The sequence below is a fragment of the Rhodococcus sp. NPDC004095 genome (genome assembly GCF_053604015.1).
Map to the genome: position 1 here is coordinate 56,415 of NZ_JBSGGS010000011.1, position 56,208 is coordinate 112,622.

53 protein-coding genes (2 of these 53 running past the window's edge) are annotated in these 56,208 nt (G+C 68.1%); 28 read left to right on the forward strand and 25 right to left on the reverse strand.

Annotation, left to right across the window (positions count from 1 at the left end):
* Positions 1 to 996, reverse strand: the 5' portion of a protein-coding gene (locus ACWEPG_RS21265; protein WP_452595217.1) for a serine hydrolase domain-containing protein. 285 nt of this gene lie to the left of the window's left edge; only the first 996 of its 1,281 coding nucleotides appear in the window; its start codon is at positions 994 to 996; its stop codon lies beyond the left edge, outside the window.
* 164 nt (positions 997 to 1,160) lie between these two features.
* On the opposite strand from ACWEPG_RS21265, the gene ACWEPG_RS21270 reads away from it, so the two are divergent.
* Positions 1,161 to 2,381 (forward strand): benzoate/H(+) symporter BenE family transporter, encoded by a 1,221-nt coding sequence (locus ACWEPG_RS21270; protein ID WP_452595218.1) that lies wholly within the window; start codon positions 1,161 to 1,163, stop codon positions 2,379 to 2,381.
* 582 nt (positions 2,382 to 2,963) lie between these two features.
* Here the strand turns inward: ACWEPG_RS21270 and ACWEPG_RS21275 are convergent.
* The gene (locus ACWEPG_RS21275; protein WP_452595219.1) at positions 2,964 to 3,995 is read right to left on the reverse strand and encodes a phosphotransferase family protein; all 1,032 of its coding nucleotides are present in this window, start codon (positions 3,993 to 3,995) and stop codon (positions 2,964 to 2,966) included.
* Between the two features lie 176 nt (positions 3,996 to 4,171).
* A complete protein-coding gene (locus tag ACWEPG_RS21280) occupies positions 4,172 to 4,579 on the reverse strand; it encodes a hypothetical protein (RefSeq protein ID WP_450114167.1) in 408 nt (135 codons plus the stop codon).
* A gap of 220 nt (positions 4,580 to 4,799) precedes the next feature.
* Between ACWEPG_RS21280 and ACWEPG_RS21285 the strand changes: the two genes are divergently transcribed.
* The 5 genes from ACWEPG_RS21285 to ACWEPG_RS21305 all read left to right on the forward strand — a co-directional run bounded on the left by ACWEPG_RS21285 (position 4,800) and on the right by ACWEPG_RS21305 (position 10,923).
* Positions 4,800 to 6,185 carry a cytochrome P450 gene (locus ACWEPG_RS21285; RefSeq protein ID WP_452595220.1) on the forward strand — a complete coding sequence of 462 codons (1,386 nt, stop codon included), beginning with the start codon at positions 4,800 to 4,802 and terminating at the stop codon, positions 6,183 to 6,185.
* A 103-nt stretch (positions 6,186 to 6,288) separates the two neighbouring features.
* Complete coding sequence (gene pdhA / locus ACWEPG_RS21290) at positions 6,289 to 7,374, forward strand: pyruvate dehydrogenase (acetyl-transferring) E1 component subunit alpha (protein ID WP_450114169.1); 1,086 nt, start codon at positions 6,289 to 6,291, stop codon at positions 7,372 to 7,374.
* A complete protein-coding gene (locus ACWEPG_RS21295) occupies positions 7,374 to 8,351 on the forward strand; it encodes an alpha-ketoacid dehydrogenase subunit beta (RefSeq protein WP_452595221.1) in 978 nt (325 codons plus the stop codon). The genes pdhA and ACWEPG_RS21295 overlap by 1 nt, the downstream gene beginning before the upstream one ends.
* Positions 8,352 to 8,362: 11 nt before the next feature.
* Positions 8,363 to 9,634 carry a dihydrolipoamide acetyltransferase family protein gene (locus ACWEPG_RS21300; protein WP_452595222.1) on the forward strand — a complete coding sequence of 424 codons (1,272 nt, stop codon included), beginning with the start codon at positions 8,363 to 8,365 and terminating at the stop codon, positions 9,632 to 9,634.
* A gap of 107 nt (positions 9,635 to 9,741) precedes the next feature.
* A complete protein-coding gene (locus tag ACWEPG_RS21305) occupies positions 9,742 to 10,923 on the forward strand; it encodes an MFS transporter (RefSeq protein ID WP_452595223.1) in 1,182 nt (393 codons plus the stop codon).
* Positions 10,924 to 11,068: 145 nt separating this feature from the next.
* Here the strand turns inward: ACWEPG_RS21305 and ACWEPG_RS21310 are convergent, their stop codons facing one another.
* Genes ACWEPG_RS21310 through ACWEPG_RS21320 form a run of 3 tightly spaced genes read right to left on the reverse strand, consistent with a single transcriptional unit; the run spans position 11,069 to position 13,940 of the window.
* Positions 11,069 to 12,493, reverse strand: a complete 1,425-nt coding sequence (locus ACWEPG_RS21310; protein WP_450114173.1) for an NAD(P)(+) transhydrogenase (Re/Si-specific) subunit beta — start codon at positions 12,491 to 12,493, stop codon at positions 11,069 to 11,071.
* Entirely contained in the window at positions 12,493 to 12,825 is a 333-nt protein-coding gene (locus ACWEPG_RS21315) for an NAD(P) transhydrogenase subunit alpha (RefSeq protein WP_378427185.1), read from the reverse strand. The genes ACWEPG_RS21310 and ACWEPG_RS21315 overlap by 1 nt, the downstream gene beginning before the upstream one ends.
* The gene (locus ACWEPG_RS21320; protein WP_450114174.1) at positions 12,825 to 13,940 is read right to left on the reverse strand and encodes a Re/Si-specific NAD(P)(+) transhydrogenase subunit alpha; all 1,116 of its coding nucleotides are present in this window, start codon (positions 13,938 to 13,940) and stop codon (positions 12,825 to 12,827) included. Before ACWEPG_RS21320 ends, ACWEPG_RS21315 begins: the two co-directional genes overlap by 1 nt.
* Positions 13,941 to 14,309: 369 nt before the next feature.
* Here ACWEPG_RS21320 and ACWEPG_RS21325 point away from each other — a divergent pair, with 369 nt between their 5' ends.
* From ACWEPG_RS21325 to ACWEPG_RS21335, 3 genes are all read left to right on the forward strand, one after another.
* Positions 14,310 to 14,684, forward strand: a complete 375-nt coding sequence (locus ACWEPG_RS21325; RefSeq protein ID WP_450114175.1) for a DUF488 domain-containing protein — start codon at positions 14,310 to 14,312, stop codon at positions 14,682 to 14,684.
* A 246-nt stretch (positions 14,685 to 14,930) separates the two neighbouring features.
* Positions 14,931 to 15,827 carry a maleylpyruvate isomerase family mycothiol-dependent enzyme gene (locus tag ACWEPG_RS21330; RefSeq protein WP_452595298.1) on the forward strand — a complete coding sequence of 299 codons (897 nt, stop codon included), beginning with the start codon at positions 14,931 to 14,933 and terminating at the stop codon, positions 15,825 to 15,827.
* Positions 15,827 to 16,468, forward strand: coding sequence for a Type 1 glutamine amidotransferase-like domain-containing protein (locus tag ACWEPG_RS21335; protein WP_450114178.1), 642 nt, complete (start codon positions 15,827 to 15,829; stop codon positions 16,466 to 16,468). Before ACWEPG_RS21330 ends, ACWEPG_RS21335 begins: the two co-directional genes overlap by 1 nt.
* A gap of 70 nt (positions 16,469 to 16,538) precedes the next feature.
* Here ACWEPG_RS21335 and ACWEPG_RS21340 read toward each other — a convergent pair whose 3' ends face one another.
* Positions 16,539 to 16,862 carry a hypothetical protein gene (locus tag ACWEPG_RS21340; protein ID WP_450114179.1) on the reverse strand — a complete coding sequence of 108 codons (324 nt, stop codon included), beginning with the start codon at positions 16,860 to 16,862 and terminating at the stop codon, positions 16,539 to 16,541.
* Positions 16,863 to 17,078: 216 nt separating this feature from the next.
* Positions 17,079 to 17,393 (reverse strand): hypothetical protein, encoded by a 315-nt coding sequence (locus tag ACWEPG_RS21345; RefSeq protein ID WP_450114180.1) that lies wholly within the window; start codon positions 17,391 to 17,393, stop codon positions 17,079 to 17,081.
* 425 nt (positions 17,394 to 17,818) lie between these two features.
* Between ACWEPG_RS21345 and ACWEPG_RS21350 the strand changes: the two genes are divergently transcribed.
* The 5 genes from ACWEPG_RS21350 to ACWEPG_RS21370 are packed head-to-tail and all read left to right on the forward strand — an operon-like array spanning position 17,819 to position 24,031.
* Complete coding sequence (locus tag ACWEPG_RS21350) at positions 17,819 to 19,300, forward strand: wax ester/triacylglycerol synthase domain-containing protein (protein WP_450114181.1); 1,482 nt, start codon at positions 17,819 to 17,821, stop codon at positions 19,298 to 19,300.
* Positions 19,301 to 19,340: 40 nt separating this feature from the next.
* A complete protein-coding gene (locus tag ACWEPG_RS21355; protein WP_450114182.1) occupies positions 19,341 to 21,626 on the forward strand; it encodes a glycerol-3-phosphate 1-O-acyltransferase in 2,286 nt (761 codons plus the stop codon).
* Positions 21,623 to 23,056: an HAD-IB family hydrolase gene (locus ACWEPG_RS21360; RefSeq protein WP_450136271.1), complete on the forward strand. Its 1,434-nt coding sequence runs from the start codon at positions 21,623 to 21,625 to the stop codon at positions 23,054 to 23,056. Before ACWEPG_RS21355 ends, ACWEPG_RS21360 begins: the two co-directional genes overlap by 4 nt.
* Before the next feature lie 29 nt (positions 23,057 to 23,085).
* Complete coding sequence (locus ACWEPG_RS21365) at positions 23,086 to 23,670, forward strand: DUF4232 domain-containing protein (protein WP_452595224.1); 585 nt, start codon at positions 23,086 to 23,088, stop codon at positions 23,668 to 23,670.
* A 10-nt stretch (positions 23,671 to 23,680) separates the two neighbouring features.
* Positions 23,681 to 24,031 carry an iron chaperone gene (locus tag ACWEPG_RS21370; RefSeq protein WP_452595225.1) on the forward strand — a complete coding sequence of 117 codons (351 nt, stop codon included), beginning with the start codon at positions 23,681 to 23,683 and terminating at the stop codon, positions 24,029 to 24,031.
* A 234-nt stretch (positions 24,032 to 24,265) separates the two neighbouring features.
* On the opposite strand, the gene pip is transcribed toward ACWEPG_RS21370, so the two are convergent.
* From pip to ACWEPG_RS21385, 3 genes are all read right to left on the reverse strand, one after another.
* Positions 24,266 to 25,276 (reverse strand): prolyl aminopeptidase, encoded by a 1,011-nt coding sequence (gene pip, locus ACWEPG_RS21375; RefSeq protein ID WP_452595226.1) that lies wholly within the window; start codon positions 25,274 to 25,276, stop codon positions 24,266 to 24,268.
* A 380-nt stretch (positions 25,277 to 25,656) separates the two neighbouring features.
* The gene (thrS, locus tag ACWEPG_RS21380) at positions 25,657 to 26,892 is read right to left on the reverse strand and encodes a threonine--tRNA ligase (RefSeq protein ID WP_452595227.1); all 1,236 of its coding nucleotides are present in this window, start codon (positions 26,890 to 26,892) and stop codon (positions 25,657 to 25,659) included.
* A gap of 351 nt (positions 26,893 to 27,243) precedes the next feature.
* Positions 27,244 to 28,782 (reverse strand): DUF222 domain-containing protein, encoded by a 1,539-nt coding sequence (locus tag ACWEPG_RS21385; RefSeq protein WP_452595228.1) that lies wholly within the window; start codon positions 28,780 to 28,782, stop codon positions 27,244 to 27,246.
* A 566-nt stretch (positions 28,783 to 29,348) separates the two neighbouring features.
* Here ACWEPG_RS21385 and ACWEPG_RS21390 point away from each other — a divergent pair.
* Positions 29,349 to 29,666 carry a hypothetical protein gene (locus tag ACWEPG_RS21390; protein WP_452595229.1) on the forward strand — a complete coding sequence of 106 codons (318 nt, stop codon included), beginning with the start codon at positions 29,349 to 29,351 and terminating at the stop codon, positions 29,664 to 29,666.
* A 223-nt stretch (positions 29,667 to 29,889) separates the two neighbouring features.
* Positions 29,890 to 30,741 carry a PHP domain-containing protein gene (locus tag ACWEPG_RS21395; protein ID WP_452595230.1) on the forward strand — a complete coding sequence of 284 codons (852 nt, stop codon included), beginning with the start codon at positions 29,890 to 29,892 and terminating at the stop codon, positions 30,739 to 30,741.
* Between the two features lie 385 nt (positions 30,742 to 31,126).
* On the opposite strand, the gene ACWEPG_RS21400 is transcribed toward ACWEPG_RS21395, so the two are convergent.
* A complete protein-coding gene (locus ACWEPG_RS21400; RefSeq protein ID WP_452595231.1) occupies positions 31,127 to 31,873 on the reverse strand; it encodes a DUF429 domain-containing protein in 747 nt (248 codons plus the stop codon).
* 61 nt (positions 31,874 to 31,934) lie between these two features.
* On the opposite strand from ACWEPG_RS21400, the gene ACWEPG_RS21405 reads away from it, so the two are divergent.
* Entirely contained in the window at positions 31,935 to 33,329 is a 1,395-nt protein-coding gene (locus tag ACWEPG_RS21405; protein ID WP_452595232.1) for an FAD-binding oxidoreductase, read from the forward strand.
* A gap of 3 nt (positions 33,330 to 33,332) precedes the next feature.
* Here the strand turns inward: ACWEPG_RS21405 and ACWEPG_RS21410 are convergent, their stop codons facing one another.
* The 5 genes from ACWEPG_RS21410 to ACWEPG_RS21430 form a co-directional block, all read right to left on the reverse strand.
* Positions 33,333 to 34,802 carry a hypothetical protein gene (locus ACWEPG_RS21410; protein WP_452595233.1) on the reverse strand — a complete coding sequence of 490 codons (1,470 nt, stop codon included), beginning with the start codon at positions 34,800 to 34,802 and terminating at the stop codon, positions 33,333 to 33,335.
* Positions 34,803 to 34,865: 63 nt separating this feature from the next.
* Positions 34,866 to 35,240, reverse strand: a complete 375-nt coding sequence (locus tag ACWEPG_RS21415) for a hypothetical protein (protein ID WP_452595234.1) — start codon at positions 35,238 to 35,240, stop codon at positions 34,866 to 34,868.
* Positions 35,241 to 35,251: 11 nt separating this feature from the next.
* Entirely contained in the window at positions 35,252 to 35,782 is a 531-nt protein-coding gene (locus tag ACWEPG_RS21420; protein ID WP_452595235.1) for a DUF3558 domain-containing protein, read from the reverse strand.
* A 14-nt stretch (positions 35,783 to 35,796) separates the two neighbouring features.
* Entirely contained in the window at positions 35,797 to 36,171 is a 375-nt protein-coding gene (locus tag ACWEPG_RS21425) for a hypothetical protein (RefSeq protein WP_452595236.1), read from the reverse strand.
* Between the two features lie 25 nt (positions 36,172 to 36,196).
* Positions 36,197 to 36,721, reverse strand: coding sequence for a DUF3558 domain-containing protein (locus tag ACWEPG_RS21430; RefSeq protein ID WP_452595237.1), 525 nt, complete (start codon positions 36,719 to 36,721; stop codon positions 36,197 to 36,199).
* A gap of 166 nt (positions 36,722 to 36,887) precedes the next feature.
* Here ACWEPG_RS21430 and ACWEPG_RS21435 point away from each other — a divergent pair, with 166 nt between their 5' ends.
* The 4 genes from ACWEPG_RS21435 to ACWEPG_RS21450 all read left to right on the forward strand — a co-directional run bounded on the left by ACWEPG_RS21435 (position 36,888) and on the right by ACWEPG_RS21450 (position 42,804).
* On the forward strand, positions 36,888 to 37,958 hold the full coding sequence (locus ACWEPG_RS21435) for a TY-Chap domain-containing protein (RefSeq protein ID WP_452595238.1): 1,071 nt from the start codon (positions 36,888 to 36,890) through the stop codon (positions 37,956 to 37,958).
* A 34-nt stretch (positions 37,959 to 37,992) separates the two neighbouring features.
* Positions 37,993 to 38,931 (forward strand): GTP pyrophosphokinase, encoded by a 939-nt coding sequence (locus ACWEPG_RS21440; protein ID WP_450136256.1) that lies wholly within the window; start codon positions 37,993 to 37,995, stop codon positions 38,929 to 38,931.
* Between the two features lie 136 nt (positions 38,932 to 39,067).
* Positions 39,068 to 42,298, forward strand: coding sequence for a DEAD/DEAH box helicase (locus tag ACWEPG_RS21445; RefSeq protein ID WP_452595239.1), 3,231 nt, complete (start codon positions 39,068 to 39,070; stop codon positions 42,296 to 42,298).
* Between the two features lie 374 nt (positions 42,299 to 42,672).
* Complete coding sequence (locus ACWEPG_RS21450) at positions 42,673 to 42,804, forward strand: hypothetical protein (protein ID WP_450114201.1); 132 nt, start codon at positions 42,673 to 42,675, stop codon at positions 42,802 to 42,804.
* 166 nt (positions 42,805 to 42,970) lie between these two features.
* Here ACWEPG_RS21450 and ACWEPG_RS21455 read toward each other — a convergent pair whose 3' ends face one another.
* Positions 42,971 to 43,600, reverse strand: a complete 630-nt coding sequence (locus ACWEPG_RS21455) for a DUF4352 domain-containing protein (protein WP_452595240.1) — start codon at positions 43,598 to 43,600, stop codon at positions 42,971 to 42,973.
* 74 nt (positions 43,601 to 43,674) lie between these two features.
* Here ACWEPG_RS21455 and ACWEPG_RS21460 point away from each other — a divergent pair, with 74 nt between their 5' ends.
* Positions 43,675 to 45,033 (forward strand): sensor histidine kinase, encoded by a 1,359-nt coding sequence (locus ACWEPG_RS21460; RefSeq protein ID WP_452595241.1) that lies wholly within the window; start codon positions 43,675 to 43,677, stop codon positions 45,031 to 45,033.
* Between the two features lie 57 nt (positions 45,034 to 45,090).
* On the forward strand, positions 45,091 to 45,747 hold the full coding sequence (locus ACWEPG_RS21465) for a response regulator (protein WP_452595242.1): 657 nt from the start codon (positions 45,091 to 45,093) through the stop codon (positions 45,745 to 45,747).
* A 186-nt stretch (positions 45,748 to 45,933) separates the two neighbouring features.
* Here the strand turns inward: ACWEPG_RS21465 and ACWEPG_RS21470 are convergent, their stop codons facing one another.
* Both ACWEPG_RS21470 and ACWEPG_RS21475 read right to left on the reverse strand, forming a co-directional pair.
* Positions 45,934 to 46,392, reverse strand: coding sequence for a hypothetical protein (locus ACWEPG_RS21470; protein ID WP_452595243.1), 459 nt, complete (start codon positions 46,390 to 46,392; stop codon positions 45,934 to 45,936).
* Between the two features lie 394 nt (positions 46,393 to 46,786).
* Positions 46,787 to 47,419, reverse strand: a complete 633-nt coding sequence (locus tag ACWEPG_RS21475; protein ID WP_452595244.1) for a DUF4352 domain-containing protein — start codon at positions 47,417 to 47,419, stop codon at positions 46,787 to 46,789.
* 816 nt (positions 47,420 to 48,235) lie between these two features.
* Here ACWEPG_RS21475 and ACWEPG_RS21480 point away from each other — a divergent pair.
* Both ACWEPG_RS21480 and ACWEPG_RS21485 read left to right on the forward strand, forming a co-directional pair.
* Positions 48,236 to 48,514: a GNAT family N-acetyltransferase gene (locus tag ACWEPG_RS21480; RefSeq protein WP_452595245.1), complete on the forward strand. Its 279-nt coding sequence runs from the start codon at positions 48,236 to 48,238 to the stop codon at positions 48,512 to 48,514.
* A gap of 78 nt (positions 48,515 to 48,592) precedes the next feature.
* Positions 48,593 to 49,162 carry a DUF4334 domain-containing protein gene (locus tag ACWEPG_RS21485; RefSeq protein WP_452595246.1) on the forward strand — a complete coding sequence of 190 codons (570 nt, stop codon included), beginning with the start codon at positions 48,593 to 48,595 and terminating at the stop codon, positions 49,160 to 49,162.
* A gap of 89 nt (positions 49,163 to 49,251) precedes the next feature.
* Here the strand turns inward: ACWEPG_RS21485 and ACWEPG_RS21490 are convergent, their stop codons facing one another.
* Positions 49,252 to 50,325 carry an AAA family ATPase gene (locus ACWEPG_RS21490; protein ID WP_452595247.1) on the reverse strand — a complete coding sequence of 358 codons (1,074 nt, stop codon included), beginning with the start codon at positions 50,323 to 50,325 and terminating at the stop codon, positions 49,252 to 49,254.
* The gene (pnuC, locus tag ACWEPG_RS21495; protein ID WP_452595248.1) at positions 50,325 to 50,954 is read right to left on the reverse strand and encodes a nicotinamide riboside transporter PnuC; all 630 of its coding nucleotides are present in this window, start codon (positions 50,952 to 50,954) and stop codon (positions 50,325 to 50,327) included. The genes ACWEPG_RS21490 and pnuC overlap by 1 nt, the downstream gene beginning before the upstream one ends.
* 181 nt (positions 50,955 to 51,135) lie before the next feature.
* On the opposite strand from pnuC, the gene ACWEPG_RS21500 reads away from it, so the two are divergent.
* From ACWEPG_RS21500 to ACWEPG_RS21510, 3 genes are all read left to right on the forward strand, one after another.
* Complete coding sequence (locus ACWEPG_RS21500; RefSeq protein WP_452595249.1) at positions 51,136 to 51,831, forward strand: SIMPL domain-containing protein; 696 nt, start codon at positions 51,136 to 51,138, stop codon at positions 51,829 to 51,831.
* A gap of 61 nt (positions 51,832 to 51,892) precedes the next feature.
* Positions 51,893 to 52,663 (forward strand): 8-oxoguanine DNA glycosylase OGG fold protein, encoded by a 771-nt coding sequence (locus tag ACWEPG_RS21505; RefSeq protein WP_452595250.1) that lies wholly within the window; start codon positions 51,893 to 51,895, stop codon positions 52,661 to 52,663.
* Positions 52,664 to 52,697: 34 nt separating this feature from the next.
* The gene (locus ACWEPG_RS21510) at positions 52,698 to 53,000 is read left to right on the forward strand and encodes a WXG100 family type VII secretion target (RefSeq protein WP_452595251.1); all 303 of its coding nucleotides are present in this window, start codon (positions 52,698 to 52,700) and stop codon (positions 52,998 to 53,000) included.
* A 69-nt stretch (positions 53,001 to 53,069) separates the two neighbouring features.
* Here the strand turns inward: ACWEPG_RS21510 and ACWEPG_RS21515 are convergent, their stop codons facing one another.
* From ACWEPG_RS21515 to ACWEPG_RS21525, 3 genes are all read right to left on the reverse strand, one after another.
* Positions 53,070 to 53,405 carry a hypothetical protein gene (locus tag ACWEPG_RS21515; RefSeq protein WP_452595252.1) on the reverse strand — a complete coding sequence of 112 codons (336 nt, stop codon included), beginning with the start codon at positions 53,403 to 53,405 and terminating at the stop codon, positions 53,070 to 53,072.
* A 699-nt stretch (positions 53,406 to 54,104) separates the two neighbouring features.
* Positions 54,105 to 55,301 carry a TRAFAC clade GTPase domain-containing protein gene (locus tag ACWEPG_RS21520; protein ID WP_452595253.1) on the reverse strand — a complete coding sequence of 399 codons (1,197 nt, stop codon included), beginning with the start codon at positions 55,299 to 55,301 and terminating at the stop codon, positions 54,105 to 54,107.
* Between the two features lie 367 nt (positions 55,302 to 55,668).
* A protein-coding gene (locus ACWEPG_RS21525) for a hypothetical protein (protein ID WP_452595254.1) crosses the window boundary here: on the reverse strand, positions 55,669 to 56,208 show its 3' portion. 189 nt of this gene lie beyond the right edge of the window; 540 of the gene's 729 nt are visible here — the last part of the coding sequence; the start codon falls outside the window, past its right edge; the stop codon is at positions 55,669 to 55,671.

Here is a 56,208-nt window from a genome sequence, read left to right on the forward strand (position 1 = left end):
GACGTCGGGGGGATACCCGGGCGCGTTGACGGTCTCGAGTCGCTGCTGCTGCGTTTCCGGCGTGAGCAGCGTCCCGGTCGCCAGCGCAGGCCCCCAGATACGCAGGTCGTCGAGCGTGGAGATCATGGCGCCCGCCGCCCAGCCCCACGAGGGGTCCCAGTCGGTGGCCGTCGCCTCCTTGCCGTCGGCGGTCTGGATCGTGTAGCCCTGCGCGTGCGGCTCGGGGAAGGCGTTGTCGGTGGGAAAGCTGGTCTGGTCCATCTTCAGCGGCGCGAGGATCTCGTCGTCGATGTAGTCCGGCAACGACATTCCGCTGACCTTCTCGACCACCAGCCCCAGCAGTGTGGTGTTGGTGTTCGAGTACTGGAAGCCTTCGCCGGGCGGGAACGTCGCGGGCATCGCGAACGCGTAGCCGAGCAGCTGTTCCGGGGTGAACTGCGCTCGGGGATCGGCGAAGAACGTCTTCTGGAACTCCTCGCTCGCCGTGTAGTTGGCGAGCCCGCTCTGCATGCGTGCCAGCTCCCGGATGGTGATCCGATCGCCGTCGGGCACGCCGTCCACGTACTTCACGATCGGGTCGTCCAGTCCGACCTTTCCGTCGTCGACCAGCTGCAGCACGCCGGTGACGGTGAACGTCTTGGTCAGGCTGCCGATCCGGCTGTAGAAGTCGGTCTCCATCGGTGCGCCGGTGGCCTTGTCGGCGACGCCGAATGCCTTGACGTAGGTGCCGCCCGGCCCCCAGATCCCGACCATCGCGCCGGGCACCGATGCCTGTTTCATCGTGTTCTCGATGGCCGAGTCGAGTCGCTGCGAGAGCGACGGGTCCAGCGCTGCCGTCGATTCGGCGGCGGTCGTGCCGGAAGCGGCTGTCGTGTCGGACGCGGCGGGCTCGGTGGTCGAATCGTCGGAGCATCCGGCGGCCAGCAGGAGCGTGACCGCCGCGGCCGCGAGCCGCCCGCGGCGTCGGCGCGGCACGGAAACTGTCGATGGAGTCACGGCCTGTGGGGTCATCCGCCCGGTCCCGTCGTAGAAATACGAAGTCGTAGTAATACAAATAGGAGCGACGTGTGCTTGGAGACGGAACCTACTCCTCACGGCTGCGACCCGCTCGCCGAAGCGCGCGCACGCCGAAATGCGGTCGATGCGGGCACCCCGGCAGGATGACCGGCGTGCCAGGAATCACCGAACCCGACCCGACCGCCACCGAGGTGGGACAGAGCCACCCGATCAGCGCCGGAGTGGTCACCGCCCTCGTCGGGTTCACGAGCTCGTTCGCCGTGGTCCTCACCGGCCTGCGCGCGGTCGGAGCGAGCCCGTCGCAGGCGGCGTCCGGCCTGATGGCGCTGTGCGTCACCCAGGCGGTGGGGATGCTGTGGCTGGCCCGGCGGTACCGGATGCCGATCACGCTGGCGTGGTCGACGCCGGGCGCCGCGCTGCTCGCCGGGACGGGCTCGGTCGCGGGCGGCTGGCCCGCCGCGGTCGGCGCGTTCGTCGGCGTCGGCGCCGCGGTGATCCTCACCGGACTGTGGCCGCGGCTGGGCCGGCTGATCGAATCCATCCCCGTTCCGCTCGCCCAGGCGATGCTCGCCGGGGTGCTGCTCCCCCTGTGCCTCGAGCCGGTCACCGCGCTGCGCGACTCCCCCGCAGCCGTCGCCCCTGTCATTCTGGTGTGGCTTGTGCTGCAACGGTTCTCGACCCGATGGGCGGTCCCCGCCGCGTTCGCGACGGCCGCGGCCGTGATCGTCGTGGACCTGGCCGTCGGTGACGCCACCCTCGACACCTCGGAACTGGTACCTCGATTCGAGGCGACGGTCCCACACTTCTCCTGGCAGGCACTGGTCGGGATCGCGTTGCCCCTGTACATCGTGACGATGGCGTCGCAGAACATCCCGGGCACTGCGGCGATGGGGTCGTTCGGTTACCGGGTGCCGTGGCGGCCGGCGATGACGGTCACCGGCATCGGCACCATCGTCGGCGCGCCGGCCGGTGGGCACGCGATCAACCTCGCCGCGATCAGTGCCGCCCTCGCCGCCGGGCCGACCGCGCACCCCGACCCGCGGCGCCGGTGGATCGCGGCGTTCACGGCCGGGTGGGCGTACCTGGTATTGGCCGTCTGCTCGGCGGCACTGGCCGCGCTGGTGGCCGCGGCCCCGTCCGGGGTCGTCGAAACGGTCGCGGGCCTGGCCCTGCTCGCCACCCTCGCCGGATCTCTCGTGTCGGCACTGTCCGACGAGTCGGATCGGCCGGCCGTTGTGCTGACCTTTCTGATCGCCGCCTCCGGGATCGCATTCGCGGGAATCGGGTCGGCGTTCTGGGCGCTGGCGGCGGGCCTGGCCATCCGGCTGCTCCTACGACCGCGATCGCCGGCGTCGAGACCGTGACCACCGAACCCCGCCGGCTCACCCCCGAAACGCACGTCCGCCCCGCTCTGGGCACGAGCGGGGCGGACGGAACAACGTTGCGGTCGGGGCGCGCCCCGAGCGCGAGACCTACTCCGTGGTGGTGGGGGTCTCGGTGGGCGTCTCCCCCGCGTCGGCGGAGAAGCTGCTGAGGAGGCCGGTGAGCAGGCCGAGAATCTGATCCATGGTGGATACCTTCCAGTTCATGTGATGCACCCATGTCCGGCGGCGCCGGGGTGCAGAGATGACGAACTCCCCCGATCGGAAGTGGTCGTCGGAAACGGCCGTCCGCGAACTGTTGCTACGCGGTGGTTTCGGTCGGCGTCTCGGTGGGCGTCTCCCCCGCGTCGGCGGAGAAGCTGCTGAGGAGGCCGGTGAGCAGGGCGACGATCTGATCCATGACGATCTCCATTCTGTCCTGATGTTCCCGATAGCCGGATTCGGCTGCGAACGAGTGTGCACCGCACTTCCGTACCGCGCGTCCGGTTTCGAGAATCAATTTTGCAAGACCGAAAAGAACACGATTCCGCAACTATCCCGGCGTTGCGTCTGCTAGCGGCTCGTTCAGTGCAGCCCGGCCGAACGCGCCGTGTCCACCGCGCGGGCGACGATGTCGTCGATGATCTTGATCGACGGCGCCCCGACCTCGGCGGTGTTGCGCGGATCCTCGATCGTGCGACGCAGCACGCCCTCTGCGATGATCGCCAGCTTCCACAGGGCCAGCGTGTGCCAGAACCCGAGCGCAGAGCGATCTCGCCCGGTCTCCCGGAAGTACACGTCCGCGAGCTCGGCACGCGTCGGGAAACCCTCCATCGTCGACGCGACGAACGGTCCCGGCAGCTCGTCATCGGCCTGCGACCAGTAGGCGAGCAGGGCGCCGACGTCGGCCATCGGGTCGCCGAGCGTGCACAGCTCCCAGTCGAGGACCGCGACCACCCGACCGTCGTCACGTGCGGTGATGACGTTGCTCAGGTGAAAGTCCCCGTGCACCAGTGTCACTTCACTCTGCTCCGGAATCGAACGTGACAGCAGCGCCGTCAACTCCTCCACTGCCGGCACCTCACGAGTCTTCGACTTCGCCCACTGCCCGGACCACCGCCGAATCTGCCGCTCCGCGAACGGCGAACGACTCGACAGGTCGTCGAGCCCGGCGAGTTCGAGGTCGACGCGGTGAATGCTGGCCAGTGCCTTCGGCATCGACAGGCCGGTGGCACGTCGCCGTTCCGGTGTCAATTCCTTGGCCACACCGATGCTGTCGACGACGACACCGTCGACGTAGCTCATCAGCATCAGCGGCGCGTCGGTCACCGCCGGATCCTCGGTCAAGGCAAGCGCTTTCGGAACCGGAACGCCCGTGCCCTGCAGGGCGGAGATGATCCGGTACTCACGGGCGACGTCGTGCGCGGACGCGAGCAGATGACCGAGCGGGGGCCGACGCAGCACCCAGGCGGAACCGCCCGAGTCGGTCACGATGTACGTCAGGTTGGACTGGCCGTTGCCGATCCGCTTGAAATTCAGCGGCGCGAGGGCACCGACCCCCAGATCCGCGATCCACGCGGAGACCGCACGCTCGTCCAGACCCACGGCGTTGCTCATCGGCTGCTCCCTTCGCTGCTGCTCCAGCGGACCCGTCCGCGCGGACGAGGCCCGACGGTGACGTACCACTGGCTCCGACCCGTCGATGCTAGTGGTTACCCCGCCTGCCTGGGCCGATTCGGCGTCACCGCAACAGGATCGGTAGGGTTCGCACCCTCCGATCCGGGCGGACCGGGTTACGAGGAACTCCCACCCGCCAGCGGGGAGGGGACCGCATCGAACCGAAGCGTCGCCTCGGCGTGATCACCGCCGGGCGGGTCGAAGGTGAATGTGGCCACGTATCGGCCGGGCTCGTGGACCGGCGTCGCAGCGGTCGCCACCCCCAATGTCAGCGGCATCGTGACGGTCCGCTCGTCGCCGTCGGGTTCGGTCACCGTCAGCACGACCGGGGTGGTGGCGTCCGCTCCGGTCGGGACCGGACCGACCGAGACACCGAGAGTCACCAGGTTGTTCGCGTAGACCGTGCCGATCGGCGGCACGGTGGCGATCTGGTAGACGGTCGCGGCGGACGCCGTCGGCGCCAGGGCGAGGGTCACGGCCCCCGCAAGCACTCCCGCGGTCACAAGTCCCTTGCTGCGCAACATGGACAATCCCTCCAGGTCGACTGATCACATTCCGAGTCCGATCACACTCCGAGTCGGGCTCCCGCCAGACTAGGACGGACCGACTCGAAACCTGCGGTACCGAATCGCCCTCGGTGCATCACGAATCGGCAGCAGACTTCCACCGACGACCGCGGGACAATTGCAGCGGGACAACTGCAGACGCACGCGCCACCACGATCCCGAATCGAAGTGAATCGCGATGACCACAACACTCCCGCACCCGCCGCACCGACTCCCGCTTCTCGGCGATCTGCTCACCGCCGACCCGAGCAGACCCTCCCAACATCTGGCCGAACAGGCGCGGGCCCTGGGCCCGATCTTCGACACCCAGGTGTTCCGGCAGCACCTCACGGTGGTGTCCGGCACCGACCTGTACGCGGACCTCTGCGACGACAAGCGGTTCGGCAAACGTATCGGGTTCAGCACGGCGTACACCCGCGAAATGCTCGGCGACGCCCTCTTCTCGGCGTACACGACGGAGCCGAACTGGTCGCGGGCGCACAACATCCTTCAGCCGGCCTTCTCGCTGTCCGCGATGAAGAACTATCACGACACGATGGTCGAGACGACACGTGAACTGATCGCGTACTGGGACGAGAACTCCCGGTCGGGGCCGGTGGACGTGCACACCGACACCAGCAAGATGACGCTGCAGACGATCGGGCGGATCGGCTTCGGCCACGACTTCCACTCGTTCGAGTCCACCGAACCGGATCCGTATGCGGCCGCAGTGATGCGCGTGTTCGCGTACATGGGACGGTCCGGGTACCGGATTCCGGTGCACTGGCTCGACCACCTGGTACATCGTCAGGCGATCGCCGGCGTGGACGCCGACCTCGCGTATGCGCGCGGCGTCGTCGACGACGTCATCCGGACCCGGCGCGCACACCCGGACGATGCGCCCGACGACGACCTGCTGGCGCTGATGCTGACCACTTCCGACCCGGCGACCGGGCGATATCTCAGTGACGAGAACATCCGCAACCAGGTGCTCACCTTCTTCGCGGCAGGACACGAAACGACCTCGGGCACACTGTCGTTCGCCCTGCACATCCTCTCCACCCACCCCGAGGTCGCGACCCGCGCCCGGGCGGAGATCGAGTCGATGTGGCCGGCCGGGACCAATCCCGATCCGGCGTTCTCCGACGTCCACAAGCTCAAGTACCTGCGGCGGGTCGTCGACGAGACGCTGCGCCTGTGGCCGATCGGGCCGGGGTTCCTCCGGGAACCGCTGCAGGACACCCTGCTCGGCGGTCGCTACCTGCTTCGAGCCGGGCAACCGGTGCTCGCGCTCACCTTCGCCGTGCACCGCGACCCGGTGTGGGGGCCGAACCCACTGGCCTTCGACCCCGACCGCTTCCTGCCGGAGCGTTCCCGCACCCGCCCGCCGGGGATCTACAAGCCGTTCGGCACCGGACTGCGGCAGTGCATCGGACGACAACTGGCCCTGCACGAGTCGGTGCTCGCACTGGCGCTGATCCTGCACCGTTACGACCTCGAACCCGACCCCGGCTACTCCCTCGAGGTCGCAGAGGAGTTCACCCTCAAACCCGCGAACCTCCGCCTCGGACTGCGCCGCCGCTGACCCTTGCGCCGCCACGCCAAAAGGGGATGCTGGTGGGTGAGGGCACAGCGCGTCGGGGCCTGTCTCACGAGGACCTCCCCGGCGACAGCACGAGGAGGTCCCGGTGGCCGACAAGAAGGTCTACCCGGTCCAGCTCGTCCAACCGGACGGCAGACGGGTGCACGGTGCACGGTATGCGGAGGTCGTCGCCGACGTCGGCGCACAGCAACTCCGCGCAATGTACGAGGACATGGTGGTGGTCCGGCGCGTCGACGCCGAAGCCACCGCGCTGCAACGGCAGGGCCAGCTCGGGATCTGGGTACCGAGTCTCGGCCAGGAAGCCGCCCAGGTCGGTTCGGCGCACGCGCTCGATCCCGACGACTACGTCTTCACCAGCTACCGCGAGCACGGTCTGGCGTACTGCCGCGGCGTGGATCCGGCGCAGTGGCCACGCCTGTGGCGCGGTGTCGCGCTGTCGTGCTGGGATCCGAACGCGCTCGCGCTGACGAATCCGGCAATCGTCGTCGGCGCGCAGGGCCTGCACGCCACCGGCTACGCGATCGGCGCGCACTTCGACGGCGCCGAGATCGCCACCGTCGCGTACTTCGGCGACGGCGCGACCAGTCAGGGCGACCTGTCGGAGGCACTGGGATTCGCCACGAGCTTCAACGCCGGGGTGGTGTTCTTCTGCCAGAACAACCACTGGGCGATCAGCGAACCCGTTCGACTGCAGAGCCCGAACCCGCTGGCACAGAGGGCAGCCGGCTACGGCATGCCGTCCGTGCAGGTGGACGGGAACGACGTGCTCGCGGTCCTCGCCGTCACTCGGACCGCGGCCCGGCGGGCCAGGGAGGGCAGCGGTCCGAGCTTCGTCGAGGCGCTCACCTACCGGATGGGTCCGCACACCACGTCCGACGACCCGACCCGCTACCGGACCGGCGCCGACCTCGAGCCGTGGCGGGCGCGCGACCCGATCGATCGGATCCGTCGACTCCTCGAACGCGAGGACGCGTGGGACGGCGAGTTCGACGGCCGGGTCCGGGAGAAGGCCGAAGGCGCGGCCGCCGCTTTCCGGGCCGGTACCCTCGCCCTGCCCGACCCGGAACCGCTGCGCCTGTTCGACCACGTCTATGCCCACGGGCACACCGTCCTCGACGAGGAACGGGACAGCTACGCCGCCTACCTGCACGACATGGAGGGGGCGCGCTGATGACCATCATGACCCTGGCCGGTGCGATCAACGCCGGACTGCGGCGCGCACTCGACCACGATCCGAAGGTCGTGTTGATGGGCGAAGACATCGGCGCCCTCGGCGGCGTCTTCCGGGTCACCGACACCCTGCAGAAGGACTTCGGTGACGCCCGCGTCATCGACACCCCCCTCGCCGAATCCGGAATCGTCGGTACGGCATTCGGACTCGCACTGCGCGGCTACCGCCCGGTGTGCGAGATCCAGTTCGACGGCTTCGTCTACCCGGCGTTCGACCAGATCGTCTCGCAGGTCGCCCGGATCCACTACCGCACCGAGGGGCGGGTCCGGGCACCGTTGACCATCCGCATCCCGTTCGGAGGCGGAATCGGTGCGGTGGAACACCATTCGGAATCCCCCGAGGTGTACTTCGCGCACGCCGCCGGACTGCGCGTGGTCAGCCCGTCCACCCCGTCCGACGCCTTCACGATGATCCAGCAGGCGATCGCCGACGACGACCCGGTGGTGTTCTTCGAGCCGAAACGCCGGTACTGGGACCGCGGCGAGGTGGAGTCCGACGCTCCGCCCGCGCTCGACCTGTATTGCGCGCGCGTCGCCCGCCCCGGCACCGACGCCACGCTCGTCGCGTACGGACCGATGGTGGCGACCGCGCTCGCCGCGGCCGCCGAGGCCGAGACAGAGGGGCATTCGCTGGAGGTGATCGACCTGCGGGCACTGTCCCCGATCGACTTCGACACCGTCGAGGCATCGGTCCGCCGCACCGGGCGGCTCGTGATCGTGCACGAGGCGCCGGTGTTCGCCGGACTCGGCGCCGAGATCGCCGCCCGCATCACCGAACGCTGCTTCTACCAACTGGAGGCGCCCGTGCTGCGGGTCGGCGGGTTCGCCACCCCGTACCCGCCGGCGAAACTCGAGAAGTACTACCTGCCCGACCCCGATCGCATCCTCGATGCGGTCGACCGGACGCTCGCCGCCTGACGGGGACCACCGTGACCGGCGAGGTGCACGAGTTCCGCCTGCCCGACCTCGGTGAGGGCCTGACCGAGGCGGAACTCATGTCATGGTCGGTGGCCGTCGGCGACACGGTTGCACTCAACCAGGTGATCGCCGAGGTCGAGACCGCGAAGGCCGCCGTCGAACTGCCGTCGCCGTTCGCGGGCACCGTCCTCGCCCTGCTCGCCGCCCCCGGTGACACGGTTCCGGTCGGTGCGCCACTGATCCGGATCGGGGATGCCGGCGCCACCTCCGAACCCCTTCCTCCCGCACAGGGTTCGGTGCTGGTCGGGTACGGCCCCGCCGCCCAGCCGGCGAGCCGACGACGCACACGACGGCGCGACGGCGGCGCCGTCACCGCGGACACCGACGGCGGCGCCGTCACACCCGGTGGCACCCGGGACGAGGCGGCCCGGCCGGACGCGAAACCGTCCGCTCGTCGACTCGCGCGCGAACTCGGCGTCGACCTGGCGACGGTGCCGGGCACCGGTTCGGGCGGGGCGATCACCGTCACCGATGTCGAAGCCGCCGCGACCGGGGGCGGCCGGGATTCCGCGCCTCAGGCGGGCCGGGAGTCCCGGACCCCGATCCGGGGCGTCCGCAAGCAGACCGCCGCGGCGATGACGCGCAGCGCGTTCACCGCACCACAGGTCACCGTATTCGTCACCGTCGACGTGACGGCGTCGATGGAACTGCTCGACCGGCTACGGAAAACGGCGCCGTTCGCCGGCCTCACCCTGACGCCGCTGTCGCTGGTGGCGAAGGCGATGCTGGTGGCACTGCGGAGTCGCCCGGAACTCAACGCGAGCTGGGACGAGGTCCGCCAGGAGATCGTCACCAAGCACTACGTGAACCTCGGTGTCGCGACCGCGACGGAGCGGGGGCTGCTCGTGCCGACGGTCAAGGACGCGCACGACATGACCCTCGTCGACCTGACCCGCGCGATCGGTGAGTCGACGGCGACCGCCCGAGCCGGGCACGCGACGCCGGCGGACCTGACCGGCGGCACGATCACGATCACCAACGTGGGGGTGTTCGGAGTCGACGCGGGCACGGCGATCCTGACGCCCGGGGAGGCGGCGATCGTGTGCCTCGGCGCGATCGCCCGCCGTCCGTGGGTGGTCGACGACGAGGTGGTCCCCCGCTGGGTGACGACGCTGGGGTTGTCGTTCGACCACCGTCTCGTCGACGGCGAGCAGGGTTCGCAATTCCTCGCCGACGTCGCCGCGATCCTCACCGACCCCCTCACCCTGCTGGCCCGGAGCTGAGCGACTCTCCTGGCCCGCAGCTGAGCGGCTTCGCCGCCCGTGAGTACTTTTGGCCGGCTGGGGACCAAGAGTGCTCACGGGCGGCGGTGCCGCCACAATGGGACCCGATGCTGCTGACCACGCTCGACGCCGCCCGTCTCCGCCGTGCCCGTGCCGCCGTCTTCGGCGTGTTCGCCGTCAACGGTTTCCTGCTCGCCGCGTGGGTGGTGCACATCCCCGCCATCTCGGAGCGGACCGGCATCAGCCACGCCACGCTGGGCTGGTTGCTGCTGGTCCTCGCCGGCGGCGCCCTGATCGGCATGCAGTTCGCCGGACCGCTCGCGGACCGGTGGGGCAGCCGACGCATGATCGCGGCGGCGGGCCTGCTGCTGTCCGCGGGTGCGATCGGTCCGGCGCTGGCCACCGACGCGGTGAGCCTGGGCGTGGCGCTCATCGTCTTCGGACTCGGCAACGGCGCGCTGGACGTGTCGATGAACTCGCAGGCGGTGCACGTCGAGCGGGCCTACGGCCGACCGATCATGTCGGCGTTCCACGCGCTGTTCTCCCTCGGTGGGGTCGCCGGGTCGCTTCTCGGTGCGGCGACGCTGGCCGCAGGCGTGGCGCCGTCGACGGCGCTGCCGGGGGCGGCCGCACTCGGCGCCGTCACCATCCTCGCCTGCCTGCCTGCGCTGCTGCCGCACGAAGTTCACGAACCCGATGAACAGACGGCGGCCACCGGTTCGGCGAGTTCACCCGAGCGACCGGCGACCGCGAAGGTCCTGGCCCTCGGCGCGATCGCGTTCGCCGTGTTCCTCGCCGAAGGGGCCGCGAACGACTGGAGCACGCTGCAGGTCAAGGAACACCTCGGCACGTCCGACGCGACGGCGGCGCTGGCGTTCGGCGCGTTCGCGGTGATGATGACCCTCGGCCGGTTCACCGCCGACCGGGTCGCCGCGGCGCTCGGACCGGTCGCGGTGGTGCGCTACGGCACCCTGATCGCAGCTGTCGGGATGGGCGCGGTGATGGCGTCGAGTTGGGTCCCGCTCACCCTGTTCGGCTGGGCGCTGTTCGGACTCGGGCTCTCGGGCTGCATCCCGCAGATCTTCACCGCCGCGGGCAACCTGAACGCGGGCTCCCCGGGCGTGAACATGTCCCGGGTGGTGGGCATGGGGTATCTCGGGTTGCTGGCCGGTCCGGCGCTGCTGGGATGGTTGACGCAGCTGATGCCGTTGACCGCGACACTCGCTGTCCCACTCCTGTGCGTCCTGCTGGCGTGCCGGTTCGCCGGACTGCTCCGGCCCACACCGTGATCCGGCCCCCCGACGAGGCACGGGCACCCTCGCGCGGTCAGCCGCGCCAGAGTGCCCGTGTCATTGCAGAGCCCGTGTCATTGCAGAGCCGGTGGTGTCACAGCGCCGTTGATGTGACACCACCGGTGGTGTTGCAGCGCCCGTGTTACAGCGCCTTCAGTTCCTCGGTGACCTCGGAGACCATCTTCTTCGCGTCACCGAACAGCATCGAGGTCTGATCCGCCGTGAACAGCGGGTTGTCGATGCCGGCGTAGCCGGACGACATGGACCGCTTGAGCACGATGACGGACTTCGACTGGTCGACGTTGAGGATCGGCATGCCGTAGATCGGGCTCGACGAGTCCTGACGCGCGGCCGGGTTGGTGACGTCGTTGGCGCCGATGACGATGGTGACGTCGGTGCGAGAGAACTCGCCGTTGATGTCGTCCATCTCCTTCATCGCGTCGTACTCGACGTCGGCCTCGGCGAGGAGGACGTTCATGTGACCGGGCATGCGGCCGGCGACCGGGTGGATCGCGTACTTGACCTCGACGCCACGCTCCTCGAGCATGCTGGCCATCTCCTTGACCGCGTGCTGCGCCTGCGCGACCGCCAGACCGTAACCGGGCACGACGATGACCTGGTTGGCGTACGCCATCTGGATCGCCGCATCGGAGGCGGAGGTGGCCTTGACGGTGCCGCCCGCGGCGGAGCCCGCGGCGCCGCCCTCGTCACCGCCACCGAACGAGCCGAAGATGATCGCCGGGATGGACCGGTTCATCGCCTTCGCCATCAGGTTGGTCAGAATCGAGCCGGACGCGCCGACGATCATGCCCGCGACGATCATCGCCTGGTTGTTCAGGGCCAGACCCGCCGCGGCGGCGGACAGGCCGGTCAGGGCGTTGAGCAGCGAGATGACGACGGGCATGTCGGCGCCGCCGATCGGCAGCACCACGAACAGGCCCATCACACCGGCCGCGACGAGCAGCCCGACGATCAGCCACGGCGACTGCGGGTCACCGTCGGCGCCCACACCGATGTAGATCGCGAGACCGATCGACACCACCGCGAGGACGATGTTCGCGAGCTGGAACAGCTTCGCCGAGGCGACGACCTTCTTTTCCAGGTTCTTGTTGAGCAGTTCCTGCAGCTTGGAGAACGCGACCAGCGAACCCCAGAACGACACCGAACCGATGATCGCGGCGAACAGCGACCCGACGATGAACGGCGCAGACGGCACCGCCTCGACAGCGGTGAAGCCGTCGGAGTTGAGGAACTCCGCCCACGCGATCAGCGCGACCGTGCCACCGCCGACGCCGTTGAACAGGGCGACGAGCTGCGGCATCGCGGTCATCTTGGTGCGCAGCGCGGGCGGGACACCGAGGATGACGCCAACGGCCAGGCCGCCGATGATCAGGCCCCAGTTGTCGGTGTCGCGGATGTCGATCAGCACCGCGATCACGGCGACGAGCATGCCGACCGCGGCGATGTAGTTGCCGCGCACCGCGGTCTTCGGGCCGGTCAGACCCGAGAGACCGTAGATGAACATCGAGAACGCGACGATGTACAGGATCGTGACGAGGTAGCCCATCAGGCGTCAGCCCCCTTCTTCTCGACGACCTTCTGGGCGTCCTTCTTGGGCTTGAACATCGCGAGCATGCGGTCGGTGACCACGAAACCGCCGACGACGTTCAGGGTGCCGAACACCAGCGCGACGAACAGGATGATCTTGATCGACCATGGCGCGTCGCCGGGCAGATGCCCGAGCACGACCAGCGCGCCGAGCACGACGATGCCGTGGATGGCGTTGGTGCCCGACATCAGCGGCGTGTGCAGCGTGTTCGGGACCTTGGAGATGACGGCGAATCCGACGAACCCGGCCAGGACCAGGATCGCGATGTTCGCCAGCAGTTCGTTGTACATCAGGCGTTCGCCCCCTCACGGGTGACGCAGGCGGCGGCGAGGATCTCGTCGTCGAAGTCGGGCGCGAGCGCACCGTTCTCGTCGAGCATCAACTCGATGACGGCCTGCAGGTTCTTCGAGTACAGCTCCGAGGCGTGCTCGGGCATCGTCGCGGGCAGGTTCAGCGGCGAGCAGATCGTGACACCGTGCTTGACGACCGTCTGACCGGGCTCGGTCAGCTCGCAGTTGCCACCGGTCTCACCGGCCAGGTCGACCACGACGGAACCGGGCTTCATGCCCTGCACCGCGGCGGCGGTGACCAGACGCGGCGCCGGACGACCCGGAACCAGCGCGGTCGTGACGACCACGTCGAAGCCCTTGATGGCGTCCTCGAGCGCCTGCTGCTGCTGCGCGCGCTCGTCCTCGGTCAGCTCGCGGGCGTAGCCGCCCTCACCGGCGGCGTCGATGCCCAGGTCGAGCCACTGCGCACCGACCGAACGCACCTGGTCCGCGACCTCCGGACGCACGTCGTAACCGGTGGTCCGGCCGCCGAGCCGCTTCGCCGTGGCGAGGGCCTGCAGGCCGGCGACACCGACACCGAGGACCAGCACGGTCGCCGGCTTCACGGTGCCCGCGGCGGTGGTCAGCATCGGGAAGTACCGGGTGGACTCCGATGCCGCGACGACGACGGCCTTGTAGCCGGCGACGTTCGCCTGCGACGACAGCGCGTCCATTACCTGAGCGCGGGAGATGCGCGGAATGGCCTCGACCGCGAACGCGGACACGCCCGCGGCCTTCAGTGCGGCGATCCCGTCGGGGTTGGTGCGCGGCGCCAGGAAACCGATCAGGACGGATCCCGACTTCAGCTTCGCGGTTTCGGCGTCGGTGGGCGGCGCGACCTTGACGACCAGGTCAGCCGACCACGGGTCGCCGATGGTGGCACCGGCCTCCTTATACAGCTCGTCCGGGATCAACGCCCCGAGACCGGCACCGGCTTCGACGACGACGTCGAGGCCCTTGCCGATCAAGGTCGTCACGACCTTCGGGACCAGCGCCACCCGCCGTTCACCGTCGTTCGTCTCTCGAACGACGCCGACCGTCGGGCGCGCCTGGGGCGTGCTCTTCGATGTGTCCAATGTGACTACTTCCTGCGATTGGTGGTTGTCGGGCCGGGACGGGCGGCGGCCCGCGTGCGACGAGCGGACGATGGTCCGGGTAGCACGAAGTAGCCAATGCTGACACGCTTTCGCTCACGGATACATCTCAAAATCCCCAAAACAGGCACTGAATCGAATCCGATCAAGGGCAAGTGGCGTAGATTCCTACGGAATTGTGTCACCGGTCACAGCATTGTCGGGGCGTCAGCGGCGTTCCACGGCGCCCGTGAGGCCCGAATTCCCGCACGCGCCGACTGCCCACCGCTCGTTCATCCCGCCTCGCCGACCGGCCGTCGAACCTAGACTGGGCCACAGGGCCGGGTCACTGCTTCTGCCGCGGAGGTGACGATGACCAGTCGGACGACACCGGACGTCACGGTCGAGCGCGTGTACGACCACCCCGAACCGGAACCGGGCGCGGTCCGCGTCTTCATCGACCGCCTGTGGCCGCGGGGCGTCCGCAAGGACGATTTCCACTACGACGACTGGGCCAAGGACCTGGCACCGTCGACGGAACTGCGGCGCTGGTACAGCCACGACGCCGCGCATTTCCGCGAGTTCCGGGCCCGCTACCGTGCCGAACTCGAATCCGACGAGGGCCGCGAGGCCATCGCCCGCGTCACTGCGCTGGCGAACGGCAGGCCGCTGGTGCTCCTGACCGCCACCCACGATCTGGAACACAGTCACGCGGACGTGCTGGCCGAGGTCCTGAACGAGGCGTGAGCACCCGCCGCGGGAACGACGAGAGCAGCGGCCGGCAAGAACAGTAAGGAGAGACGTGGGCGACGACGTCGGGGGCGACCCGGTCTGCTGGCTGGACCGGGTGTGCCCGAAGTGCGGCGCGTTCCTGCCCGACGGCCCCGACCACGGCTGCCCCCGCTGCGAGTTCGAGCCGAGATCGGCGATCACGAGATCGGCACCTGAGCTCCCCCACGCCTCTACAGTGGCCGAATGAGCGACAGTGGCCGAATGAGCGACAGCGACCGGAAGAGCGAGACCAGGACCCCGACGCTGCTCGACCGGGAGCCGCTGACCGCAGCCCTGATCGAACAGTGGGACGTGATCGGCGCCCTGCTCGCGCGGTTGACGCCGGAGCAGTGGGCTCAGCCGTCGGCGCTGCCGGGCTGGTCGGTGCATGACGTCGTCGCGCACCTCATCGGGACCGAGTCCATGCTCGAGGGCATCGACCCGCCGGTCGAGGCGGACGCCGTCCCCGACTCCCCGCACGTGCACAACCCGATCGGCGCCTTCAACGAACGCTGGATCCACGGCCTGCGGGACCGATCGCCCGCCGAGATGCTGGCCGCGTACCGGGACATCACGGCACGCCGGGCCCGGGCCCTGGGTGCGATGTCGCAGGCCGATTTCGACGCGCCCGCGATGACCCCGGTCGGGCCGGACAGTTACGGGCGGTTCATGCGTACCCGCCTGTTCGACTGCTGGTTCCACGAACACGACATCAGGGACGCGCTCGCCCTGCCCGGCGACGAGGGCGGTCCCCGCGGCGAGTACGCGTTCGCCGAACTACTGAACGGTGTCGGGTTCGCCGTCGGGAAGAAGGGCCGGGCGCCGCAGGGTTCGTCGGTGACGTTCGCACTGTCGGGTCCCCTGGCGTTTGCCGACGACCGTCCGCGGGAGGTCCACGTCGTGGTCGGCGACCCTGCGCACCCGGAGCGCGGCGGCCGCGCGGCGGTGGTGCCGACTCTGCCCGGGCCACCGACCGTCACCCTCGGCCTGGACTCGCGGCTGTTCACCCGGTTGTGCGGCGGCCGGGTCTCGGGCGCCGACCGGATCGACGAGATCACCTTCGCCGGGGACGAGGCCCTGGGCAGGCAGATCGCGACGAACCTCGCGTTCACCATCTGATGCGGCTGTTCCTCGCGTCGTACCGTTTCGGCGCCGACCCCGACCGACTGCTCCGGTTGGTGGGACGCCCGGGCCGCGTCGCCGTGATCGCGAACGCCGCCGACTCGTGGGGATCCGCGCGGAAGTCCGCGGTGGTCTCGGACCTGGTCCCGTTGCGACGGCTGGGTTTCGACCCGCGGGAGGTGGATCTGCGGAAGTTCGTCGGGGCACCGGACCGGCTGCGGGCGGAATTGTCCCGCCACGACCTGGTGTGGGTGCGAGGAGGCAACACCTTCGTGCTGCGCGCCCAGTTCGCGCGCAGCGGCGCGGACGAGGTTCTGACGGATCTGCTGCGCGAGGACGCTCTGGTGTACGCCGGCTACAGCGCGGGGGCGTGTGTGTTGACGCCCAGCCTGCGGGGCCTCGAACGCGTCGACGACCCGGCCGAGGTCGCATCCGCGTGCGGGGTGCCGGTCATCTGGGACGGCCTCGGACTGGTGGACCACGCGATCGTCCCGCACTACCGGTCACCGGGATACACCGCGACCGAGTCCGCCCTGATCGAGGAGATCGCCGACGGCTACCGGCGCGACGGTGTGAAACACCGAACCCTCACCGACGACGAGGTGATCGTTGTCGATGAGGGTTCAGCGGAAGGGTGACTGTTTACCGAGGGTGACTGTGTCCCGAGGGTCCTTCAGCGTGGACTCCGCGTTCCGGCGGAGAACCGGCTCAGCCGAAGACGACCCGGCGGTCGGACCGCAGAGCCGGCAGGAGCGAGAGCCGGCGCGGCGTCTTGAGGCGACGCCGCGAGACCTCGTCGGCTCCGGCAAGGAGGGCGTCCACGAGCAGCTCCGGGTCACGACGCCAGGCTCCGACGATCGCGACCAACGCCTCGTCGGTGAACAGGCCGCTCTCCGAAAGGGCTTCTTTCCACTCGGCCATCTCGCCGTCGCGCACCTGGTCGATGGCGTGGACGTCGATCTCGCCGCCCTCCCATTCACAACACAGCACCGCGTTGACCAGGTCTTTCGTCGGGGATGCCAGATCGTTCATGGTGCCGGTCCCTCCGTCGGGTGCGACTTCTCGCGCCGGTGTAACACTTTGGTGCGCTCGAGCGATTGGAGCCCAACCTAGCCGGAATCGAGGGCGGTGGCGAGGACCAATCACCACAATCAGGTAACAGAGTGACAGTTGTGACTGCTGTGACAAACGAGACGACGAGTGGCGCCCGGATCGGACACCGCGCCGACGTGCTCCGTCACCCCACGGTCAGACCGCGGACACCCGTTCCGCCGCGACAGGCAGGGACGCCACGCGCGAGGCGGTCAGGCGACGGCGGGTGATCTCGTCGACACCGTCGAGGAGGGCATCGACCAGCAGTTCCGGGTCCGCCCGCCAGGCCGACTCGAGGTCGCGGACGGCACCGGCCGACAGCATCCCGGAGTCCGCGACCGCGGACACCCAGTCACCGAGTAGTCCCGCGCGGATCGCGGCGACGGCGGCGGCGCCGTCGGTGTCGAGGTCATCGAATTCGTACGCGAGGATCGCGCGAACCATGCCGTCTGCGGCTGTGGGGTCGCTCATCTCGTAACTCCGTTCACGCATGCCGTGCGCGCACGCCCGGCGGTAACACCCTGTCCGTCACTCGACGGACATGCCCGCTCGACCTGTAACGCCTCCGCGATGTCGAGCGATAGACGCGAATCTAGCCCCTGGCGAGGGATGTTTGTATAGCTAGGAGCGAAACATCGCGTTAACTGGCCTGTGGGTTGCCCCACATTGACGTGCCTGGAAATGTAATCTGCGTCACTACCAGCACCCTTGCGATTCCGCTTCACTCTCGGGCGTGTCGCCACCCGTCCCGCCCCCGGTCCCGCCCAGTGGGACCGGGGGCGGGACGCCACGACACGACCGCGACCCCGAAGCCGGAAACGACCCCGACAGTCAGGGGCCGGGTACAGACTGGGAGCCGACGACCGCGGGCAGTGGACAACCGTAGGGAGTGCGACATGGGCAGCGTTGGCGACACCGGCGGCCAACCCCTGGTTCCACCGAGTGCGGTCGACGTAGACCTGTCCGGGCTCGCGCAGGGCTGGAACCGCACGATGTCGGACCTCGAAGCCGGCATGTGGCGGATGGAAGAGGCACAGCCGAAGCTCCGCTCCCCGATCGTCGCCGTGGACGTCCTCGACGGCCCACCGGACTGGGATCGCCTGGTCCGCGCGCACGAATGGGCTTCGCACATCGTGCCCCGGATCCGCATGCGTGCGGTGGAACCCGTATTCGGACTGGGCAATCCGGTGTGGTCGGTCGACCCCGAGTTCGATCTCGACTACCACCTGCGGCGGGTGCGGTTGCCCGAGCCCGCGACGTTCGACCACGCGCTGCGGATCTGCCGGCACCTGGCGACCGAGCCGTTCGACAAGGCCCGTCCACCGTGGACGGCGATGCTGATCGAGGGCCTCGAGGACGGCCGAGCCGTGTACGTGGTCAAGACGCACCACAGCATGACCGACGGCATGGGCGGCATCGGCCTGATGACGCTGCTGCACAGCCGGCGCCGCGAGCCGACCCCCGACAAGCCGGACCGCCTGCCCGCGCCCCCGGAGAACCTCAACACCGTCACCGCGTTCGGTGAGGAGGTCGCGACGCAGCTGCGCCGGGCCCCGGGCCGGATCGCCGGACTCCTCGGCGGGGCGGTGCGGACCGCCACCGCGACCGTGACGAACCCGCTCGGTGCAGCCACCGAGGCTTTCGAGTACGCGAACTCGCTTCGGCGGGTGGTCACTCCCCCACCCGCGACCGGGTCGCCGTTGCTGCGCGACCGTGGGCTCGGCCGCTGGTTCGGTGCGCTCGAGGTGGGCCTGGACGAGCTGAAGGCCGGCGCGAAGGCGGCGGGCGGGTCTCTCAACGACGCGTACGTCGCGGCGTTGCTCGGCGGCTTCGCGCGCTACCACGACCGGCACGGTCAGCAGATCGGCGCGGTCCCGATGGGGATGCCGGTGAACATGCGGACCGCGTCGGATCCCTCCGGGGGCAACAGGTTCACCGCGGTGCGGTTCGCCGGCCCCGCCGCCGAACGTGATCCGGTCGCGCGGATCGCGAAGGTCCGCACGATCGTCCTCGGGCTGCGGGAGGAGCCTGCGCTGGACGCGCTCGACCTCGCGGCGCCGCTGCTGTCGCGGCTCCCGACGTGGCTGCTGGCGAACTGGTACCTCTCGCAGTCCACCGGACTGGACCTGCAGGCGAGCAATGTCGCCGGGGTGCCGGTCCCGGTGTATCTGGCCGGGGCCCGGATCGAGCGGATGTTCCCGTTCGGTCCGGCACCGGGATGTGCGGTGATGGCGACGCTCGTCTCGCACAACGGGGTCTGCTGTATCGGCGTCAATCTCGACACCGCCGCGGTCACCGCGCCGGCGATGTTCATGGAGTGTCTGCAGGAGGGGCTCGACGAGGTGGTGGCCCTGGGCACGGCGAAGGGTTCCGAGTGAGGGTGACGGGCGTGGTCACGGCGAGGATGGGAGTGTCACGATGACGGCGAACACGGCACGGCCCCGGGTGTACCTGACCGAGGCGATGACCGAGACCGAGTCGGGGGTGCTGCACACCTGGCTCGGTGAGCGGATGAGCACCTCCTCCGTGCCTGCGAGCGCGGTGACGATCACCGATCAGACCCTCGCCGAACTGACGACGCGGGAGGACGACCCGCTGCTGACGCCGGTGCGGGTGGTGTGGCTCCCCCGCGACCCGCACGAGCCGGGATCGACACGACTGCGCGAGGCTCTGTCGCCGCGGGATCCGCTGCACCCCGGCCGGGGTGCGCAACGTCGGGTGCTACGTACGGACCCGTCCCGCTGCCGGGTGATCGAGGGCGAACCGGCGCCGCTCAGCGACCTCGAACGCCGTCTCTCCGAGGGCGGTGGCGGGTCGTTGCCGGAGTTCATCCGCCGCCAGGCCGCCCTCGCCCTCGAACGCGCGGAGCGCACCCTGCTCGGCGACCAGTACAAGGTGTCCCGGTTCGTCGTCGACGAGATCACCGACAGCCGGCGCTATCGCGACGGCATCCGAAATCTGGCTTCGGACCTGCGTACCGATGTCACCCAGGTGGACGAGCAGGCCCGTGAGGCACTGGACGAACTGGTCGCCACGCAGAGCCGACGGGCGATCGCGGTGTGGGATCGCCTGGGGCGCTATTTCTCCCGCGCGTACCGGCTCGACGTCGACGCCGCCCGGTTCGACGAGTTGCGCGAACTGAACCGCAGGCACTCGCTGGTGTTCCTGCCCAGCCACCGCTCGTATCTCGACCCGCTGGTGCTGCGGCCTGCGTTGCTGGCCAACGATCTTCCGCTCAACCACGTGATGGGCGGCCTGAACATCAACTTCTGGCCGATCGGCCCGATCAGCAAGCGCAGCGGCACCGTGTTCATCCGCCGCAAGTTCGGCGACGACGAGATCTACAAGTGGACGTTGCGCGAGTACATGCGCTATCTGGTGACCAAGCGGTTCAACCTCGAGTGGTACATCGAGGGTGGCCGCACCCGCACAGGGAAGCTGCGGCCGCCGCGGTTCGGTCTGCTGACGTACCTGGCGCAGGCGTTCCACAGCTCCGTCGCCTCCGACGTGTACCTGGTGCCGGTGTCGATCACGTACGACCAGTTGTACGAGGTGAAGGCGATGGCCGCCGAGGCGCACGGCGAGGTCAAGCAGAAGGAGGGACTGCGCTGGTTGGTCGGATACGTGCGCGCGCAGGGCAACCGGCGTGGAGTCGCGCACGTGACGATCGGCCGGCCGTTGTCGCTGGCACAGGCGCTCGCCCAGGATCCCGACCAGCGCCTGGCTATCCAGAAGACGGCCTTCGAGGTGTGCCACCGGATCAACGAGGTCACTCCGGTCACCGCGTCGTCGCTGGTGATGCTCGCGTTCCTCGGCATCGAGGACCGCGCGCTCACGGTCAATGAGCTCGAGTTCATCCTCACCCCGCTGATCGAGTACATCCTGGTGCGCAAGCTGCCGACCGCAGGCGACGTCGACCTGACCAACCCGCAGGTGATCCGCACGGCACTGCAGACGCATCTGGACTCGGGAGTGCTACGCCGCTTCGACAAGGGCGACGAACGCGTCTACTACCTCGGTTCCGACCAGCATCTCGTCGCGGCGTTCTACCGCAACAACAGCATTCATTTCCTGATCGTGAGGGCGATCGCCGAACTGGTTCTCGAAGCGGCGGTCGAGGAGCGGTTCACCGACCCGGTAGCGGACGGATGGGCGGAGGCGCAGCGGATCCGGGACCTGCTCAAGTTCGAGTTCTTCTTCTCGGACAAGGACACCTTCCGGCAGCAGCTGCGGGACGAGCTGCAACTGATCTGCCCCGGATGGGAGGACCTGCTGAAGGACCCTCACCAGGTGGAAACCATTCTCGGCGCCGTGCGGCCATACCTCGCGCACCGGGTGCTGCAGCCGTTCCTGGAGTCCTACGAGGTGGTCGCCGACCGGTTGATTCTCGCCCCCGTCTCACCCACCTTCAACGAGAAGTCGTTCGTGACGGACTGTCTCGCGATCGCCAAGCAGCGCCGGTTGCGACAGCAGATCTCGAGCAGTGAATCCATCTCGGGTGAACTGTTCGGCACCGCGCTGGCCCTGGCGCGCAACCGCGGTCTGGTGGAGGCCGACGACGGCGACGTCGCGCAGCGCCGGGCACGGTTCGCCGCGGAGATCGGGGTCCTGGTCCGCCGGGTGCGACGCATCCGCGATCTTGCCCACGACCGCCTCGACAGCCTCGCCGAACCGGTCATCGAACAGAAGGGCCCAGAGCAGTGAACGCCCTCGACGCGCTGTACCGGTCCATCGCGGAGGCGCCGCCGGGACCCGGCACCCTCGCCGCGTTCGACCTCGACGGCACCCTGATCGCCGGGTACTCGGCGACGGTCGTGTACCGGAACCGGTTGCGCACCCTCGACATCAGCGTCGGCGAACTGCTGAGGACGACCGGCGCGGTGATAGACACCCAGTTCCGCGGCGCCGATGTCGGCGGGCTGATGGACATCGCGGTGCGGGCGCTCGCCGGGCGCCAGGACGACGAGCTGCGCGAGTGGGGTCTGCGCCTGTTCCGCCAGGAGATCGCGGGCATGATCTACCGCGACGCACGCGCCATCCTCGCCGCGCACCGCCGGGCGGGGCACACGGTGGTGATGGCGACATCCGCGACGCCCTATCAGGCCCAGTTCGTCGCCGACGACCTCGACATCACCGACGTACTCTGCACCCAGCCGGAGGTCCGCGACGGCATGCTCACAGGGAAGCTCGCGACCCCGCCGCTGTGGGGCGCGGAGAAGGCGAAGGCACTCGCCGCGTACGCGACCGAGCGTGGCGCGGATCTGGCCGACGCGTTCGCGTACTCCAATGGCGCCGAGGACGTTCCGATGCTCGAGTCGGTGGGGTACCCGGTGGCACTGAACCCGGACGGTGAACTGACCAAGCAGGCGCGCAGACGCGGATGGCCCGTGGTGACCCTGCCGAAACCGCAGCGGGGCGCCACCCCGCTGTCGACCGCGCGGACGGCGACCGCGATCGGCGCGCTGATGACCACGGCGGCGGCCGGGGTGGGTGCGGGACTGCTCACCCGGAACCGGCAGACGGCCGCGAACCTGGTGGGCTCGGTGGGTCCGGACGTCGCGTTGGCGATCTGCGGGATCACCGTCGATGTGCAGGGCCGGGAGAACGCGTGGCGCCAGCGACCGGCGGTATTCATGTTCAATCACCAGAGTTCTCTCGACGTCCTCGTGCTCGGCAACGTGATTCGCCGCGACGTGACCGGGGTCGCGAAGCAGGAGGCCTCGCACGATCCCCGGTTCGTCCCGGTCGGTGCGTTGCTGGACGTGGCGTACATCGACCGGTCGAACACGGTGAAGGCGAAGGCCGCGCTGGCGCCGGCGGTCGAGAAGCTGCAGTCGGGGACGTCGCTGGCGATCGCGCCGGAGGGCACCCGGTCCCCGACCCCGAAGCTCGGCCGGTTCAAGAAGGGCGGGTTCCACCTGGCGTTGCAGGGTCAGGTGCCGATCGTCCCGATCGTCATCCACGACACCGGCGAGCTGATGTGGCGCAATTCCCTTGTCGCGCACCCGGGCACGGTGCACGTCGACGTGCTGGAACCGGTGCCGACGGACGGCTGGACCGTCGAGACGCTGGACAAGCACGTGCAGGAGGTGCGCGAACTGTTCGAGGCGTGCCTGCACCGGGGGCCGCAGTGACGCGAACGCTCCGGACGTGGCCTGTGCTGGTGACGGTGGGCGCTGCGGCGATGCTCGCGGCGTGCGGTTCCCCCGGCGTCCCCGACTCGCCGACCACGGTGTCGCCGCCGACCGCGACGACGGCAGGGCCGACTACCGGGGGCGCCGCGTCCGGAGACACCACATCCGGAGACACCGCGGCTCCGGTGGCCGACCAGGACCGGTGCACCACGACCGAGCTGTCGGTGAACGAGGGCCGGGTGGAAGGTTCGGCGGGATCGGTGACGATTCCGCTGGTGTTCACCAACACCGGGAGCCGCACCTGCACCCTGTACGGGTTCCCGGGGGTCTCGTACGTCGACGGTGCGGACGGCATCGAGGTCGGAGCTGCCGCGACCCGGGCCGGCGGCAGTGGCGAACCGGTCGTCCTGGCACCGGGCGGACGCGCGACTGCCACGGTCCGGGCGGTCCAGGTGCTGAACTATCCGGCGGAGCAGTGCAACCCGACACCGGTCGCGGGTCTGCGGGTGTACCCGCCGAACGACACCGCAACCCTCTTCGTGTCCCGCGCGGGCACCGGCTGCGCGCAGCACGGGGTGGACCAACTCGAGGTGACCGCGGTCGACGGTCGATGAAAGGATCATCATGGCAGCCGATTTCGAGTCAGTGGACGCCTATCTGGAGACGTTCTCCGGGGAGACGCGCGCCGTCCTGGACAAGGTGCGGACCACCCTTCACGACGCGATTCCCGGGGCAGGCGAGAAGATCAGCTACCAGATTCCCACCCTCACACTCGACGGCAGGAACATCGTGCATTTCGCCGGGTGGGCGAAGCACGTCAGCGTGTATCCCCTTCCCGCGGGCGACGAGCAGTTCACCGCGGACCTCGCGCCCTACCGGTCCGGGCCGGGCACCGCGAAGTTCCCGCTGAACAAGCCGATCCCGTACGAGCTGATCGGACGCATCGCGTCCTTCCTCGTCGCCGAGCGGGCGTGACGGTGGCACGTGGGCCCTGGCCCGCACGACGGATCCATCGGCCGGGCGCGCTCGATCCGTGCGCCGTCCACTCGACGACAACTCCCGGTCGGAGGCTTCCCCGCCTCTCCCCATCTCCTCCGCGCATGTGGGACAGCGCTCCCGACAGTGCGTGCCCGGTCAACACTGCGGACCTCGGGTTCCGCTGCGTCGATGGGCTGAATTCTCCAGCAGGTTGACGGCGGTCGTGGGCGGTCAGCCCAGAGGGTCCGCCCTCACGCATTCGGCTCGATCTGGATCGGCTTGGTGTGTCGTGGCCGTCTCAGCGAATGAGTTGATCGCTTCGACGAGCCGGCCGGTGAAGCTGCCGCCGCCGTGGCCCGCATCCTCGATGACAACGAGGCGGCTGCCTTCCCACCGGCGTGAGAGTTCCCACGCGGTGTCGAGCGGACCGGAGATGTCGTATCGACCGTGAACGAGAATCGCTGGGATTCCCGCGAGGCGATTCATGCCGTCGAGCAGTTGGTTTTCGGCTAGGAAGTGGTCGTTGCCCCAGTAGTGGGTGACCAGGCGCGCGAACACCATCCGGAACGTAGGGTCCTGGTATCTGCGGGAGGGCGCCCATCCGGGAACGAGCGAGACGTGGGTGTCTTCCCACTCGCACCAACGTAGTGCCGCGTTCTCACGGACAGCGGCGTCGGGGTGTGCGAGTAGGCGTGCGTATGCCGCCGCCAGGTTTCCGTCGCGCTCCGCTTCCGGCACCGGTTCGACGAACCGCTCCCACTCGCGTGGAAATATGCGCCGCATGTCGCGGGTGATCCACTCCACTTCCATGCGGCGACCGGATGTGATCGCACCCAAAGCCATCCCGACAACCCTGTCAGGGTGCGCTTGCGCGTAGGCCAAGCCGAGACACACGCCCCAGGACACACCAGCCACGACCCATCTTTCGATTCCGAGGTGTTCTCGAAGGCGCTCGATGTCGGCGATGAGGTGGCCGGTCGTGTTCGTGGAAAGGTCGGTGGCCGGATCATCAGCGCGGGGCGTGCTGCGCCCGCAACCACGCTGATCGAACAACACAGCGCGGAATACGCTTGGGTCGAAGAACCGACGCATGCCCAAGGTGCAACCCGACCCCGGGCCTCCGTGGAGATACACGACAGGAAGGCCCGTCGGGGTACCGATGGTCTCCCAGTACAGGGTGTTTCCGTCAGATACCGCGAGATGGCCCGAGTCGTACGGTTCGATCACTGGAAACAGATCCATTCGGGTGAGTTTGTCACGGCCACACCCACCCCATCGAGAGACCGGCAAGCAACGGTCATCAATAAGCGAGAGATCCCGGCGGTCTTGGATGAATCGGGCTGATGCGGTCCTGGGGAGCTGTCGCGACGACCCGTGTCCGCCGACAGCAATGTTCAGCTCGGTGCATGCGGCCATGACGCTGGTGACACCGGTCGGGTCGCTGACGGCCGGTTCCCGGCGGCAGTGGGCTGCCGTCTCGCCATCGAACGCCAGGCGATCCTGGACGGAGGTGCTGGATTCGAGGGTTCCGGGCGTCTTCGATGATGTCGGTGGATGCACGCGAGCGTGTGGGGTTGTTCTCGGCTTACTCGCTCGGCACCGCCGAGCGAGTACGCGACATTTCAAAGGGACCAGTCGAGGGCTGTTCGGCGGTTGCGGTAGGCGTCATCCATCAGCTCGAGAAGACGTTCCGGCGTGACCTCGGTGCGGATGCGGCTGGCGATGTCGGTGATCTGAACGCTGTTCCGTGCGATTTCGGTCGGACCGATGGCCGCGATGAGGTGGTCTCTCGCTTTACGGGCGTTTCGAACGCGCGCTCCCAATGACCCATCGTGGTCGACTCGGCTGCGAAGTCCTAGGTGGCGAGCCCTTTCGGCGAGTGTGCGCGCTGCTCCGTCCTGGTCGGGACTTACGGGCAGGACTGTGATGTGGATCGGAGAGAGCCAGAACGGGAGGCGGCCTGCATAGCGTTCGAGTAGTGCTGCAGTGACGCGCTCCATCGACCCCACCGTCCCTCGATGGATCATGACGGGGCGGTGTTCGCCGCCATCTGCGCCGACATAGGTGAGCCCGAATCGTTGGGGCTGGTTGAAGTCGAGTTGCACGGTGGCAATGGTTTCCTCACGGCCGCGTCCGTCCTGAACTTGCAGATCGAACTTGGGGCCGTAAAACGCGGCTTCCCCCGGGGCTTCGACCAATTTCAGTCCGCGCTCGGCGAGGACGGACTGCCCGGCGGCGCGAAGGTTCTCCTGGGCCTGCTGCCACTGTGCGTCGGTGCCGAGCCATGTCGAGGAGTTGTCTCTCGTCGACAGTCGGACGTAGTCGACGGGAAGCCCCAAGATTTCCTGAGCACGCAGTGCTGCACGCAGCCCAAGTTCAGCTTCGTGCAGGACCTGGTCCGGTCTGCAGAAGACGTGAGTGTCGTCGAGGTTGATCTGCCGGACGCGACTCAAACCAGAGACAACACCGGAACGTTCGGCCCGGAACATGGAGGCGAGTTCGTTGAATCTAAGAGGCAGTTCACGATATGAGCGTTGAGTCGATGCGTAGATCAACGCGTGATGAGGACAGTTCGCTGGCCGCAGCATCAGCTCGTCGTCGCCCATGCGCATGGCGGGGAACATGTCCTGGCTGAACTTGCTCAGATGACCGGAACGCTCGTACAGTGCCCGCTTCCCGAGCACCGGCGAGAACACACCGAGGCAGCCATCAGCTGAGGCGAGCTCCTTGGCCAGCTTCTGCAACTCCTCCCGAATTACGGCCCCGGCGGGGAGCCACATCGGAAGACCGGAACCGGCAAGCGGATCGGTGGCGAATATGTCCATGTCGAGATTGAGATCCCGGTGGTCGGCGACCATAGGTGTCTGCTCCTGTTGGTTTGTACCGGAACAGACGGGGAAAGAACGAAGCCCCGGAAACTGTTCCGGGGCTTGAGATGTCTGAGGGAGGTCAGTCCATCGCGAACTCGCCGGAAGTGTCCGGCGTCGTCGTGGAGATGCGGCGGCCCTGCATGGGGCAGGAGTCTACCTGATGGGCGCATGATTGCGCGTTCAGTGCATCGATAAGCCAAGCCCTTCAACATCTGAATACAACGTCATGACCCGCAACAGCAAGGCACGGTTATCGCTATGTGCACGTTTCAGCGAGCGGGCACGCAGGGACCCGGCAGGGTGGTGACCAGCATTTGCTGTGAATGACACACTGCGGCGTCACGGGACGTCGTCGCCCGACACTCCCGTTCCGCGCACTTTGCCGTGGCTCGCTTTCGCTCCCTTGCGGCTACGGCTGCCGCCGAAGGTGGGATCCCACTTCGTCCGCCACTCATGCAGTTCTCGTTCGTCGCGGGCGCGGATCATGCCGTGCAGGATCCCGAACAACTCGTCCAGGTGATGGCGGTGATTGATCCGCGGCGTGCGGGTGGGGTCGATATGCGCTGGCGGCGTCCACTCGGTCCGACCGGCATGCTCCAAACCTTCAGGGACGGCGGCGGTTTTCCAGCCACCGGGCCCGTCATGGATCAGGGAATGACAGCTGTCACACGCCAGATCCAGGCCGGCGATGTCGGTGCGGCCTCCCTTGTCCCACTCACGAATGTGATGGACCGCAGTCATACTTGCCGGCGCGTCGCAGCCCGGGCGGGTACAGCCCTTCGACGCCGCGATCAGCGCGAGACGCTGGTCAGCACTGGCGAGCCGTTTGGCACGACCGAGATGCAGGGGCCGCCCGCGATGGTCGAACACGACCAACACCGGATGCGCCCGCTGCGCCAGGCGAAGTGCGTCGCCGATCGGAACGATCCCACCGGACGCCGTCGTCACTACACCGGAAGCCTCTTCGAGCTGGGACAAAGTCATGGTGATGATGGCCGTCACCGGCAAACCCCGATGCGAACCGAGGACCCCGGAGCCCAGCAGGTGCCGAAGACCGACCTTGAGCGCATCATGGTTACGCTGCGCCGCCGTGCGGGTGTCACGGGCCGCGGCCTTCGCCAACGCGTCTCGATCGACGGCCGCGGATTCGCAGTCACCCGACGGCGATTCCGGATCATCCGGGTTGTTCATCCCCGGCCGCGCCATCTTCGCCAACAACGGCTCCAACAGCGCCCGCGTCTCCGGATCCAGCAACCCCGACACCGGCGACATGAGATCCGCCCGCTGGCGGCCGATCCGTAAACCCCGCTGCCTCCGCCGATCCGACTCCGAGTAGTCGCCGTCCGGATTCAGGTACGCCAACAGGTCGAGGCCGGCGTTGATCACGTACTTCGGATCCGCGTGCCGAGCCAACAACGCCAGGATCGACTCCGCCGTCTCCCGCTGAGCGTTGTCGACGTGGGCGGGGATCTGCCGCATGATCTCCCGAACCGCCTCCACATGCTTGAGCCCGATCGCGCCCTCCCGCAAGGCTTTCGCGGTGTGGCCATAGTCCGCGGGCAGATCCTCACCACGAAAGTCGTGCCACGTGCCGGTCCGCTTCGCCGACCGCAACCGTGACTGCGCCTGCGCCTCCGAAATCCGCACCGTCTTCACCAGGAACTCGACCGGCGACCTCAGATCGAACACCCCGTGCAACGACCGCTCCACGGATTCGACGACCACTTGCTGGTCGACCGCCACCAGCTTCCGCATCGAGCACTCGAGGCGCTGCAACACCTCCACCACGTCGTCGTTCGACAGCCCGCCGAGCCGATCCGAAAGCAGGGCATCGACGGCAGCATCCAGGGCGGTCAGGTGCTCGTCCACCAGCGTCATACCCGCCGCTGCCGCATGACCCATCCCCGTCACCCCCGTCGCATCCTCAGTCACCCCAACTTCGAATGTTTGTTCGAATCCTACTACCAGCCGCCGACAAGTTTCGGGGAATTGGGATCTCAGGATGAGTCGTGGCCCACCCACCGCTCGCACCATCTACACCGGGTGGCCACCCACCCTCACCGCAGTCGCCGATCCGTCAGCGGCGCGCGCCGCCAGCGCCTGAAGGTGGGACAGAAATCGGACGTCGTGAGATCTTGAGACAAGCACCTGGCCTGTGCGGACGCCAGGACCTCGCACTGGCTCGACGATCACCACGGTGCTGTTCGTGTTGGGCGCCTGCCGGCATTCGGCCAGGATCATTCGAACCTACTGCAGGGACACCTCCGATGCCCTGAACCAGATCTTTGCAACCCGATCGTCATCGATCTCGGAAACCGCTCCCTCCATCCCTCGGCCGATCGTCAAACAGGACAAGCCCGAGGGAACATCCGGTCTCGCTGGTCGCCGAACGTCGACCTTCTCCTTCAGTCGGAGTGGACAAACTCATCGGTATGCTCGGGGACATGGGTGGGGACCTGGCACTTCTGCTCGTTACGGTCGGACCGCTGATGGTGTTCGGGTGGGCGGCTCTCCGGGCGAAGCACCGTGGGCTCGGGGGGTCGTTCGTCGGGCCGTTTCAGGAAATGTTTGATCCCGGTGGGGCGCGCGCACAGATCGTCATCGAGGAGATGGCGGAACTGCCGGATCCTTCGGATTCCGGCGATCCGGATAACGACGACGATGTGCCCTATGTCGTGGTGTACGACGCCGTTCGGCTGTACATCAGTCCTGGCAAGAATCGACGCGCGGAGGTGGCGGGGCCACCGGCCGTGCCTGAGTGAGCGCCCGCCTGGAAGCCCCGGGCAATACCGACCCTGACGCTCTCACAGTTCTTGAAGACCCCTGCCAGCCTGAACCTCTGTCCTCGACCGCGAACCGTCCAACTCAACGATCCATCAAACAGGACACGCCCTGTATGTCGCGGCAAGCGTCTATCCATGAAGACGAACCGGCCAAGGACTCCGGGAGATCCGCGAACGAGTTCACACATGCAAGCAACGAGCCATGCCCCTGCCTGCAGACAGCCACGTCCACAGCGAATGGTCCTGGGACACCGGCGGCCCGACTTCGTTCGCCGCCGGCCGGATGGAGCTGATGTGTGAACGTGCCGTCGCGATCGGCCTCCCAGCAGTGGTCTTCACCGAACACTTCGACTTCGACGATGCGTGGCGCACCACACCCGACGACCTCATGTCCCACCAACAAGCGATGCTCGATCCCGACGGGTACCTGCGGCCACCACCGCTGGAAGTGGCCGGCTACCTCGCGAGCATCGATCGATGCCGTCATCGGTTCCCTGACCTGACAATCCTCGCCGGAGTCGAGTTCGGCCAACCCCACCTGTTCGGGCATCGGGCATCGATGCTGGTCGACCTGTCAACCCTCGATCGGATCAACGGGTCCCTTCACACCCTGAAGGTCGGTGACGACCGCTACGAGCCCAACACCCTCTTCCGCATGTGGCCTGCCGACGAGGTGATGTGGGCGTACCTCGAGGAGATCCCCCGGATGGTCGCCGGATCCGATCAGTTCGAGGTGTTCGGTCACATCGACTACGCGGTCCGTGCGTGGCCGAGTGTCACGGAAGGCCCGTTCGATCCCCGACGCTTCGAGGAGGGATTTCGAGCGGCGATGCGATCACTCGCCAACAGTGGGCGCGCTCTGGAGATGAATACTCGCAGGTTGTGGCCGTGGATACCTCAGTGGTGGACCGAGGAAGGCGGACGTGGGGTCACTTTCGGTAGCGATGCGCACGTGCCGGAGGCTCTTGCCGAGAACTTCCCCGAAGCTGCAACGATGGTGGAGCACTTCGGGTTCCGGCCCGGACGGCGCCCAGAAGACATCTGGACCCTATAGCGAGATCCGTCCGTCTCAACCATCCTCCTGCAGGACGGATTTCCGGCACTCGGCTCGATACTCGACGGCACGACTCGAGGAGATCCCCGGATGAATCCAGCCTCTCGGGCGATCCGCACCGTCTCCGCCCGTCAGAGGGAGCACCACGTCGGTGGTGGTGTCGGGGCCGAAGGCGCCGTCAGAAAGTTCGGCGGCCGCACCGAGTTCGAGCCGGGGTCGAAGAGGCCACTCCGCCTGACGTGCTTGTCCACCCCCGGCCGTACGCTCCGAGGCCGAGCATCAGCGCGACCATCACCCCGATCACGGTGAACGCAGTCGGTAGGTTGTTAGTCCAGGCACTCGTCTCAGATGTCCACGCCAGCGGCAGCGCGCTGTTCGAATCGCATCAGCCCGACATGAGGTCGCCGAGATCCCCTGTCGGGACGTGGATCCACCCCTCACGCTCGGCGACGTCCCGCTCCGCCGGGTCGGGTCGTGCGGTCAGCCCGAGTGCCGCGGCCCGCGCGATCACGGCTGCGATGACGGCATCGAACGCGTCGTCCGACGCCACACAAAGCCCGTAGTGCACAACGAGGTCGAACCCCGGCGCATCCTCCTCGAATCTCCGCACCAGCGTGGCCAGCCCTGGCGCGTTCACCATTCCCTTGTATCCGCGAAACGGCAGGCCCCACCGCTTCAGGGCCGCCGCGGGGTACACCTCGACCACCGTTCCGTCGACGCGGCCGACGTCGTGACCCGCGTCCCCGAGGTCGGCGAGCAGTCCGGCGCAGCGCAGCGCCACGTGCGCGATCAGGTCCGCCGACACGCTGAGCGGGACCAGACCCGTCGCGGCGTGCACCACCCGATCCGTGTGGCGGCGCACCAGCGGCAGCCGCCCCGGCCTGGTGTCGAGGCCGAGGTTTCGCACGTGGTCGCGCCGATGGTGTGCGGCGATGAAATCGACGAAGGCGTCCGGCCACCCGAACGGGGCGTCGATGCCGACGCGGTCCGCGCCCGCCGCGGCCGCGACGATGTCGGCGTCGGCAGCCCCGAGCCGCAGGTCGACCAGACGGGCCGCGCCGTCGCGCCAGTCCACCGTCGCCACCGCCGTCTTCGCCGGCTCGGCCGCCAGATCGACCCCCACTGTCCGCATTGGTGCACCGTACGTCGCGCGCCTCGTGGTCGCGTGGCGCCGACGGGCGAATGATGGGGGCATGACCGCCGATCTCACCGCGCTCGCCGCCGAACTGCCCGACGGCGCACTGCTCACCGACCCCGACATCGTCGCCGGGTACCGCCACGACTGGGCCGCCGACCCCAACGCGGGCACCCCGCTCGCCGTGGTCCGCGCGACCCGCACCGAAGACGTGCAGGCGGCGCTGCGCTGGGCGAGCGCACACCGGGTTCCGGTGGTGCCGCGCGGCGCCGGGTCCGGGCTGTCGGGCGGCTCGTCGGCGGTGGACGGCGGGATCGTGCTGTCCACCGAGAAGATGCGCGCGATCGACGTCGATCCGGTAACGCGGACCGCGGTCGTGCAACCGGGTCTGTTGAACGCGGAGGTGAAGATGGCCGTCGCCGAGCACGGGCTCTGGTATCCGCCGGATCCTTCGTCGTTCGAGATCTGTTCGATCGGCGGCAATGCCGCCACCAACGCGGGCGGACTGTGCTGCGTCAAGTACGGCGTCACCACCGACTACGTCCTCGGGCTGCAGGTGGTGCTCGCGGACGGCACCGCGGTCCGGCTCGGCGGTCCGCGCCTGAAGGACGTCGCGGGTCTGTCGCTGACGAAGCTGTTCGTCGGTAGCGAGGGCACGCTCGGCGTGATCACGGAGATCACCCTGAAACTGATTCCCACGCAGCCGCCCGCCTCGACGATGGTCGCGTCGTTCACCACGGTCGACGCGGCCGCGGAGGCGGTGCTGGCGATCACCCGGACGATGCGGCCGGCGATGCTTGAGTTCATGGACCAGGCGTCGATCAACGCGGTCGAGGACTCGCTGCGCATGGGTTTGGACCGGGACGCCCGCGCGCTGCTGCTGGCGCAATCCGACGCACCCGGTGCGGCGGCGGAGCAGGAGATCGCGGCAATGGTCGCGGCGTGTGAATCCTGCGGCGCCACCGAGGTGTTCGCCACCGACGATCCCGCCGAGGGCGAGGCGTTCACCGCGGCGCGGCGGGCTGTGTTCCCCGCGGTGCAGGCATTGGGGACGCTGTTGCTCGAGGACGTCGGGGTGCCGATGCAGGCGCTGCCGACGCTGATCTCCGGGGTCGAGAAGATCGCCGCCGACTGCGGGGTGCGCATCTGCGTGGTCGCGCACGCCGGCGACGGCAACACCCATCCGCTGATCGTCTTCGACAAGGACGACGCCGACGAGACGCAACGGGCGCACCGCGCGTTCGGTGCGGTGATGGATCTGGCGATCGGGTTGGGCGGCACCATCACCGGCGAACACGGCGTCGGCCGGCTCAAGCGGGACTGGCTGCCGAATCAGCTCGGCCCGGACGTGATGGAGTTGACCCGCCGGATCAAGACCGCGCTCGATCCAGACGGGATCCTCAACCCCGGCGCCATCCTGGCGGACGTGCCGGCGCCCCCGATGCAGCGGTAACCGTCAGGCCCCGAGGACGGGCGGCGCGACCAGCGGCAGGTTGCCGACCAGGTCGTTGCCGTTGTCGACGTTGACCAGGTAGCCGGGAGTGGCGTGTTCGGTGTCGTCGTCACCGCGACCTCGGGCACCGGCGGGCATCATGCCCGCGCCCGGCATCCCGGGCCGGCCCGCCGCGCCCGTGGCGGCGGCCGGGGTCGCGGCGCTACCCGCCACTGCGGGGCCGCCCGGGACGCCGACCATGCCGGTGCCGCCACCGAACGATCCGCCACCCGTCCCCGATCCGACCCCACCGGAGCCGACGCCTCCCCCACCTACGCCGCCCGACCCGACACCCGCGTGAGCGCCGCCCGATCCCGCCCCAGCGGCCCCCGGTGTTCCCGTTCCGGCGCCGTACCCACCGGATCCGGGCACCGCACCGTCCACACCGGCCCCGGCGGGCCGCGTCCACACCGACGACGGATCCGTTTGCGCGAAAGCAGAATCCGCATCTTGCACGCCAGCAAAGGAGTCGGCGTTGCCGGGATTCGAGGAGGATTCATCGTACGGATCGGATGCGGCGGCATCCGCGGTCTCAGCGCCAGTGCCAGGCGTCGTACCTCCGGCGGGTGCGAACGTTGCCCGGGCGTCGGCTGCACCGGGAGTGCCATAGCCGGTATTGCCGTAACCGGCGGAACCTGTCGTGTCGATGACGTCCCCGCCCGAGTTGCCGGTGGCAGCCCCGTCGGTGACGCTCGTCGGTGACGGCAGCGTCGGCACCTGGGTGTCCGCCTGCCGCATGACGGGGCTGTAGACGGTCTTCATGATCTGCACGGCCTGTTCGCGGGCCTCGTTGCGCTCGTGCAGGAGACCCTTGATCATGGCGGCTTCGGGGCTGACGAAGTTGAACACCTTCTCCGCCAGCGACGTGTGCTCGGGCGGCGGCACCGTCGCCTTCACCTGCGTGATCCCCGTCGCCGCCTCGGCCACCTTGGAACCGACGAGGCTCCCGGCGGCCGCCAGCTGGTCGGACGCCTTCACGTAGGCATCGGTCGCCTTGGCCGCGCTGGCCGCGGCGACGCCTTCCCAGCCGGCCCCGATCTCATTGAGTATCGCGGACTTGAATCCGTCGAGGCCTTCGGCGAGCGCGGACCCGATCGCGGTCCACCCCTGCGCGCTCGCGCTGACGGCTGCGGGATCCATCCGGTCCACCGACGCCATGATCTGCTCGTGGGACATCGAGTCGAAACTCTCCTCGACGAACTGCTGAGCGTCCCAGCCACCGGCGAACCGGCTCCGCAGATCGGCCTGCTCGCCGTAGATGCCCTCACGCTGCTCGTTGCCGAACGCCTGTGCACCGCTGACCCGGCTGCGCTCGGCGAGGTCGTACCCGGTGGATAGTTCGATCACCGAGTTGCCGACATTCAGTGCCGCGTCCCCGAGCCCGTCGGCGATGCTCCCCAACTTCTCCGCGACCTCGTCCAGGCTGATGCCCATCCCGATCCCCCCACGTCATCTCGAAAGTCCAGTCATCCCGACAGTTCAGTCATCCCGGGCACGTCAGAAGCCGGAGCCCACCCTCGTGATCCCCTGCACCGCAGACTCTTCCGCAGCCGCGTACATCGCCTCGATCTTCTCGAACACCTGCTGCATCCGCTGCACCTCCACAATGTGGTCGGCAAGCGCCTGATCCATCGAATACGACCCGCCCGACGCCTTCTGGCCAAACTTCTCCGCCAATGCGATGCCGGACGGGAAGGTCCCGAACCCATCCATCCTCGACAACTGCCTGACCACCATTCGCATGGCGTCGAGCTGTCTCACGAAATCGGCACAGTGCTGCGCACATCGCGTCGCGACGCCGGGCTCAAGGTACAAGCCACCCGATTCAACCTGCGCGCCGAGTTCCGCCCAGCCCATGGCACGTTCGTTCACTGTCGGCCTTCCTACTCGGGAATCATCGCGTTGAGCTCGAGGGCGGTGCCCATTGCTATTTCGCACGGTTCCTGGGCATCACGCGGACTCGTCAACGTGTGAAAACCGATCGAGACCATCACGGCCCCACCTCGGGACGCGACTGCAACATCGCAGCTTTCCCTCTTGAGATCAGCCACCTCGCGATACCGAATTCCGGCGCGACCGTCCACATCGACGTCGGCGAACTCCTCGAACTTCTCATTGGCACGGATGTCGTCGAGGGTATGAGTCGTGGCGAAGACGCTGACCGTATAGCGATCTCCCTGCCATCCACAGACACTCCACCCTGGCTGCTTGACTCCGAGGATGTCCCGCGACTCCGTAGCCGGGTCCACCGCGATCTGCTGCAGCGCCTCGTCCGGAATGTCGTCACACGGACTGAACACCGGCTCCCCCGCCGCCACCCCCTCGGCCCCGGCCTGCCCCGATACCGACTCCGAACCGCATCCCACGACGGACAACGCAGCAACCACGCCCGCCAGCGCCGCCGCGAACCGCACCCCAGTCCTGCTCATCAGAACCCGGCACCCGCGCTCACGATCCCCTGCACCGCAGACTCTTCCGCGGCGCCATACATCGCCTCGATCTTCTCGAACACCTGCTGCATCCGTTGCACCTCCGCAATGTGATCGGCCAGCGCCTGATCCATGGAATACGACCCACCCGACGCCTTCAGCGAGAACTTCTGCGCCAGCGCGATGCCGGACGGGAGCGTCCCCATCCCCTCTACCCTCGTCAGACCGCGCACTTCTGACTGCAGTGCTTTCAAACGCTCGAGAAAGTTCGAACAGTGCTGGGCACAGCGCTGCGCCACACCGGGATCAAGTCGGACCTGCCCCGACTCGACCAGACCCGCAACCCGCGACGAGGACGTCCCCTGCTCGATCATCTACCGCCCCCTTCGTTCGGCATCGCTATCTCGGGATGTACTCGATCAGGCTTTCTGCCCGACGAACAGCAACTGCACACGGATCCTCCGTGATCGGGTCCACCCCGAGATTCGCCACCGAAATCAGGACGGCGCCACCGTCCGATGCGAGCGCCACGTCGCAGTCCCGCCTGCCGCGATCCGACTCCAGCCGATACGTAAACGCCGAACGCCCGCCGACCACCACATCGGAAAACTCGATGTTTCCCTCCTTCGCGCGCACGTCGTCGAGGGTGTAGGTCGTCGAGAAGACGCTCAAGGCAGGTCCGTCGCCCATCCATTTGCAGATGTTCCACCCGGGTTGCTTCACCCCGAGAATCTCCGGCGACTCGGTAGCCGGGTCAACGCCGACGCCGCGCAGCGCGTCGTCCGGAATGTCGTCACACGGGCTGAACGCCGGCTCCCCCGTCGCGGCCCCTTCGGCCCCGGCGTGTCCGGACACCGATCCTGACCCACAACCGGCGACGACCAGCGCCGCGCACGCCATCCCCACCGCAACGCCGACGCGCATGCCACCCCCTACTTTCGCCCGGCTCACCCTGGTTTGGACGCACCGGCCCCGCCGTCGGTTCCACCTCCGACGAATCTTCCCTCGAACACCCCGTCCGGCTCCCAGCTTGTGGGCCTTCTGCGCGCTAGCGTGGAGTCGACAGGCGACACGACGGATTGGGGGGAGTATGTCCGACTTCGAGGACTTCGACGCCGGCGTGGATCGTGCCTGGTCCGAGCACCAGCAGCGGCTGGCGGACGTGATCGCGGCAATGCGGGAGGACGACCTGCTGGCGCTGGAGTTGGGCGAGGAGTCCAGCGTCGACGGGTTCGTGCCGTGTGTGCAGTTCCTGGCCTGGGGTGACGGGCAGATCCGCTGCGAGGTGCCGTCGAACGACTACCTCGATCCGCGGTACCAGCTGTCGGCGTCGGATGAGGCCCGGCTGGTCGGGCTCGGCTGGCAGCGTCCCACCCGAACCCCGGACGACGAACCCGACGCCGGGTCTCCCGCGTTCTTCGTCGACAAGCCCTCGAACTGGGCGGATCAGCTGGCGGCGATGGCGGTCGCGGCGTTCCGCGAGGTGTGGTCGGTGCCCCACCCCACGTTCCTGCGGATCGACGCGTCGGAGGCGAGCACGCACGACACCCTGGCGCCGACGGAAGACGAGGGCGACGACGGGTACAGCCTGGACCTGCAGCGGGCGGTGACGCCCCGCGACGACGCGCACCTGCACGACCTGGTGGCGTCGACCCTGTCGGAGCTGTTCGACGAGCCGAGCGGCGTGGACGACACCGGCGACGAGGACGACGACTTCATGCTGGCGATCGGGCCGCTGGTCGGGTTCGTCGGTCCGCATCTCGACGGCGGCGAGGTGCAGGTGCGGATGCCGCTGCTGCGCGACATCAGCGACCGGACGCGGGCCAGTGAACTGCTCAGCGACCTGAACCGGCGCTGGCCGCACCTGAAGTTCACCCTGGTCGCGGACCGGGTGGACGTGTGGGCGGCGGTGCTCGCCAACCCGTACGTGCCGCAGCACCTGGTCGACACGCTGCAGCAGTTGTTCGCGTTCGTGCGGACCATCGATCCGCGTTTCGCGTCCCGGTTCGGTGGGCATCTCGACGGGTTGGCCGACGACGATCCCGACGTCGTCGAGGTGGAACGCGGCGAGTTGCTGCCGCCCCCGTCGTCGGCGCCGCGGCGCCAGCTGGAGTTGTTCACCGATCCCGGCGAGCAGACGCTGTTCGACGACCCGAGCTGAGCCGCGGGCGCGATCGGGTCGTATTCGAGTAGTCATGCGGAGATCGAAGAGGGCGGACGCCGTCGAGACGCTGGTCGACAGGCTGTACGACCAGCGCGAACGCGCGTGGGCGGCGGCGCTGGTGACGACGCAGACGTTCCTCGACACCTTGGCCGATTCGGTTCTCGAGGGTCAGGATCGGGACCGGTTGAATGCCGAGTCGGCGCGCATCAAGGATCGGGCGCGCACGGTCGACAAGATTCTCCGCAAGGTGGCGTCGGGGCAGATCACCCGACCCACCACGCCGGAGGGGGTCGCCGAGGCGATCCACGATCTGCTTGGCGTCAAGGTGCTCTGCAAGACCCCGAGGGACCTGACGGCGTTCACGGAGAAACTGCAGCGGGCGTGCGTGTCTCCGGCGTGTTCGGTGCGGTTCGCGCATCCGCCCACCGACTACGTGGCCGACCCCAAGGACAGCGGGTATCGCGCCTTCCACGCGGTGCTGCTGGTGAACGTCGCCACCCACGAGGGCGATCTGCCCGTCAAGGTCGAGGTGCAGGTCAAGACGCGGCTGCAGGACGCGTGGGGTGAGCTGACCCACGAGGACATGTACAAGCCGGGCAAGGCCCTCAAGCCGAACGAGTTCCATCGCGACGTGGCGCGGCGGATGGCCGAACTGCTCGACAACGTCGACACGATGGCGGACCTGCTGGCGGCGGAACTCGACCGGCAGACCGCGCCCGAGAACGACATCGGTCCCGGGCCCGACGCGTCGACGGTGTACGCGCGGGTCACCCGGACCGGCCGCCGATACGCGCTCGCGATCGCGCCGGACGGGCGGCAGGGTCTGATTCCGGCGCGCTCGGTGCGGGCGGCGCTGGGGTCCAGCACCCGGATCAACGTCGACGATCATCTGCATGTCGGGGACACCGTGGACGTGCGGATCGAGGAGACCGACTCCGCGCTGTACTTCCACCCGGCGGCGCTGGGGTGAGTGCAACGGCCCGGCCGCGCAGCGGAGCCGCTACCAGCGGCGGGGCGCAGCACCCCGGCCGCCGGGAACGCTCCGTGCCCTCGCCCGTCCGTCGGCGCCGACCCCTGTCCCGAGGCCGCCCCGGTACCGTCGACTCATGAGCTCCGATGCCCATTCCGCGTACACCCTCGCCTCGTTGGCCCGGGTGGTGGGGCAGGCGGCGTTCGAGCGCGGCTCCCGGTACGCGCGGTCGGGGGCGGTCGCGGGCATCGACTGGCACGCGGACGACCTGATGGCCGTCGGGACGGTCGAGGGCACAGAGTCGTACCAGGCGATCGCCCACTTCCAGCAGTTCGGGGAGGAGCTGGAGTTCACGTACGGGCGGTGCTCGTGTCCGGTGCGGATGAACTGCAAGCACGTGGTGGCGTTGACAGTGGTGCTGGTCGAGTCGGCGGCCTCGGACGCGGTGACGGCGCCGCCGAATTGGGAGTCGGTCCTCGACGCGGCGCTGCCTGCCGACACCGAGCCGACCGCCTCGATGCCGTTGGGTGTGCAGTTGTCGCTGCTGCGCGGGCCGCGGTCGGATCGGTGGGGGCTCAGCGCGCGGCTGGTCCGTCCCGGCAAGACCGGCTGGGTGAACGGCAACATGACGTGGTCGAGCCTCGGGCACCAGCCAGGAGCCGACCCGCGGCACCTTCTGCTGCTCTCGGAACTGTGGTCGACATACCAGGTGGGCCGGCGCGGCTACTACGGATACGGCAACGACAAGGACATCGACCTCACGTCGGTCACTCCGGCGCGCCTGTGGTCCCTGCTCGACGAGATACGCGGCGCGGGAATCGAATTCCTCTACGCCCGCAAGGGCATGGGCGCGGTGCCGCGGCCGTCGGAGGCGGAGCTGGTCGTCGATCTGGACCGCACCGACGGCGGTCTGGAGCTCACCCCGACGGTGCACGCGACGGACTCGGAGCGGCCGGTGGTCGTGCTGGGGTTCTTCGGGTCGGACCCGCACGGCGTGCTGTACCTGCGGCCCGAGGACGCCGGCGACGTGGACCCGGACCGGTGGCCGTTCCGGATGGCCAGGCTCTCCGGTGATGCGCCGCGCGCGATGCAGGACCTGCTGATCGCGAACGGGTCGGTGACGGTGCCGCCGCAGGACGGCGATCGCTTCGCCGCCGAGTACTACCCGCGGCTGCAGCGCGCGGCGACGATCCGCTCCGCCGGGGACGGGTTCACCCCGCCGACGGTGGAGGGCCCGGAACTGGTGCTCGAGGTCACCTACTCCCCCGATCACCGCGCCGACCTGGCCTGGTCGCTGCGCTACCGCATCGACCGGGCCGAGCGGTTGTTCCCGCTCGACGGCACGGTCCGGGCCGCGTACCGGGACGCCGACCGCGAGCACGCCCTGTTCGCCGGCCTCGACGCGCCGCTGGAGGACTACGGCCTGCGCGGCGGTCCGGACGGTCGCCCGCACCCGAGGGTGACGCTGCACGGTCTCGACACCGCCCGGCTGACCGGTGAACTGCTGCCGCTGCTGCGCGACCGCGACGACGTGGAGGTGCGGGTGGTCGGCACGCCCGCCGAGTACCGCGACGCCGGCGAGTCGCTGCAGATCGGTGTCGGCACGGACTCGACCGACGACGGCGACTGGTTCGACCTGTCGATCACCGTCCGTGTCGAGGACCGGCCGGTGCCGTTCAAGGACGTCTTCACCGCGCTCAGCGCCGGCGACTCGCACCTGCTGCTGCCCGACGGCGCGTACCTGTCGCTGGACAAGCCGGAGCTGCAGCGTCTCAAGTCGCTCATCTCTGAGGCCCGCGACCTGCACGACCAGGATCCGAACCGGTTGCGGCTGAGCAGGTTCCAGGCCGGGCTGTGGGAGGAGCTGGCGGCGCTCGGGGTGGTGGAGCGGCAGGCCGCGCGGTGGCGCGAACAGGTGCAGGGGCTGCTGGAGCTGACCGAGACCGCCGAACTGAACCCGCCCGCCTCCCTCGGGGCGACGCTGCGGCCGTATCAGCTCGACGGGTTCCGCTGGCTGGCGTTCCTGTGGTCGAACCGGCTCGGCGGCATCCTCGCCGACGACATGGGTCTCGGCAAGACGGTGCAGTCGCTGGCCCTGATCTGTCATGCGCGGCAGGAGAATCCGGCGGACCACCCGGTGCTGATCGTGGCGCCGACGTCGGTGGTGCCGAACTGGGCGTCGGAGGCGGCCCGGTTCGCGCCGCACCTGCGGGTGGTCGCGATGTCGGAGACGGCGATGAAACGCGGCGCGGCGCTGGCGGAGTCGATCGACGGCGCGGATGTCGTCGTGACCTCGTACACCCTGGCCCGCCTCGACGCCGACGAGTACCAGGCGCTGCCGTGGTCGATGCTGCTGCTCGACGAGGCGCAGTTCGTCAAGAACCATCGCTCCAAGGCGTATCAGGCGATGCGGCAGATCGAGGCGCCGACCAAGGTCGCGATCTCCGGCACCCCGATGGAGAACACCCTGATGGAGCTGTGGTCGCTGCTGTCGATCACCGCGCCGGGGCTGTTCCCGAACCCGACGAGGTTCCAGGAGTTCTACCGCACCCCGATCGAGAAGAACGGCGACGCCGACCTTCTCGCGCAGCTGCGCCGCCGGATCCGGCCGTTGATGTTGCGCCGCACCAAGGAGCAGGTCGCCGCGGACCTGCCCGCCAAGCAGGAGCAGGTGCTCGAGGTGGAGCTCTCGCCGCGGCACCGCCAGCTCTACGACACCCGCCTGCAGCGCGAGCGGCAGAAGATCCTCGGCCTGGTCGAGGACCTCGACTCCAACCGGTTCACGATCCTGCGGTCGCTGACGGTGCTGCGCCAGCTGAGTCTGGACCCGGCGCTGGTGGACGACGGGCACGGTGCGGTCGGGTCGGCGAAGGTGGACGCGCTGCTCGAGCAGCTCGAGGACGTCGTCGCCGGCGGGCACCGGGCGCTGGTGTTCAGCCAGTTCACGAGCTTCCTGGACCGGGTGCGCCAGCGGCTGGACGCCGAGGGAATCGGCCACGCCTACCTGGACGGCAGCACCCGCGGCCGCGCGAAGGTGCTCGACGACTTCAAGAACGGGGACGACCCGGTGTTCCTGATCAGTCTGAAGGCGGGCGGGTTCGGGCTCAACCTCACCGAGGCGGACTACTGCTTCCTGATGGACCCGTGGTGGAACCCGGCGACCGAGGCGCAGGCCGTGGACCGCACGCACCGGATCGGGCAGACCCGCAACGTGATGGTGTACCGGCTGATCGCGAAGGACACCATCGAGGAGAAGGTGATGGCGCTCAAGGCCCGCAAGTCGGAACTGTTCTCCTCCGTCGTCGACGACGGCGGCGCGTTCACCACCGGCCTGACCGCGGACGACATCCGCGAACTGCTGGACTGACCGGCCCCGAAACCTGGCGTCCCCACCCGGACGATCAACCTGTTAGCATGCCCTTAGTTCCCGGGCACCCCGCGCGAGAACACCCCGAAAGCCTTGCCGCTCACCGTATTCACGGTGAGCGGTAGCTCTTCATGCGAAGGAGAAGAACATGGGATCGGTCACGGACCTCCTGGAGCAGAGCGAGACCCTGTCGGCGCTCGAGTACCTGCTCGGCGTGCTGTCGGGCGTCTTCGGCAGCTGATCACCGAGCCGCTCCATCGATTGAGCGGCTCGCCGCGGCTCTGACGTCGCGGCACCCGGCCCGACGACCCCACGTCGGGCCACATACTCGCAGGGCTCGCCGTCGCGCCCTGCCACTTCACGGAGGTTTTTCCATGGGTTCCCTCGAGACTCTCGTCATGATCCCCGTCGGCAGCGCCGACCTGGTCGGCGCCGGTGTCGTCAAGTCGATCACCAACACCGTCAACAGCCTGGTGCTGATCGTCGGCGAGCTCGGCCTGAGCTGATCTGATCGAGCGAGAGCCCGTGCGCACCCTGTGCCGCACGGGCTTTCGTCGTATTCGCTTCACCCGGCCGCGCGAGCCCACCCGACCGTGCCGACCCCTCGACGACACCCCCGGGCGGGACAACTCCCGGTCCTCACCCATCCAGGAGGGGCGGAAGCCACTGGCGTCAGAGTGTGTTGACCCAGGCGATGCGGTCGGAGCTCAGGGAGAAGGTGTCCTTGAACAGCACGACGTAGGTTCCGGGTGCGGCGCCGCCCCGGTCCTCGAAGCAGAGGCTGCCCGACGCCTGGCCGCCCGGGGCGAGCTGACCGGAGTTCAGCGCCTCGTGGTCCGGCGCGTAGGTGGCGTCGCGGATCGCGCCGCCGGCGTCCTGCAGGCTCCAATCCACGTAGCCGTTGAAGTCGTTCTGCTTGTCGCCGACGTTCCGGATGGTGACCTCGCTGCACAGGTAGTCCCCGAGCCCGTACTGGGCGCTGAACGGCTGCAGCGGTGTGACGGTGTACTCGAGGTTGTCGCGGGTGATCGTGTCCCCGGCCAGCGCCGCGGTGTCCTTGTCGAGCTTGCCCGGGAACTCGGGCCCGCGACCCGCGGCCGGCGCGCCGTCACCGGATCCGCTTGTGACGGTGGCCTTCTCCTCGCCACCCACACTGGACACCATCGCAATGCTGCACGCACCGAACAGCAGCACGGGCACGCCGATGACGATCCACGGCCAGATCCGCCGCTTCTTCTGCGGCGGCAGCTGCGGCTGGTTCGGGTAGGGCAGCCCGGGGTCCGGCAGGTTCGGGTTGGTCATGTCAGGTCTCCTCGTTTCGGGTCCAGCGTTGCCGAGCCGCTCGTCGACGCGGTCGGGGCGCCGACCGAGCGGGGGTGGTTACAGCTCACCCGACGGACCATGCTCGGCGCCTCGTCCGATCGGGCCGTCCGCCTGGTCCTTTCGGTCGGACCGTGGGGCGAATGGCCGACCATTCGGCGGATGTCGGGGTGTCGGTGTCGCTGCGTAGCCTTCCTTGGGTGACCGCGATATCCGAGACGATCCGTCGCCGAGCCTGGACGACGGGCGCGGTGACGCTGAGCGTGTTCTGCACGCTGATGACACTCGGGCTGTCGGGGACCTCGGGGAACATCCACCCGCTCAATTTCGGGCTCGGCACGGTGCTCAATCTCGTGGCCGCCGCGGCGCTGGTGTGGCGCCACGAACGTCCGTGGCTGGTGCTGGCGATCGCGCTGGCGGGGCCGATGTTCTTCTCGACCGACGCCACGGCGGCGCTGATCGTGCTGTACGCGATCGCAGGCTCCGAGCGCGGCCAGCGTCTCGCGGCGGCGTCGGTCGCGGTGTTCCTGGCGTGCGGGGTGTCGCTGACCTACGACGCGCACCGCACCCGGGACAACTCGGTCCTCACGATGGGGTCGACGAAGCCGGAAGTGGGTGCGCCGAAACCGGACTGGGACATCGCGCTGTGGATCCCGTGGTTGGTCGCGGCGGTGCTGGTCGCGATCGTCGTCGGGGTGGCGTTGCTCAAGCACACCCGCACGGAACTCGCCGCGGCCGAGGACGTCCGGGACCGCGCCACCGAGCAGACCTACGCGATGCGCGACGAGATGATCCGCACCGAGGAGCGCACCCGCATCGCCCGGGACATGCACGACACGCTCGCCGCGAGCCTGAGCCGCATCTCCCTGTTCGCGGGCGCCCTGCAGGTCAACGGCGCGGACAATCCGGAGAAGGTCGCCAACACGGCGTCGATGATCCGGGCCACCGCGCATGGCGCGCTCGACGACCTCAAGCACATCGTGGGCGTGCTGCGCGGCACCGCGGCGCCGGGAGCGGGCCCGAGCGGTCACCAGGGCATCGACGCCATCGCCGAGCTGGTGCAGTCCGCGCGGGCCGCCGGCATCCACGCCACGCTGTTCACCGACCTGCGGCCCGGCGACGTCGGCACCGTGTCGGGGCATGTCGCGTTCCGGGTCGTCCAGGAGTCGCTGACCAACGTGCAGAAGTACGCGAGCGATCAGACCGTTCGGATCTACGTCACGGGCGCCGACTACGACGGCATCCGCATCGGCATCCGTAACGTGCTGAGCGCCCAGCCGGTCACCGTTCCGGAGGGTTCACGTGCCGGTCTGCAGGGGCTGTCCGAACAGGTTCGCGACATCGGCGGCACCTACGACGCGGGCGTTCGCGACGGTGAGTTCGTCGTCGACTGCTGGCTCCCCTGGTTCGCCTGAGCCGCAACGCCTCCCCGATCCACGCTGTCGTACCCGGGGAATAGCCTTGTCTGCACCATGACTGGAGCTGACACCATCACCGTGCTGATCGCCGACGACGACCCGTTCGTCCGGCGGGGCGTCGCGGACATCTTCACGGCCACCGGTGACATCGTCGTCGTCGCCGATGTCGACGACGGCGACCAGGTCCCCGCCGCGGTCGCGGTCCACCGACCGCGGGTCGTGCTGATGGACCTGAAGATGCGCCGCGTCGGCGGGCTCGACGCCACCCGGGCACTGATGGCGCTGCCCGATCCGCCGCGGGTCATCGCGATGACCGCGATGGACGTCGACGACCTCGTCGTCCAGGCGGTCGCCGCGGGTGCGCACAGTTTCCTGTCGAAGGACGAACCGCCGGAGACATTCCAGCAGTCCGTCCGCGCGGTCGCCTCGGGCAACACGCTCTTCAGTCAGGACTCGCTGCGACGCATCGTCGCCAACGCCCCGGCCGCGGCCCCCGGATCCCCGCCGCCGAACCTTCGACTCCTCAGCGCCCGGGAGAGCGACGTGCTGCGGACCCTCGCGACCGGGGCGTCGAACTCCGAGATCGCCGGCACGCTCTACCTCAGCGAGACCACCGTCAAGACGCACATCTCGTCGCTGTTCACCAAGCTCGGCGCCCGCAACCGCGTGGAGGCCGCCCTCGCCGCCTTCCGCGCGGGGCTGGTCACCTAGTTGCAGCCTCGGTCGGCGAGGCGACCAGGCACCTGACAGGGACACTGCGACACGACCATTTCCGCACATCTTGCTCGGACGAACGTCCGCATCGATCGCCACTCAGTGGGTCGCCGAGGCGGCGAGATGACGAGCGTCAGCAGGCCCCGGGCTCGTGCGAATCCGGGGCCCGCGACGGCGTGATTGCTATGCCCCGGCGGAGCCGGTCGCCGCAATCATCATCACGCCAGGCAGCACTGAACTGCCGACCGCAGCGGAGCCGAGCCCGGCTGCGACACCCGCCCCGATGAGGAGCGGAGTGGGATCGACGGGCGGGGGCGGCGGTGCGTCACCGACGCGGGTCCACATGCCGCACCCGTTTGAGGTGCTCACGATGTGGACGTTCCAGCCCACGGTCATCCGAACGCGCTGATTCACACTCTCGTGAAGCCCGATCTGATTGATGTCCGAGTTGTAGAAGCTGACTCGGCAGGTGAGCCAGTCACTGGGAGCCTGTGCCTCGTACACGCCGGTGTAGATGTCCTTGTGGACCTCCCACCACCCGGAGCCAAAGCGGTCCGTGATGGCGTTGGCGGTGCCGGTGTTGGCGAGAGCCAACCCTACGGCGGCCGCCGCGGAGACGGCGGCAACAGCGATCTTGCGCAATTCAGTTCCAATTCGTAGAGGGACTCGGGACCTGCTGGTTGAACTCATGAGTACGGATCTGGCTCCGACGTCGCCGATGTCGGCCGAAGGAACGGCGCTGACAAAGCGGCACTTTGGGTCCGCCGCGCCAGCTGACGGCGCCTCGCCGCACGCCACTGCACGGCGACGCGAGGCAAGCGAACGACACGAGGTCTGGGGCGCCCCGGCAATCCGGAACCCACTGGGTTCTCGATCACTCATGGGACCATCGCAGACGGACGACGGCGCGTCGGCGATCGAGATTTATTGCCCTGCTACATATTTGAGCGACACAACCGCCTTGCCCGCAGCCCCGAACCAGTCGGCAAGATGCCCTGCCACTGAAGATTTCGCAGGGCTGCAGGCAGGCGCACTCCTACAGCGTGTTGATCCAGGCGATGCGATCGGACGAGAGGGAGAATGTGTCTTCGAACAAAACAATGTGGGCTCCAGGCGCTGCGGCGCCACCACGGACTTCGAAGCACACGCTGCCCGACGCGAGACCACCAGGCGCGAGCTGGCCGGATTCCAGGTGCTCGACATCGGGCGCATACGTGGCGTCGCGGATCGCGCCGTTCGGATCCTGCATGCTCCAATCGATGTAACCGTTGAAGTCATTTTGCTTGGCACCGACGTTTCTGATCGTGACGTCGCTGCAGAGGTAGCTCGTCGACCCGTATCGGGGCTCGAAGACCTGCAACGGAGTGACCGTGTACTCCAAATCGTCTCGCGTGATGGTGTCTCCCGCGAGCGCTGCAGTGTCCTTGGCGAGCTTCCCCGGAAAATCGGGCCCAGCGTTCGCGGCGGGCGCTCCGTTGTCGGAGGCTGCTGTGACGGTTGCCTTCTCGTCGCCGCCAACGCTCGACACCGCGGCGACGGTGCACGCACCGAACAAGAGCACCGGAACGCCGATCACGATCCACGGCCAGATCCGTCGCCTCTTCTTCGCCGGCTGCTGCGGAGGGTACGGGTACGACTGCCCAGGAAAGGGCTGATTCGGGTCTGCCATGGTTCCTTCTCTGAAGATTAGCTGGGTAGATCGAGTCGAGGAGTTCAGCAATCACGCTCTCGAGGTGATCAAATCGTAAATCGTTGCCCTAAAGCGCTTTATAGAGGGATTCGAGTAACAGACACTTCATCCGCATTCGCGATGCCCGACCGTGTCCACATCATTGCTCTCAGACCGGTCGGCCACCGGCCGCCTTCAAGACTCCCGTCCCAGGTGACAGGCAAGGCCATACGCCAAACAGCTGTCAGACGAATGAATGACACTGGCACGCAATGGAGCCGAACGAACAGGCGGTGGATCACGAGCGGCGCCGTCGCCACTGCTGCCGTCGCCTCGGTCGCGGGGCGCGGCAGCGAATCGAGCTCAACCGGCGGGTCTTCGACGACCTCCTGCCGAGTCGGCCACGTCGAAGATCGTGTGCCAGCCATGTCAGCAGTCACCACCGTTCCCGCACCGCCGCCCACGTCATCAATCGCGACACTCGAACTCATCGCGGCCCCAGCAGTCGCGGCACCCCCGGTAGTCGCCACGATGCAGAATTCCGCCATGGAGCCGGAGCGGCGCCCTCCGCCGTCAACACCGGCGAACCCAGCCCCTTGGTGATCGCAGCGCAGGCCTGACGCATGCGGCAGGACATCTCGACAGAATCCCCGGCGAGGAACCATGTCGGCGGCATGACGCCCGCTGAGCGGAACTCGGGTCACTGCGCGGCCGGCGTATCGGGGAGGAATAGCGGGCACAGCCGGGCGGTTGGACCGGACAGTGCTTCGCATCGGTAACGTGCGGGGCAATCACGCAGACGAAGGGACACAGGCCGTGGCGCACACCATCGAGCACAAGCCGGAGCAGAATCGTTTCGAGATCCTCGTGGACGGCACCGTCGCCGGGCACGCCGACTACACGGTGATCGGCAAGGTCCGCGACTTCGATCACACCGTCACCGATCCCGCGTTCCGCGGTCAGGGCCTGGCCGGCAAGCTCGTCTCCGCCGCGCTGGACGCCACCCGCGCCGATGGCGTGCAGATCGCCACGTCGTGCTCGTACGTGGAGAAGTTCGTCGCGCAGAACCCCGAGTACCAGGATCTGGTCGCCTAGATTCGACCGCTCGATCCCTTCCGCCGAGCCCCACCGCTGTGGAGAATGGCCGTTAACTACGGCCAGGAGGACAACAGCATGTCGGTAGCGGAACGGATCATCGCGGAGCAGCGCGCGACGGTCGACGAGGCACGCGCCGTGTTCGACGACGCCGCCCCCGCCACCCCGGATTTCATGATCGGGACGTGGCGGGGCGCGGAGCTGCGCACCGGCAACAAGATGGACGGCATGCTCGACGCCAGCGGCTGGTGGGGTAAGCAGTTCGTCGACGCCGAGACCGTGCACCCGCTACTCTTCCCCGCTGCGGGCGGCGCGTCGCTGTGGGCGTTGGATCCGCGGCGGGTCCCGTTCAACCTGCTGATGAGCAGCGTCGTCCCGTCGTTCGAAGGCCGGGATCTGTCCCGCCTCGTCACCGCGGCCCGCCCACTGGTCGCGACACGGAAGCCGAAGGCGCGGCTGCGCAGCACCGCCTTCCGCGGTGTCGACACCGCCACGATGATCTACGACGCCCACCCGATCAACGATGTGTTCCGCCGCATCGACGACGACACCGTCATCGGGTGGATGGACCTGCGCGGCTCGGATCGCCCCTACTTCTTCTCCCTGCGCCGCGACGAGTCGCTGCCCGTCACCGCCGGGGCGCGCTGACCGCTCACCTACTTCTGACCGAGTGTGGGATCCGGTCATTCCGACTGACCGAATCCCACATTCGGTGAGCCCGTGTGGGATCCGGTCGGTCACATCGGGCCCGCGAACGTGGAGTTCAGACGAAGGGCCTGGTCGACCACCCGCACCGCCAGCGCCACCCGTTCCTCCAGCGTGCCGGTGAGCAGCACCCACGACCGCCCGGATCCGGTGAGGGCGTCCTCGAACCAACCGGTCATGTCGGCGCGCAGGTGTTCCCCGTCGCGAATCCCGTCCTGCACGAACGGGACTCCCACGTGGTCGGTCAGCAGATACAGCGCCCGGCGGTCCGGTGCGACAGCATGTCCGTGCGCGGCGCCGAGGTAGCGGCGTTCCCACACCGTGGTCGCGAACGCGTCGGTGTCGCAGATCAGCACCGGTGAGCCAAGCCGTGCGGCCCGCTCCTCCAGCTGTGTCTGCCTGGCCGCAATGGCGGCGAAGTCGGCTCCGGTCCAGACGATGTCGTCCATCTCGGCGTCGGGTCGACGACGACGGAGGGCGTCGAGCCTGTCGACGGTGGCCTGCCTGCCGTACTCGGGCACCCACCGCGTCCGCTCCCACACGCCGCCGCGGTCGCGGTAGTGGTGGGCGACGGCGCGGCTGACGGTGGTGGTGCCGGTGGATTCGGCACCGAGGAACACGATCCGCGTGGTCAACCCGGCGCGGGTGGCGGCTGCGAGGTCGTCCCAGTGGCCGGCGAGGTCGGCGCGGCACGCGGTCCCGGAGACTGGGTGCGCGACGCGCCCGGGGTCGACGCACACATGGATCGCACCCATTCGTTCGGCGAGTTCGTCGCCGTACCTCTCACTGGAGACCACCGCGTCGACGGGGACGTCGGTGACGCGGCGGACGGCGGCCTTCATGCAGGCGACCTGCGCGGCCCACACGGTCTCCGACTCGAGGTCCATCGGCGCGTCGCACGCGACACCGGTCACTGCGACACCGGTGTCGGCGCGGTGAGTCTCCCGCATCCAGGACACCCTGTCCGCCAACGGGATCGACTCGGCCGCCGACGCCATCACGAGGACGGTGACCCGGTCCGCGACCGCGGCCGCCGAGCGCACCAGGTGGTGATGTCCGACGTGCGGTGGGTAGAACTTGCCGATCACCAGGGCATGCCGGTACATCAGATCACCTCCAGGAGAGCCGGTTCGGCGATGAGGCGCGAGCGGCGCCAGGCCAGCAGGCCGCGCACGCACAGCAGCAGGAACGCGGCGTACAGCACCGCCGTCAGCGTCAGGCCCTTGTGCAGGTAGAGCGGGATGTAGATCAGGTCGGCGGCGATCCACAGCAGCCACGACTCCCAGCGCTTCGTCGCCTGCCCCCAGGTGGCGAGCAGTGACAGCACGGTGGTGACGGCGTCCCAGAACGGGACGGTCGAGGAGGTCGCGGTGTCCAGCAGGACGGTCAGCGCGGCGGTTCCAGCGACGCCCGCGGCCGCGAGGCACGCCCATTCGTGCGCGCTGGTTCCGGTGACCGGCAACGTCGCACCGGCCGAATTGCGCACCCAGTTCGACCATCCCCACACGGCGAGGGCGATGTACACGATCTGCAGGCCGGAGTCCGCGTAGAGGCCGGCGGTGGCGAACAGCAGGATCCACACCAGGTTGTTGGCGATGCCGACGGGCCAGTTCCACGCCGACTGCCGGGCCACCAGCCAGACGCACACGGCGCCGGTGACGAAACCGAGGACCTCGGCCCACGTGGTCGGTGCACCGAACGCGGTGAACGCCGTCGAGTTCAAGAAGGTGATCATTGCGGCCCCTTTCCGTTGCGAGCCCGATTAGATCATTAATGCGCTAATTGACGCAATCGGCGAGGCTCAAGCTGGGCGGGGATGCCTCCCCCGGCTGCGGACCCACTCCCCCGCGCCACCGGACCCGCGCGACGCGCCCGAGCGACGCCGGTACGTCCGGCCTGCCTGGCACACTTTGCTGATGACCTCTCACTCCGTGACCATCACCGTCACCGGCCACGCCGAACGCGAGTTCGCCCCGAACCGCTGCACGGTGCTGCTGCGGGTGCACGCCGACGGCGCCACCCGCGAGGCGGCGGCCGAGCCGGCCCAGGCGGCGATCACCGCGGTCACCGACCTGATCACCGCGCTGCGCGAACACGAGAACAGCCCCGTCAAGCGGTGGACGCTCGACCAGGTGCAGCACAACCGGCACCGGCCCTACAACCCTGAGGGCAAGAAACGGCCGTGGCTGTACCAGTCGTCGGCGGCGTTCACGGTCACGTTCACCGACTTCCGTGCCGTCGGCCCGTTCGTGAGCCGGGTCTCCGAGGTCGAGGCCGTCAGCGTCGAACACCTGCGGTGGTGGATGAGCCGCAAAGCGGAGGCGAAACGGGTCGCGAAGGTCCGGCACCTCGCCGTGCTCGACGCCATCGCGAAGGCGCAGGGGTACACGGAGAGCCTGGGCTTCACCGTGTTTCAGGCCGTCGCGATCGCCGACCCCGGCATGCTGGGCCCGCCGACCACTCCGACCCCGGTCGGCGGCGGAATGCTGCGGTCGGCGATGCCGATGAAGGCGATGGCCGCCTCCCTCGACGGTGCCGGCCCCGAACTGGTCCTCGAGCCCGATCGGGTGACGATCAGCGCCGACGTGGAGGCACGGTTCGTGGCGTCGTAACCGTAGGGACGCACGCCGCGCCTCCCCGATCCTGTCGACACGCGCTGCCATCATGAGCGGCATGCATTCGTTCGACGAGGGGTTCGAGCCGCCCGAGGACTGCGTGCTGTGGTGCAAGTCCCGGACCTACGACATCCACATCCTCGATGACGGCGCACTCGTCGACCTGGACTGGTGGAACGGGCACCTCGAGGGCGACGAGCAGGAGATCCGGCTCAAGGGGCGCGACCTCGACGGCCGGATCGTCGAAGGCGGCAAGGCGACCGTGCTGCGAAACGACCTGTGCCTGGCCAGCGATCTCGTGGACGCCGACCACGAGGGTCTCGGGCTGCTCTACCTGTGCGCGGCGTGGCGGAGTGGCCACGCGAAGCGTCGTGCGGCGAAACGGTTCCCGGACGTGTCGAACCGGTTCACCGCACCGAACGTGCATCGGCACGCCGCGGTCAAGGCCACCATCGACCAACTCGTGCACGACAAGCGACTCCCCAACTACGACTACACGTCGGGCACCGGATGGCCCGAGCTACCGAACGTCGGGGTCCCGCTGACGACGGTGTTCCTCTGGGCCGTCGGCGTCAAGGTCTCCGGCATACGCGCGCAGATTCTCGACCAGTACGGCGTCTCGACCCTCATCCACCAGGGCTGGCTCGAGGATCCGGCGGTCAGCAGCTTCACCCGCCGGCGATACGACCGCTACCTCGAGCTGATCCAGCACTGGGCGCGGACGGCCGAGACCTCCCCCGAGCTCGTCGAACGCTGGTTGGTGGAGCGCTGGAACGCCCGGGTGGAAGAAGCGCGCAGCGGGGCGCTGGCGGAGCCGACGCTATTTTGACGCAGGGGAATTGCGGTGAACTCAAGTGGGAAGCATGAGTGAAACGGTCATGTTCGGTTCAGAGCACGACAGATTCCGTGAACTGAGCGACTGGCTGCAAGCCTTCACCAGCGACCTGTCCAGTCGCCTCGACTCCGTTCGGCCCGAGGTACTTACAGGGACCGGCAGTTGGGCTGGCGCTGCCTCCAATCCGTTATTGGCGGTGCTGGACAGGTTCGATGCGAGCGGGAGCGCCCTGGTCGAGGTATTGCGATCGCTCGCTGAGACGCTGCGCCAGGCCACCTTGAATCTCGCGGCCCACGACAATTTCGCAGCAATGTCGATGTTCGGATCGTGACCCGGCGAAGTCCTCTTCCCAGGCAACTACCAGCAGCCTGGGCTGCCATCGAACGCCAGTGGTACCCCCTCATACAGTGGCCGAGGGATTGGGATAGTAGCGGGCGCGAGCGCGGGTGACGGCCGCGTCCGCGCCGAGCTCGGACCGGGCGTCCGGGTTGTTCGTGCAGTAGCTGACCAGGCGGTGGAGGAGCACCGGGTCGACAGCGAACCGGCGCGTGTCGACCTCGATCACCCGCAAGAGACCCGACAACCACACCGATCGAATGGACATTCCGTGAGTCGCGAATACAGCACCATCCCCGGCCTGTCTGCGGTCTACCTGGAAGACAGCTTCGTTCTTTCCATCACCGAAGCGCCCCAACAGTTCTCGTTCGAGCTGGAAGCGGTCCTGCGGCCCGAGCACCCCCACTATCATCCCCAGGGCCCAGGCAAATTCATGAGTGATACCCGCTGGACTGCGACTTCAGGGAGAGATGGCGCCCGACAAGACACGTCGGTTGGGGCGGGCACGACCGTCGCGGTGATGATTCAAGTTCCTACACAATCGTCACAACCAGGAACGAGTCGTGCCCGCAGCCCCATCCTCGCCCATGCATGTCCGAGTGTCCGACACCGGGATCCTCGACGCACTCGCCGAGGAAGTTACGAGGTGCCATCAGGGTAGCTCCCCGGCCCGCCTCACCATGCCCTCTTGACAAACGTTCCTACATATCAGCTGAGGCGGCTCATTCGAAGCGTAGGTCGGCGGCGGACGGCGTCGTATCGGCGTCCCACACATGCTCGAAGGATCGCTCGACCAGTGGCCACAGGTGCTGTTCCCCGTCGTACACGGAGTTCACGACGTCAGCCCCGTCACCAAAGACCACGAACTCGTGGGGGATGACTCGTCCCGCTGCGTCTCGTCGCCCCTCCGGGTCCGGGAATCGCACTGCGACCACTTGTCCGTTTCGGCGCCACGCCGCGGGTTCGTCCGTGAGTTCGGCGAATGCACGCTCGTATTCTGGAAGCGGATCGCCCAGGCCTGCATCGAGCAAGAATCGAAAACCCCAGTTCCGGCCCCGAGTCGCCCAGATGAGGTGTGACCGAGACACCCCTCCCACAGTCACTTCTGCTTCCTGAGCACGTTCTCGGTCACCGCTTGGTCGAGGTCGATCTTGAACTGCGTGAGCATGGCCCGCAGGTACAGGTGTTTCGCGCGCGCGTCCTCGTTCATCTCCCTGAGTTTCGGGCCGACGATCGTGATCGCAGCAACGAGCGCCGCAGGGAGAGTTTTGGCCATGAACTCGGCCTTCTGGTTGTTCTTGGTGACCATTCGCAGGAGCTTCTCGAATCCTGCGAACTTGACACCCGTCAAGGCCGCTGCGATCACGTCCGCCCCGTCAGCGAGCGCGTCAGCCACCTTCCGCGGAAGCTCCATCTTCTTCTCCCACAGGACACGGCGCTCCAGCGGCAGAAGTGACGCGATGGGGAGTACAAGGTCAAGGCCGATGCGTTGTTTCAGGTCGATCTCGACCGGCTCTGCGCTTTCTGCCTTGAGTTCGAACTTGGCGGACGAGAGGAGCATGAAGTCCTCGCCGATGGACAGTGCGTCCGGCGTGACGATCATTGTCGCGATTTCCGAGTGAAGCCTCTCGATATCGTCGGCAGCCTTCAGGATGACGAGGTCGCGGAACGTATTCACGTCCCAGTCGGGGAAAAGATCAGCCTTGGACAGCGACAGGATCCAGATTCGAGGGAACTCGATCAGCGGCCCGTCCTCGCCGAGGAGAGGACCCCTGAGTCGAGCCAAGGTCTGGTGGAAGTTGTGAAAGAGGGATTTGAGGTATCGCTCTTCCTCGCCGCGGTGGTCAAGGAGTTTCTGTCCATCCACGAGGAGGAGGGCAACATCCGAACTGAGAAGGGTCCTGAAGGTGTCGATCCGGCGCTGACACTCTTCCTCGCTACTGGGATCGTCCTCGAACCACTCACCCGGGTAGTCGTGCCATGCCAGGTGCAACTCGTCGAATGGACGCTTTTCTTCCTCATCGCTTTCGCCGGCCTTGAGCTTGACCGAAAAGTCGTATGTGGTGTTTGCAACGCGGGTTTGAATGGGCGTCTGTGCGTTGTCTCGCATGCCGAGATAGATCTTGTACAGACGATTTCCCTGCCCGGCCTTGTCGGCAACGAGATCCCAGAGGTCGTTCTTGTAGGAGCCCTCCTGGGTGCGGCCGTAGAACGATGACACCAGCACGGTCTTGCCAGACCCTGACTCACCAAAGACTGCGATGTTCTGTTGCCGAACCTTCGGAAACTTTGCCATGGCCAGAAACGTATCCCACCCGTCCGACGTTATTGGTAGGGACGGGTGTAATTCGCCTGACGCCCAGGGAAAGTCGCATAGCCGCATGAAGCAGGTCTACCGGCCGGTGCGGGTTGCGGCTCTGATGCCGTAGCGCGGCAGCGATGTTGTCGTGACCGGCCAAGCGGAGGACGCTGACGATGGTGTTGCGGATCGTGGCCATCACCTGCGGACCGGTGCCGGTGCGGACGGCGGAGCGGTCCTCGTCGAACGTGACATCCCGAACCCAGTGCAGTCGGTTCTGACCTGCCCGACGCGGTGGGCCAATTCTTAACGAGGCGATCACGACGACCTCACCGCATCACGAACCCGTCAGCGAAACCACGCCTCAGATGTGGGCCGACAACTCGTTGATTCGTCGCGAGAGGACGGCGACCGCCTCGTCGCGCCAGGCCGGATGGCGGAGCTTCTCCCGGACAGCAACGTTCAGCCCCGCCGCGAGGTCTTCCTTGACCGCGAGCGACCGTAGCTGCTGATGGGTGAGTGCGGCCTCGTCGACACCGTCCGGCAGCTCGAGCGTCCACCACCCACTGCTACGCAGCGCGACCCAAGGTTCGGCGGGGTGGGGTGCGGAGTCGGCAACGGCGAAAGGCGCGAGGAGTTCGGCGAGCTCGTCACGGACCTTGGACAGCGCGACCGGTTCACGCTGCGGGTCGGGGCCGCTCACCGCCCACCGCAGCACGACGAACTTGTAGGCCGCGCTCTTGCCGCCCCGCGTGAACACCTTGGTGTTCTCGAGATCCCATAGCAACCCGCCCCTCGCATGCTTCCCACCGTGATCGACGACGAAACCCAGCTGCGTCAGGCAATCCGCGACGGTTGCCAGTCCGCCCGAGAACTCGGCGTTGTCGAGAAATCGGCCGGTCAC

Excerpts from the sequence above, each read along its gene's own strand:
- ACWEPG_RS21295 (WP_452595221.1), top strand. The coding sequence starts at position 7,374 with ATGACCATCATGACCCTGGCCGGTGCGATCAACGCCGGACTGCGGCGC.
- ACWEPG_RS21310 (WP_450114173.1), bottom strand. The coding sequence starts at position 12,493 with ATGGGCTACCTCGTCACGATCCTGTACATCGTCGCGTTCTCGATGTTC.
- ACWEPG_RS21500 (WP_452595249.1), top strand. The coding sequence starts at position 51,136 with ATGACCTCTCACTCCGTGACCATCACCGTCACCGGCCACGCCGAACGC.
- ACWEPG_RS21435 (WP_452595238.1), top strand. The coding sequence starts at position 36,888 with ATGTCCGACTTCGAGGACTTCGACGCCGGCGTGGATCGTGCCTGGTCC.
- ACWEPG_RS21385 (WP_452595228.1), bottom strand. The coding sequence starts at position 28,782 with ATGACGCTGGTGGACGAGCACCTGACCGCCCTGGATGCTGCCGTCGAT.
- ACWEPG_RS21400 (WP_452595231.1), bottom strand. The coding sequence starts at position 31,873 with ATGCGGACAGTGGGGGTCGATCTGGCGGCCGAGCCGGCGAAGACGGCG.
- ACWEPG_RS21505 (WP_452595250.1), top strand. The coding sequence starts at position 51,893 with ATGCATTCGTTCGACGAGGGGTTCGAGCCGCCCGAGGACTGCGTGCTG.
- ACWEPG_RS21425 (WP_452595236.1), bottom strand. The coding sequence starts at position 36,171 with ATGATCGAGCAGGGGACGTCCTCGTCGCGGGTTGCGGGTCTGGTCGAG.
- ACWEPG_RS21270 (WP_452595218.1), top strand. The coding sequence starts at position 1,161 with ATGACCGGCGTGCCAGGAATCACCGAACCCGACCCGACCGCCACCGAG.
- ACWEPG_RS21280 (WP_450114167.1), bottom strand. The coding sequence starts at position 4,579 with ATGTTGCGCAGCAAGGGACTTGTGACCGCGGGAGTGCTTGCGGGGGCC.
- pip (WP_452595226.1), bottom strand. The coding sequence starts at position 25,276 with ATGGATCTGTTTCCAGTGATCGAACCGTACGACTCGGGCCATCTCGCG.
- ACWEPG_RS21510 (WP_452595251.1), top strand. The coding sequence starts at position 52,698 with ATGAGTGAAACGGTCATGTTCGGTTCAGAGCACGACAGATTCCGTGAA.
- ACWEPG_RS21465 (WP_452595242.1), top strand. The coding sequence starts at position 45,091 with ATGACTGGAGCTGACACCATCACCGTGCTGATCGCCGACGACGACCCG.
- ACWEPG_RS21475 (WP_452595244.1), bottom strand. The coding sequence starts at position 47,419 with ATGGCAGACCCGAATCAGCCCTTTCCTGGGCAGTCGTACCCGTACCCT.
- ACWEPG_RS21405 (WP_452595232.1), top strand. The coding sequence starts at position 31,935 with ATGACCGCCGATCTCACCGCGCTCGCCGCCGAACTGCCCGACGGCGCA.
- ACWEPG_RS21445 (WP_452595239.1), top strand. The coding sequence starts at position 39,068 with ATGAGCTCCGATGCCCATTCCGCGTACACCCTCGCCTCGTTGGCCCGG.
- pnuC (WP_452595248.1), bottom strand. The coding sequence starts at position 50,954 with ATGATCACCTTCTTGAACTCGACGGCGTTCACCGCGTTCGGTGCACCG.
- thrS (WP_452595227.1), bottom strand. The coding sequence starts at position 26,892 with ATGGTCGCCGACCACCGGGATCTCAATCTCGACATGGACATATTCGCC.
- ACWEPG_RS21390 (WP_452595229.1), top strand. The coding sequence starts at position 29,349 with ATGGGTGGGGACCTGGCACTTCTGCTCGTTACGGTCGGACCGCTGATG.
- ACWEPG_RS21335 (WP_450114178.1), top strand. The coding sequence starts at position 15,827 with ATGCGGCTGTTCCTCGCGTCGTACCGTTTCGGCGCCGACCCCGACCGA.
- ACWEPG_RS21340 (WP_450114179.1), bottom strand. The coding sequence starts at position 16,862 with ATGAACGATCTGGCATCCCCGACGAAAGACCTGGTCAACGCGGTGCTG.
- ACWEPG_RS21345 (WP_450114180.1), bottom strand. The coding sequence starts at position 17,393 with ATGAGCGACCCCACAGCCGCAGACGGCATGGTTCGCGCGATCCTCGCG.
- ACWEPG_RS21315 (WP_378427185.1), bottom strand. The coding sequence starts at position 12,825 with ATGTACAACGAACTGCTGGCGAACATCGCGATCCTGGTCCTGGCCGGG.
- ACWEPG_RS21350 (WP_450114181.1), top strand. The coding sequence starts at position 17,819 with ATGGGCAGCGTTGGCGACACCGGCGGCCAACCCCTGGTTCCACCGAGT.
- ACWEPG_RS21285 (WP_452595220.1), top strand. The coding sequence starts at position 4,800 with ATGACCACAACACTCCCGCACCCGCCGCACCGACTCCCGCTTCTCGGC.
- ACWEPG_RS21355 (WP_450114182.1), top strand. The coding sequence starts at position 19,341 with ATGACGGCGAACACGGCACGGCCCCGGGTGTACCTGACCGAGGCGATG.
- ACWEPG_RS21275 (WP_452595219.1), bottom strand. The coding sequence starts at position 3,995 with ATGAGCAACGCCGTGGGTCTGGACGAGCGTGCGGTCTCCGCGTGGATC.
- ACWEPG_RS21410 (WP_452595233.1), bottom strand. The coding sequence starts at position 34,802 with ATGGGCATCAGCCTGGACGAGGTCGCGGAGAAGTTGGGGAGCATCGCC.
- ACWEPG_RS21430 (WP_452595237.1), bottom strand. The coding sequence starts at position 36,721 with ATGCGCGTCGGCGTTGCGGTGGGGATGGCGTGCGCGGCGCTGGTCGTC.
- ACWEPG_RS21330 (WP_452595298.1), top strand. The coding sequence starts at position 14,931 with ATGAGCGACAGCGACCGGAAGAGCGAGACCAGGACCCCGACGCTGCTC.
- ACWEPG_RS21455 (WP_452595240.1), bottom strand. The coding sequence starts at position 43,600 with ATGACCAACCCGAACCTGCCGGACCCCGGGCTGCCCTACCCGAACCAG.
- ACWEPG_RS21395 (WP_452595230.1), top strand. The coding sequence starts at position 29,890 with ATGCCCCTGCCTGCAGACAGCCACGTCCACAGCGAATGGTCCTGGGAC.
- ACWEPG_RS21370 (WP_452595225.1), top strand. The coding sequence starts at position 23,681 with ATGGCAGCCGATTTCGAGTCAGTGGACGCCTATCTGGAGACGTTCTCC.
- ACWEPG_RS21325 (WP_450114175.1), top strand. The coding sequence starts at position 14,310 with ATGACCAGTCGGACGACACCGGACGTCACGGTCGAGCGCGTGTACGAC.
- ACWEPG_RS21305 (WP_452595223.1), top strand. The coding sequence starts at position 9,742 with ATGCTGCTGACCACGCTCGACGCCGCCCGTCTCCGCCGTGCCCGTGCC.
- ACWEPG_RS21485 (WP_452595246.1), top strand. The coding sequence starts at position 48,593 with ATGTCGGTAGCGGAACGGATCATCGCGGAGCAGCGCGCGACGGTCGAC.
- ACWEPG_RS21450 (WP_450114201.1), top strand. The coding sequence starts at position 42,673 with ATGGGTTCCCTCGAGACTCTCGTCATGATCCCCGTCGGCAGCGCCGAC.
- ACWEPG_RS21440 (WP_450136256.1), top strand. The coding sequence starts at position 37,993 with ATGCGGAGATCGAAGAGGGCGGACGCCGTCGAGACGCTGGTCGACAGG.
- ACWEPG_RS21490 (WP_452595247.1), bottom strand. The coding sequence starts at position 50,325 with ATGTACCGGCATGCCCTGGTGATCGGCAAGTTCTACCCACCGCACGTC.
- ACWEPG_RS21520 (WP_452595253.1), bottom strand. The coding sequence starts at position 55,301 with ATGGCAAAGTTTCCGAAGGTTCGGCAACAGAACATCGCAGTCTTTGGT.